We start from the raw sequence: 56,928 nt of genomic DNA, 5'->3' as shown, positions 1-56,928 counted from the left end.
CGACAACAACCTGCTCGTGCAGTACATCTACACGAACGGGTTCCAGAACGCCCACATCGGCTACGCGAGCGCCGCGTCGATGGTCCTCATGCTGATCCTCATGGCCATCGCGCTGATCCAGCTCGCCATGAACCGCCGGACGGAGTCACGCCGATGACCGACACGACCCTCCCGTCGACGCCCGCGGGCGCGGCCGCGACCACCGGAGCTGCCACGAGCCCCGCCGGCGTCGCCGCCGCGACCACCGCCGCCGCCGTCACCGACCAGGTGACCAAGCGCAGCGGCCGCTCCGGTGGCCCCAGCCGGACCCGCACCCCGCGCGGCAAGGCGATCGCCGCGACCGCCCTGCTCTGGGTCTTCATCATCGCGTTCGGCTTCCCGGTGCTCTGGTTCATCCTCAGCGCCTTCAAGCCGGGCAGCGAGCTGTTCTCCTACCCGCTGACCCTGCTGCCGAAGCAGTGGTCGGTGTCCGGGTTCACCGAGGCCTGGTCGAGCTTCGACTTCGCCCGGTACTTCGGCAACACGATCATCGTCGCCCTCGTCACGACGGTGCTGACGGTCCTGGCGAGCGCCTGCACCGGCTACGCCCTGGCCAAGTACGACAACAAGTGGCTCAAGGTGTTCTTCGTCTGCATCCTCGCGACGACGATGCTCCCCACCGAGGTCATCCTCGCCCCGACCTTCATCGTGATCCGCGACCTCGGCCTGTACGACTCGCTCGCCGGCATCATCGTGCCGTCGGTGATCACCGCGACCGGCATCTTCATGTTCCGCCAGTTCTTCCTCACGGTGCCGGACGACCTCGTCGAGGCCGCGCGGATCGACGGCGCGAGCGAGTTCGGCATCTTCGTCCGCATCATGCTGCCGATCTCCCGCCCGATCATGCTGACCCTGGCGATCTTCTCGTTCCAGTGGCGCTGGAACGACTACATCTGGCCGCTGCTCGTGCTGAACGACCCGCACCAGTTCACGATCCAGATCGCCCTGCAGAGCATCGTCGGGGCCGAGAACGTGAACTGGACCGTGCTCCTCGGTGCCTCGGTCATCTCGATCCTGCCCCTGCTGCTCCTGTACCTGGTGTTCCAGAAGTACGTGAACGGCGCCGACCTCAACGCGGGACTGAAGGACTGATGGGACCGACCTTCCTCGAGGCCCTCGGCCCGGCTGCCGACACCGCGGTCCGGGACCTGCGGTCCAGCACCGACGACCCGGCGACGCTGCAGCACCGGGAACTGATGGCACGCGCGCTCACGCTGGTGGGCGCGTGGGTCCGGACGGGAGGCCCGGCGCGGGCCGACGAGACCGACCTCACGACCGCGCACGGGTACGTCCGGCACCTCGCCGACCGCCAGTCGGAGCACGGCACGTTCGTCGGCGGGGACAACGTCCTGTCGCCGCCGGACTCCGCGTTCACGGTCAACGACTGCTGCGACGCCCTCGAGCTGCTCGCCCCCGTCCGCGACGTCTCGGGCGTCGCCGGTGCCCTCGCCGGGGACCTCGACCGGATCGTGCTCCGCGCCGCCCCGGCCCTGCGCACCGGCGGCGTGCACACGCCGAACCACCGCTGGGAGATCTCGGCCGCCCTGGCCCGGGTCCACCGCCTGCACCCGGACCCGGCGCTCGTCGCCCGGATCGAGGAGTGGCTGGCCGAGGGCGCCGACATCGACGCCGACGGGCTGTGGTCCGAGCGCAGCCCGAACTACGCCGTCGCCGTCTCCTGCCCGTCCTTCCTGGTGCTCGCCGAGGTCCTCGACCGGCCCGAGCTCCTCGAGCCGGTCCGGCGGAGCATCGACGCCGTCCTCGCCCTGCTCCTGCCCGACGACACCGTCGAGACCGTGCAGTCGCGCCGGCAGGACCAGTCCCGCCCGTTCGGCATCGGCCCGTTCGCACCCCTGCTCTGGCACGTCGCCGTACAGGACGACCGCGCCGACGTCGCCGCTGTCGCCCGGCGTGCGGTGACGCTCGACATGTGGCAGCCGGGTGCCGTCGCCGCGCGGGCCATGACGGACCCGCTGCTCGGTCGACCGCTCCCCGACCGGGAGGCCCCCGCCGCCCCGGCCCGCGAGGTGCTCCACTTCGCCGACGCCCGACTCGTGCACGTCCGCGAACCGCGCCGGAGCGTCGTCCTGTTCGCCGGCTCGGACGTCCCGACGCAGGGCCACGTCCGCTCCGGCCTGGCGAACAGCCCGACGTTCCTCCGGGTGCTCGCCGGTGACGTCGTCCTGTCCGACGTGCGGCTGTCCCGCGAGTTCTTCGGCCTGGGGCCCTTCCGCCCGACGACCCTCACGACCCTGCCGTCCGGCACCGACGACGCCGACGACGTCCTGCGCTTCCGGCTCACCGAGTCCGTCGCGGCCGGCTACCACCAGCCCCTCACGCCCGCACTCCGGCGCCCGGACGGGGCGTACGACCTGCGCGACGAGGGCCGGTTCTCCGCGGCGATGGACTTCGGCGACCGGGCGGTGGACACCGTCACGCTGACGACCACCGTCGACGTGACCGTCCTGCCCGACGCCGTCGTGCTCGACCTCGACGTGGACGGCGCCGACGTGCCGTGGGCGCTGCAGCTGTCCTTCCGCACCGGGGGTACCGTCACCGGCATGGAGCAGGACGTCGAGGGGAACCGGGTGCTCGTCAGCGGGACCGGCAGCTACCGGGTGGGCGACGACGTCGTCACCGTCGGACCGGGCAACGGGACCGGGCCTGCGCAGCCGGCGTTCTACGCGCCGGGGCAGGACTACGCCTTCCTCGGCGGCACCGACCGCCCCGACGGCGAGCACGTCTTCGTGACCGGTCGGGCGCCAGGACGGACCCGGGTCACGATCGGCACGGGCGGGTCCCCCGGGACGTCCTCGTGACACCCTCGGGCTCCGACGCGGGCACGACGGAGGCGGCACTGCCCGGCATCGTGCTCGTCGGTGCCCGCGGGTACGGCCTGCACCACCGCGCGAACGTCGACCGGCTCGTCGCCGCCGGGCGCTGCACGCTCACCGCGGTCCTCGACCCGGCGCTCGACGGCCCGACCGACGGCGGCGTCCCCGTGGTGGCCGACCTCGCCGCCGCCCACGCGCACGGTCCCGTCGACGTCGTCGTCGTGGCCGCGCCCATCGCCGCACACCTCCCGCTGACCCTGGCGGCGCTCGAGGCCGGTGCGGACGTGCTCCTCGAGAAGCCACCGGTGACGACCCGGCAGGCCCTGGCCGAGCTGCTCGACGCCGAGCGGCGTACCGGACGCGTCGTCCAGGTCGGGTTCCAGAGCCTCGGGTCCGACGCACTCGGTGCCCTGCGGGACGGCCACGTCGTCGGCGCGGTCCGCTCGGCGGCGGCCGTCGGCACCTGGCGCCGGGACGACGCCTACTGGCAGCGGTCCGCCTGGGCGGGCCGTCGACGGCTGCACGGCGTCGACGTGCTCGACGGCGTCGTGACGAACCCCCTCGCCCACGCCGTCGCCACCGCGCTGGCCGTGGTCGGTGCCCGCCGTGCCGCCGACGTCGCTCGCGTCGAGGTGGAGCTGTACCGGGCGAACGCGATCGAGGGCGACGACACCTCCACGGTCCGTGTGACGACGACGGCAGGACGCGAGGCCACGGCTGCGCTGACCCTGTGCGCCGCCGAGGAGACCGTGCCGTCCGTGCAGGTCACCGGCGCCGACGGCAGCGCGCGGTTCGACTACACGCTCGACGACGTCACGCTGCTCGACGCACCCGCGCAGCACCACGGCCGCACCGACCTGCTCGAGGACCTCCTCGACCACCGCCGCACCGGCGCCGACCTGCTCGTCCCCCCGGTGTCGACGGGCGCGTTCGTCGAGGTGCTCGAAGCCGTCAGCGCGACGGAGCCGGTGCAGATCGACCACCCCTTCGTCACCTGGCTCGGCGAGGGGCCAGCGCGGCACCCGGTGGTCCAGGACGTCGAGTCGCTGGTCGAGCGCGCCGCCGAGGAGCTGGCACTGTTCTCCGAGGTCGGCGCTCCCTGGGCACATGCCACCCGCGACGACGTGCTGCACCGCTTCCTCGTCCCGACCGCCGACGGCACCACGACCGAGGTCGCGACCGTGCTCGACGGCGCCGGGACCATCCCGACCTCGGTCCCCCGGCCGTACCTGCACCCCGTGCGGACGCTCGCCGGGGTCGTCGTCAGCGCCCACCACCCGCCCGACCACGACTGGCACTGCGGCGTCGGCCCCGCGATCCCCGACGTCGGCGGCGTGAACTGCTGGGGCGGTCGCACCTACGTCCACGGCGAGGGCTACGTCTGGCGTGACGACCACGGCACGGTCTCGGTCGAGCGGGAGACCGTCGAGGGCCACACGCACACCATCGAGGCGTGGTGGCGGGGACCCGACGGCCGACCGCGCCTGCACGAGGACCGGACGACGTCGACCCGGTCACTCGGCCCCGACGCCTGGGAGCTCCGCACGACCTCGTCCTTCAGCACCCCGGGCGACACGGACGTCCTGCTGGGCGGACCCGGCAGCAACGGCCGCGTCGGCGCCGGGTACGGCGGGTTCACCTGGCGCCTGCCACCGTGCACCGACGTCGAGGTCAGCACCCCGACGGCCACCGGGGAGTCCGGGGTGCACGGCTCCGTCGCACCGTGGGTGGCATGGCGTGCCGACGTCGAGGGGCGACCGGTCACGATCGCCCTCGAGGCGCTCGGACACCGCGACCCGTGGTTCGTCCGGGTCGCCGAGTACCCCGCGATCGCGTCGGCCCTGGCGTGGTCGACCCCGGCGACGGTGCACGCGGGCGTCCCGCTGGTCCGCGCCTTCCGGGCGGTCGTCGCGGACGGCCGTCACGACCCCGTCGCGCTGCTCGCCCGGCGACCAGACTGACTACGCCGACCGCTCCTCCGTCTGCGCCAGCAGGTGCTCGTCGAGCAGGTCGAGCACCCGCGGGTCCGGACCGAACTTGCGGGCGAACGGCAGCCCCGAGTCCAGCAACGCGGCCACGTCCTCGACCGTGTACTCGTCCGGACGCCCGGAGGTCGGGTCGGACCAGCGGATGCTGTGCAGGCTCGCGTGCTCCGTCCGCAGGTCGGGGTGGTTGCCGATCACCGTCGGTGTGACGGCCTCGACCGGGATCATGGTGCGCTCGAAGTAGCGCACGAGGGCCGGATCGGAGCGCACCCGGTCGACGACGGCGCGCATCGCACGCCGGTCGATCGCGAACCAGCTGTTGTCATACCAGCAGGGGGCGTCCCGGGTGAAGGGCGTGCGGAGCGCCCGGACACCGACCCGCGCCGGCACGCCGAGCCCGTCGTTCGCGCCGTAGATCCGCACCGGCATCCGGTGCACGCGGAGCCGGTGGATCGCGATGCCCCGGACGGCGCGGACCGCCCGGACGAGCGGCGCTGGGAGCCGACGCTCGAGGTCGACGGACGGCAGCTTCGTGTACTGGAAGCGGTAGCGCTGCTGGGCCTCGGCGCGGATGCCCGGGTCGGGGACCTCGTCGATCGGCCAGGACTCGATGATGGCGTTGCTCGACGCCGCCGTCGCATCGAGCAGGCGCCCGTGCAGGACGGACGCCGGGGCCGTGGGGTAGTCCTGCTCGGACAGCAGCATCACCCAGTCCACGTCGAGGTGGTCCAGCACCCAGCCGAACAGCCGCCACCGGGCCCGCTCGAGCGTGAGGTCACCCCACTCGATCCGTTCGGGGCTGACGAGCACGTGGACGCCGAGCGCCTCGAGCGGGTCGCGGCGGACGGGGTGGTGGGTCTCGTCGTGCTGGACCACGACCGCGGCGCCCGGGTCCGTGGTGCGCAGCGTCCGGACGAGCCGTTCGAGCTGGACCCCGTCGCCGTACGAGGTGATGAGGTACGCCAGACGGGCGCGCCGTCCGGTGGTCTGGTCAGTGGAGTGGTGCTCGGACATCGTCTGCTCCTCGCGGGGACGGTGGTGCTCCGGGCCCGCGGCGAGGGTGCCGCGGTGTTCTCGTGCCAGTGTCCCTGCTCAGGACGGCAGGGCCTCCGCGTAGACGCGGAACTCGCCGCGATCGGCGTGTATCGACCAGAGGCGGTCAGCCAGGGACTCGGCGGAGTGCGCCGGGTCGCCGTCGTCGATGCCGAACGGGATGATGATCTGCCCGACGTGGATGGACTCCGCGGCGAGCGCTTCGTGGAGGAGCTGGGCGTAGGCGCTCTCCCCCGCGAACCCGACCGAGGTGCCCGTGACCCGGGCGCCCGGTCGCACGGCACTGCCGCCGTTGACGAACAGGAGCGTGCCGTGGCCGATGGCCCGCATGCCGGGGATGACCTGCCGTGCGGCGGCGACGGGGCCGTACACCGAGAACTCGATCGGCCCGACGAGGTCCGCCTCGGTCGTCTCGAGCACCGGGCGCATGAACTCCTTCGCCGGCAGCGGGCTGTACTGCAGCACCTCGATCGGGCCGAGGTCGGCGCTGGCCCGTTCGAGGGCCGAGCGGATCGAGTCGCCGTCACGGACGTCGGCGGTGTACCCGGCGGCGGTGTGCCCCTCGGACTGCAGCGTGGCGGCGAGGTCCTCGACGCGGCCCTGGTTGCGGGCGACGAGGGCGACGGCGAAGCCCTCGCGGGCGAACCGGCGGGCGACGGCGAGACCGAGGCCCCGGCCGGCACCGATGATGGCGATCGTGGTCATGCGGCCAGTCAACTCCGCTCCCGGCTCAGAGGTGGATGCCGGCGCGCCGCAGGTCCTTGACGATGGTCCTCAGCAGCACGCGGTGGCCGGCGATGGTGGGGTGCTCGCTGTCGTCCTGCAGCAGTGCGGCGTGGCCCTTGAGCGGCTGGCCGATGTCGACGAAGGTGCCGTGCACGGCGCGGACGGCCCGACGGAGGCTCGCGGTGCTCTGGGCGACCTCGGCCGGCACGGCACCCGGCTGGTCCCAGAGCGTGTTCATGCCGACGATCTGCGCCTTCGGCAGCGCCGCGTGCAGGGCCCGCACGGTCGCTCCGGTGGCGGTCTCGATCGACGCGGCGCTCTGGCCGATGTCGTTGTCCGTCGACTGCACGATGACGATCGACGGGTGGGCCGCCGTCGCCTGGGTGATGAGACCGGCGAAGTCGGTCCCGCAGGCACCCACCGCGAGGAACCCGCCGCTGCTGCAACCGAGGTTCGTCACGCGCACGTGGTCCGCCTCGGCGAGGAGCGCCGGCCAGGCCGTCGACGTGTCGTCGAGGCCGTAGCCGGCCATGATCGAGTCGCCGATCGTCACGACCGAGGTGCCGGCGCGGGGCCCGGTGATCGTCGGGCTCGGCTGCGCGTTCCCGAGCGCCGGGTGTGCCGCGACGGCCACCCCGACCGCGCCGAGCGGGATGCACACGCCGAGGGCGACGGCGACGAGGACCGTCCGGAACCTGCTCATGTCCCCACCGTAGATCGCCGGGGCTGATCACGCCGTGGGCGAACCGGCCCGCATCGGGTCACACCCGGTCGTAGCGTCGGCGCATGGAACTCCTCTTCGTGCACGGCGCCCTGGTCCGCGACGGCGCCTGGTGGTGGCAGCCCACCGCCGACCTGCTGCACGAGACCACCGGCATCCGCAGCCGCGCAGTCGCTCTGCCGTCCTGCGGCGAAGCGGAGTTCGGCGGGATCGAGTCCGGCACGCCCGAGGGCGGTCTGGTCGAGGACGCCGCCGCACTCCGCCGAGCGCTCGACGGCGTCGACCCGGACGCGGGCGCGATCGTCGTCGGGCACTCCTACGGCGGCACCGTCATCGCCGAGGCCGGACACCACCCCGCCGTCCGGAACCTCGTCCTCGTGTCGTCGTACCTGCCCGCGGTCGGGCAGGCCCAGGCCGGGATCATGAGCGGCGAGTCGGATCCCGTCACGATCGCGGACCGTGGTGACGGCACGCTCGGCGTCAGCGGGTACGACGCCTATTCCTTCGGTGCCCGGTTCCTGCAGGACGCCGACACCGCCACCCAGCGGGCCGCCTGGGAACGCGTCACCGCGCAGTCCGCCACCGCCTTCGTCACCCCGACGACCCGGGCCGGCTGGCAGGGCGTCGACTCCACCGCGATCGTGTGCACCGACGACTGCAGCACCTCCGTCGCGCTGCAGCGCGAGCACGCGGCGCGCGCGACGCGCTACGTCGAGCTGCCCACCGGGCACCACCCGTTCATCACCCGACCGGACCTGGTCGTGGAGCAGCTCACGGCGCTGCTCGGCTGAGCCGCACCGGACGGGAGGCCCGTGGCGGCGCCGCCACGAGCCTCCCGGCCGGTGGTCACCCCGTCCACGGCGCGCGCCTAGTCTCGAGGGGATGCCCACTTCGCGAACCACCCCTGCCGACTCCCCCGGGCACGACGACTTCATCCGTGTGCGCGGTGCCCGCGAGAACAACCTGCGTGACGTGGACGTGGACGTCCCGCGCGACCGGATCGTCGCGTTCACCGGCGTCTCCGGGTCGGGCAAGTCGTCGCTGGCCTTCGAGACGGTGTTCGCGGAGGCGCAGCGGCGCTTCCTGGAGTCCGTCGCGCCGTACGCGCGCCGGCTCATCGCGCAGGGGTCGACGCCGCACGTGGACTCGATCACCGGGCTGCCGCCGGCCGTGGCGCTGCAGCAGCGTCGCGGTGCCCCGAGCGCCCGGTCCACCGTCGGGACGCTGACGACCCTGTCGAACTCGATGCGGATGCTGTTCTCCCGCGCGGGCACCTACCCGGACGGAGCCGACCGGCTGGAGTCCGACTCGTTCTCGCCGAACACCGTCGCCGGCGCCTGCCCGCGCTGCCACGGGCTCGGCACCGCGCACGAGGTGACCGAGGCCTCCGCCGTGCACGACGACTCGCTCAGCATCCGGGACGGCGCCATCACCGCGTGGCCCGGTGCCTGGCAGGGGAAGAACCTGCGCGACGTGACCGCTGGGCTCGGGTACGACATCGAGCGGCCCTGGCGCGAGCTGAGCCGTGAGGACCGCGACTGGCTGCTGTTCACCGAGGAACAGCCCGTCGTCGAGGTGCACCCCAAGCGCGACCGCGTGGCGAAGCCCTACAAGGGACGGTTCTGGAGCGCGCGGCAGTTCGTGCTGCACACCCTGGCGGACTCGCAGAGCGAGACGCAGCGGAACAAGGTGTTGCGATTCGTCGAGTCCGGGCCGTGCGGGCTCTGCCACGGGACCGGGCTCACCCGCGCCGCCCTGGCCGTGACCGTCGGCGGACACTCCATCGCGGGGCTGAACGGGCTGCCGCTGACCGACCTGGCGGACGTGCTGCGGCCCATCGCGGCGATCACGGACGCGTCCGCGGCGACGTCGAAGGCGTCCTCCGGCGAGCGCTCCTCGGTCGCGGTGGCCATCGCGTCGGACCTCCTCACGCGGGTCGAGGTGCTGACCGGGCTGGGGCTCGGGTACCTGGCGCTCGACCGCTCGACGCCGACGCTCTCCCCCGGCGAGACCCAGCGCCTGCGGATCGCGACACAGCTGCGCTCGGGGCTGTTCGGGGTCGTCTACGTGCTCGACGAGCCGAGCGCCGGGCTGCACCCCGCGGATGCGGAGTCGCTGATGGAGGTGCTCGAGGACCTGCGCGCGAGCGGCAACAGCGTGTTCGTGGTCGAGCACGACATGAGCATCGTGCGCCGGGCCGACTGGATCGTCGACGTCGGGCCCGGGGCGGGAGCCGGCGGCGGGACCGTGCTGTACAGCGGGCCGGTGGACGGGCTGGCGTCGGTCGAGGCGTCGGTGACGCGGCGGTACCTGCGGACCGGGTCGGGTTCTGGCGGTGCTGGTGGTTCTGGTGGTTCTGGTGGTTCTGGTGGTCGTTCTGGTTCGGCTGGTGGTGGGTCGTCGGTCCGTGAGCCGGTGGGCACGCTGTCGTTGCGCGGGGTGAGCCGGCACAACCTGCAGGACCTCGACGTCGACCTGCCGCTCGGGGTCCTCACCGCGGTGACCGGCGTCAGCGGGTCCGGCAAGTCCTCGCTCGTCGGTGGGGTGCTCCCCGGCGTGGCCGCGGACCACCCGCTCGTCGACCGGGTCGTCGTGGTCGACCAGAAGGCGATCGGTCGGACACCCCGCTCGAACCTCGCCACCTACACGGGGCTCTTCGACGCGGTCCGCGCAGCGTTCGCGGCGACGCCCGAGGCCCGTTCACGAGGTTGGACCGCCGGACGGTTCTCGTTCAACGTCGCCGGCGGCCGTTGCGAGGTCTGCCAGGGCGAGGGGTCCGTCTCCGTCGAGCTCCTGTTCCTGCCCGGCAGCTGGGCGCCGTGCCCGGAGTGCCACGGCAGCCGATACACCGCGTCGACCCTGGAGGTCCGTTGGCAGGGCGCGTCGATCGCCGACGTCCTGGCGATGACCGTCGACGAGGCCGCACCGTTCCTCGCTCCCCTGCCGATCGCCGCCCGCGGGCTCGAGACCCTGCGCGAGGTCGGGCTCGGGTACCTCCGACTCGGACAGCCCGCGCCGGAGCTCTCCGGCGGCGAGGCGCAGCGCATCAAGCTCGCGACCGAACTCCAGCGGGCGCGGACCGGGCACACGCTGTACCTGCTCGACGAGCCCACCACGGGGCTGCACCCGGCTGACGTCGAACTCCTGGCGGCACAGCTCGGCCGGCTCACCGACGCGGGCAACACCGTCGTCGTCGTCGAGCACGCGATGGACGTCGTCGCCGGGGCGGACCACGTCATCGACATGGGGCCTGCCGGTGGTGACGCCGGCGGGAAGGTCGTCGCCGTCGGGACGCCGCGCGAGGTCGCCGCGTCCACCGAAAGCCGGACTGCCCCGTACCTCCGGGAGCAGCTCGGGATGTGACCGGGTCGCGTCAGGCGCGCAGGCGCGCAGGCGCGCAGGCGCGCAGGCCTGCGGGGGCACGGGTCCGCATGCTCACGTGTTCAGGGCGAGGCCGAGGAACGGCGAGAGCAGGAGTGCGAAGCCGACGCTCACCAGGACCCGCCCGCGTCGATCGCGACGACGAGGCCGAACACGCCGCCGATCCAGGCAGCGACCCGCTGCTCGCCGGGGTCGACGTTCCCGAAATGACGCGTGACGGATCCGGTTGGCAGAACCCGCACGTCGCCGACCGGATTCGTCAGCTCGATGTCGACCCTGTCGGCGCTACGACCGGTCGGTCAGGCGGTCCTTCGCCGAACGGATCGTGTCCGACGGCACCGGCGGACTACGACCGGTCGGTCAGGCGGTCCTTCGCCGAACGGATCGTGTCCGACGGCACCGGCGGCACACCACGGCGGATGCCGCGCAGCCCGAGGACCAGCAGGACCGCCGTCACGATCGCGAACACGGCGAACGTGATGCCCGCGGCCGCCCACACCGGCAGCACCAGCGCCAGGAGCGCGACCACGAAGCCGGCCAGCACGACGAGGGTCGTCAGCGCGAACGCGACCGCCACGCCCGTGAGCAGCAGCCCCGCCTTCGCGCTCGTCGCACGCTCGCTGATCTCCCGCCGAGCGGAGGCGATCTCGTCCCGCACGGCGCGGAGCACCGGCTCGAGGGCCTTCTGCGCCAGGCCCGCGGTGACGGTGTCTCGGAAGGACGGCCGGCTGGTCGTGGTGTCGTCGTGGTCGGTGGTGCTCATGGTGTCTCCTGTCCGGGCGCGGGAAGCTGCGCCCGTGAACAGGACGCGACGATTCCGATGATCGTCACGCGCGGCCGGTGCTGCTCGGACACTTCACAGCAGCGGGCGCAGCTCGATCATGCGGTTGCAGGCGGTGGAGGCCTCGGCAGCGACCGCCCGTGCCGTCTCGACGTCCGGGAGGTCGAGCACCCAGAACCCCGCGACGTACTCGGCCGCGTCGACGACCGGCCCCTCGGTGGTGACGACGTCGCCGCTCCTGGTGTCGACGACGACGCTGTCGGCGGGGGCGGCGAGGCCGCCGGCGAACACGATGCGACCGTCCGACTGCAATCGGTCGTTGAGGGCCTGGACCGCCTCGGCTTCGGCGGCGGTGGCGGAGTGGGTCCGGCCGGCGGCTTCGGCCTGGCCGTCGTCGATCACGTTGACGAGGAACTGCATGGCGCATCATCTCCTGAGTGCGGTGCTGCCAATCGTCCTCGCCCCGGGCGCGCTCCGCACGGTGGATCTGCAGTCGTGACACGTCGTCTCGGTGGTACCGCGGACGACGCCGTCCCGCAGCGATGTCACCATCGGCGCATGCACGTCAGAGTCGTCGCCACCGCCCGGATCGCCGCCGCTGCGCTGATCGTCGCGGCCATCACCGGGGAGCTCCTGCAGAGCATCCACTTCTGGCACACGATCGGTGTCAGGGGCATCCCGGGGAAGGTCCTCGACTTCTTCCTCTTCTTCACCGAGGACTCGAACCTGGCTGCCGTGGCCGTCTTCGTGATCGGCGCGGTGATGCTCCTGCGGCACGGTGTGCGGACGCCGAGCGCGCACTGGGTCACCGCCCGCCTGACCGTGACGAGCGCCGTCGTGCTGACGTCCCTCGGTGACAACCTCCTGCTCCGCGGGACCGTGCCGCCGGCCGCGGTGATCCCCTGGGCCGACGCCTCCCTGCACATCGTCGCACCGGCGCTCGTGCTGCTCGACTGGTTGCTGGGCCCCGACCGCCGCCGCGTCCGAGTCTCCACCGTCGGCACGGCACTCATCGCACCGGTCATCTGGCTGGTGGTGACCATGCTCCGCGGCCCGTTCACCGGTGACCAGGCGAGCTCGGCACGGCACTACTACCCCTACTTCTTCCTCGATCCAGACCACTTCGCGAACGGGTACCTCACCGTCGCCGTCTACGTCATCGCGTTCTTCGTGGCGTTCTGCGTCGTGTCGCTGCTGCTCGTGTGGACCACACGCTGGCCGGCACCGGGTACGCCTGCCGAGGGCAGCGCCGTGGACGGCCCGGTCTGGGCAGAGCGGGCGCCGTCGTCCGTCGGCTGAGACGAGCACGAAGAAGGCCCCTCGACGTCTGTCGAGGGGCCTTCTCCATGTCTGCAGTCTCTCGACTGTTCTTCGGTTCGGTCGGGCTGACAGGATTTGAACCTGCGACCCCTTGACCCCCAGTCAAGTGCGCTACCAAGCTGCGCCACAGCCCGCGAGTTCCGGAGAACTCGAAGTCCCGAGGGACTCCGCCACCCGCACCCGACCGAGCGCGGAGCAGCCCGACAAGCATAGCGGACGACGAGCCCTCACCGCGCCACCCGGTTCGACCCGTCCAGCGCGGCTCCCCTAGGGTGGCCCGATGCGTTCCCGATCCACCCGTTCCGTCGTCGTGCTGGCAGCCGCAGGACTCCTGTTGGGGGCGGCCGGTTGCACCGGGACAGCACCGTCCGAGACTCCCGCGACGTTGACCACGGCCTCCGCCGACACGGTCACGGTCGCGACGCAGCGAGATCCGGCGGAACGGGCGCTCCGGGCGAGTCGTGCGCTGTTCGCCTCGGCGCCGGGCGCCGTCCTCGCCCCCGCTGATGACGCCCGGTCGATCCGGACGGCGGCGAGCGCTGCGCGCCGCGCCCACGTCCCGGTGCTGCTCGTGGACGCCGAGCGGCGACGAGCAGTGGCGGACGAGCTGGAGCGTCTCGACGCGCGCTGGTACCAGACCGTCGGCATCGTGCACATCGACTCGTCGGTCGACAAGCGGTCCGCGTCGGAGGACACGGACGAGACCGACGCACCCCGAGCCTCCCGGCCGGCGACCGTCCTGGTGGCGGACGCAGCGGACGACGCTGCGGTGGTCGGGACCGCGGAGGCGGCGGGCGCGACGGTGGTGACGATGCCGGAGGGCGTGACCGATCCGGCCGCCGCGCCGGACGTGATCCGTTCGCTGCACGACCACGAGGACTCGTCGACGGTCCTGGTCGGTGCAGCGTTCGCGGGTCTCGGAGACGCACGGTGGACCGTGCGGGCGGCCGAGAGCGGCTGGCAGCTGCCGCACGGCGGCCAGCGTCCGTTCGACGGTCACCGGTACGTCGCGATGTACGGCGCTCCGGGTGCTCCGGTGCTCGGGGTCCTCGGAGAGCAGGACCCCACGACGTCGGTGCGGCGGGTCCGGGAGCTCGCGACGACGTACGACGGGCTCAGCAACGAGCCCGTGTCCCCCGCGTTCGAGCTGATCGCGACGGTCGCAGCCGGCGACGCGGGTGCCGACGGCGACTACTCGACCGAACTGCCGGTGTCGACGCTCGAACCGTACGTGGACGCGGCGCACGACGCGGGCATGCCGGTGGTCATCGACCTGCAGCCGGGTCGCTCGGACTTCCTGTCACAGGCGAAGCGCTACGAGTCGCTGCTGAAGCGACCCGGGGTGTGGCTCGCGCTCGATCCGGAGTGGCGACTCGGACCGGACCAGGTCCCGCTGCGACAGATCGGGACGGTGAGCGCAGCCGAGGTGAACGCGGTGTCCGCGTGGCTGGCCGACCTGGTCCGATCGGAGGACCTGCCGCCGAAGGCCCTCGTCCTGCACCAGTTCCGCCTGTCCATGATCCAGGACCGCTCGGCGCTGCAGTCACACCCGGAGCTCGACATGCTCGTCCACGTCGACGGCCAGGGATCGCAGCCGGACAAGCAGGCGACGTGGAAGGCGCTCCACGTCGACGCGCCCGAGGGCGTCCACTGGGGCTGGAAGAACTTCTTCGACGAGGACACACCCATGCTGTCGCCGTCCGAGACGATGTCACAGGTCACACCGACGCCCTCGCTCGTCACCTACCAGTAGCGAGGATGGTCGGGTCGTTCCCGACCGGTCGGCTCTCCACATCCTCCAGTCTGTCCACAGCCAGGAGGCTCGGGGCGCGTTCCGTCGGTCGGTGCTGACAGCATGGGGGCATGTCCTCTCCTGTGCTCGGCTCCGGACCGTCCGTCCCGTCTGCGTCCACGGCTGCCCCGTCGGCGTCCGCGCTGGGCGTGGCAGCGGCGCCGACGGCTCCGCCGTCGGCCGAGCTCGCGACAGAGGCTCGCGAGGCCCTCTTCGCCCTGACCGGTCGCCCCGACGCGGTCTTCCACCCCGGGCAGCTGGAGGCCATCTCCGCCCTGGTCGAGCACCGCCAGCGCGCCCTCGTCGTGCAGCGCACCGGGTGGGGCAAGTCGGCGGTCTACTTCCTCGCGACCCTGCTGCTCCGCCGGCGCGGGGGTGGTCCGACCGTGCTCGTGTCGCCGCTGCTGGCACTCATGCGGGACCAGGTCGCGGCCGCAGCGCGGGCCGGTGTCCGGGCGGTGTCGATCAACTCGGCCAATGCGCACGAGTGGTCCGACACCCAGGCGAAGCTGGCGCGGGACGAGGTCGACGTGCTCCTCGTCTCCCCCGAACGCCTGAACAACCCGAAGTTCCGTGACGAGCAGATGCCGGCGCTCATCGCCCGGATGGGGATGCTCGTCGTGGACGAGGCCCACTGCATCTCCGACTGGGGCCACGACTTCCGGCCCGACTACCGCCGGCTCGCGGAACTCATCCGGTCACTGCCGCACGGCGTCCCCGTGCTGGCCACCACCGCCACCGCGAACGAGCGCGTGGTGGAGGACGTCGCCGAGCAGCTCACCGCCGGCCCGGCTGACCCGGTGTTCACCATCCGCGGTTCCCTCGCCCGGGCCTCGCTGCGCCTCGGCGTGTTGACGCTGCCCGATGCCCGCGCTCGGCTCGGCTGGCTCCTGGCACACCTCGGCGACCTGCCCGGCAGCGGGATCATCTACACGCTGACGGTCTCCGCGGCCGAGGACATCGCGCGGCTGCTGCGTGAGAGCGGCCACGCCGTGCGGGCCTACACGGGCCGGACCGACACCGACGAACGCGAACAGCTCGAGCAGCAGCTCAAGAACAACGAGCTGAAGGCCCTCGTCGCCACGAGCGCGCTCGGGATGGGCTTCGACAAGCCCGACCTCGGGTTCGTCGTGCACGTCGGAGCGCCCTCCTCCCCCGTCGCCTACTACCAGCAGATCGGTCGTGCGGGCCGTGCGACGGACAACGCCGACGTGATCCTGCTGCCCGGGCGCGAGGACCGCGAGATCTGGCAGTACTTCGCCAGCGCGTCGATGCCGACCCAGTCGCGTGCCACTGCGGTGCTCGACGCCCTCTTCACGGACTCGGCGATGTCGACCGTCGCGCTCGAGGGCCTCGTCGACATCAAGCGCTCCACGCTCGAGCTCCTGCTCAAGGTGCTCGACGTCGACGGCGCCGTCCGCCGTGTCACCGGCGGGTGGGTGTCGACCGGGCAGCCGTGGGAGTACGACGAGGCCCGCTACGCACGCGTCGCCGCTGCCCGTGCCGCCGAGGCCTCCTCGATGCTCGACTACGAGTCGACTGACGCGTGCCGCATGCAGCTCCTGCAGCAGGACCTCGACGACCCGTCCGCGGAGCCCTGCGGGCGCTGCGACAACTGCGCGGGCGTCTGGTACCCCGCCGACGTCCCCGGCGCTGCCGCAGAGGGGGCGTCGTCGGCGCTCGACCAGGTCGGGGTCGAGATCGCACCGCGGGCGCAGTGGCCGTCCGGAATGGCGGCGCTCGACGTCCCCGTCCGCGGCAAGCTCGGCGCCGGCGAGGTCGTCGCCCCGGGGCGTGCTGTCGCACGACTGACCGACCTCGGCTGGGGCGGTCCCCTCCGCGCCCTGTTCGCCACCGGTGTGCCAGACGCACCCGTGTCCCGCGAACTGCTCGACGGCTGCATCCGCGCCCTCCGTGACTGGCCGTGGGAGACCCGCCCGACCGGGGTCGTCGCGATGTCCTCGCGCTCCCGGCCCCAACTCGTCGCGTCCCTCGCGGCGGCACTGTCGTCGATCGGCAAGCTCGAGTTCCTCGGGACGCTCGACCGCGACGGCGGGGTGCCACGTGGGGACGGCGCGACCAACAGTGCCTACCGGCTGAGCGGCGTGTGGGACACCTTCACCGTCGGACCGGAACTCGGGGCGGCGCTGCAGTCCCACGAGGGGCCAGTGCTGCTCGTGGACGACCTCGTCGACAGCCGCTGGACGATGACCGTTGCGGGGCGAGAACTCCGCCGTGCGGGGGCCTCTGCCGTGCTGCCGTTCGCGCTGGCCACGGTCGCCTGACGCTCACCTCCGACAGCGTGCAACGGCATCCGGCGACCCAGAGTTCAGGCGCCGAGGACGCCTACAAGATCGAGAACACCGAGGTCGAAACGGAATCGTCGACACCCCGAGGTCTTCGAAGACTGCTTGGACATCGTTGCCTGACGGCGCTGGAACGTTGAACTGCATGCCGGTCTGGGCCCGCCCGAGCCTGGTCGCCCATCCGACCGTCGCACTCGCGACTCCAGGTGCGGCCTGGACGCGATCACGAGCATCCAGGACGCTTGGACCCAATGGCTCGTCCGTGCCTGCCGACGTCCGCGTCCGGGTCCGGGTCCCGCTGACGATGCGGTCTTCGTCAGCCCTGAGCCGGCCAATCCCCGAATTCATCCTGGAGAACCGACGAAGGGACTGAGAACCGAGAAGTCAGGTTCCCCGCACGACGAACACCGGACAGACCAGAGTCTTCGGCGATCTGAACGAGGTTGATGTCCTGATCATCGCCGTCAAGGGCTATCGCGACTCCAGTTTCGATCTTCTTCTCGTTCACAGACCAGCCGATTCGAAGCATCCGTTCGAACAGGGCCTTCTTGTCGACTTCGGAGAAAGCGTCACCAGGGCTGAAGGAAATGGTGACTCCCCAGGTGGACGTGAAGCCAGACCGGTAGTTCCGTATCTCGACCTCGGCAGCTGCCACCCCCTGGACCGACTCCACAGCTGCAGTCGCTTGTTGCACCGTCCGTCCGCCCTCAGTACCCGAAAACCCCGTCAGGCTCACCATGAGGACTGCAGCAACGACTCCACACCGGATGGATGTCTTCAACCTCGCACCAGCCCGCGTTCCAGCGACAGGACCGCGTCAGCGGATTCGTCTTCAAGTCGAGCGGTTCCACGCGTGGCACTGAGGAAGGCCCGGGGTCGCGGGCCCGGCCACGCTCCGAGTTCCTGCTCGAGCGAGGGGCGACTCACCACGACCACGCTCTTGAAACTCTCCGGCGCCGGTCGGTACTGGACGTCAGGCCACGACGAGTCGAGCAGACCTCCCACGACGACCTGCGGCGACGTGTGGAGACGGACGCTCACTCCCTCGTCGGCGTGGACGTCGTTGATCGACCAGCCAAGAGACAAGAGGTACTCGACGAGGTCCCGCTGTTCGTCCGGTGACGTGCTGTCCGTCGTCGCTTCGAACCAGATGCGTCGGTGCGTGTTGAAACCCGAGAGCGTCTGGTTCACCTTCACTGACGCGTTGGTCACGCATCCGCAGGAAGCCAGCTGCTGACGAGCCTGTGCGAGGGATTGCCCCCCGACACCGGCAGAAGCGGACGCGGATGGCGTCGGAGGTCCTGCCGGTGGCGATTCGGAGCAGCCGGCGACGAGAGCCACGTTGAGGAGGCAGGCGGCGGCCACCACTGCGCGTGCCGTGGAGATCGAGCGGTGCCGCGCCCTCGGTGCTGGTGCCATCACCAGTCCGTCACCTGCCGAGGTCGCTCGCAGACGGTACTGGGCCCGGCCAGTCCCCGAAGCGCGCGCGCACAGCTGCCTCGGGGAGCAGAACCAGCTGCTTGAGCCGGTCAGTCGACGTCGAGTACGCCGCATCGCTCCAGCCGTTCTGCTTCGCGATGTCGCCGATGACCGGCTGCGGCGACACCTGGAGCCGTACGTACACACCGGTGTCGGGCTCGTCCTGGTTCACCGACCAGCCGAGCTGCGCCAGGTGGTCGATGAGCGCGGGCAGATCGGCTGACGTGTCCGCCGTGGCCTTGACGAGCACCTGGTGGTGCTTGTTGAGCCCGGAGACCGTCTCGTCGACTTCGATCGACGTCGCGCTGAGACCCGCGATCGACTTGAGCTGCGTTCGTGCCTCCGCGATGGACTGGCCGCCGCCGCGCGCGCTGGAACTCGACGGCTTGTCCGTGCTGGCTGGATCGTCCACGGTGCTGCACCCTCCGATGGCTCCCACCACGACGAAGGCTGCAGCGATCAGCGCGAGACGTCGACGTGAGGGGCTCAATTGGTTCTCCGGACTTGGTAATCGGTGACGGTCGTCTGGTTCCCGGGTCCCCCGAGGAACTGTGCGATCGAACCGTCCTTGTTCACCGCGGGGTTCTGGCCTGCCATCACCGCGTACCGGTTCGCGTCGTGCGCGTCGGCGATCGTCGGCACCGAGCCTTCACCGATCTTCGTCGGTGCGGCTCCCCCGACAGTTGTCCAGGATGACGGGTTGTGCACTCCGTCCAACGCGGCGATCGGGTCCTTCGTCGACTCGAAGGCCGATACATGGGTCGACGATGGGATGTCCATGGCACCGATCGGCGAACCGGCCGTGACGACCTGCTGCACGTTGTAACCGTGTGGGTCCGCCGCAACGGCGCCCGCCGTGATCCCGCCGAGGCTGAATCCGGTGAGCATCACCGGCTCGTCGGTGATGCCAGCGCGGTCCATCGCGTCCAGCACGCCCTTCGACAGCGCGGTGTTGTTGCCGTATCGCATGGCCATGACGTCAGAGGTGAGGTCGTTCGGTGCGGCGCCCGCTGCCGGGTCCCAGCTCTGCGTACTCGGGATCTGCACGGTGTACCGCGTGATGCCGTCCTCGCCGACGGTCTTGAAGATCCGGATGTTGGCGAAGTCGTCCTGGCCCATGTTGTCGATCTGGCTGGAGCTCGCGAACAGGGAACTGACGTCCGTCGGGATGATGTTGCCGTCGGCATCGGTCTTCAACGACTGTCCGGTCTGGGCGATGCTCGCGGCCAGCGCCGTGTCTCGACGATCGGCCAGCTTCTCTGGGTCGATGGCCCGGTCGACGAACGACGGCGTGCCGTCATCGAAGAGCCCGAAGCGATGGCCATCGGCAATGAGGGTGCTGAGGAGGTTCTCGTAGGTGTCAGAACCCCGCAGGTCACCGAGGGCGTTCTGTTCCACCTCCACGATCTTCGGGCTCAGCGCCGGCAGCGCTGCCATGAAGTTGTCGCCGAAGTTGTTGCCCGTGGCGGTGGCGAAGACGATGAGCCGCTGCGCGAGAGTGCCATCCGACTGCAGCGCGGTGCTGAGCGCCTGCTGCATCGACTGTCCGGCGATGCCCGCGATGTCGTTGACGAGACCCGTGTCGATGGCCTGCTTGACGATGGCCGTGACCGCGGTGACGGTGTAGACGACCGTCTGCACTCCGAGGACGACATCCGTGACGACCCGGGCCGTGACCGCCACGGCCTCTGCGACCTTGGCCTCGATCGCAGCAGCAGCGGCAGCGATCGCCGTCTCCGCCGCCTCGTAGACCTTCACGATCGACGCCGTGATGACCACGAGCGCCTCGGTCGTCACCATCGCCACGCCGAGCTGCGCCGATGCGCTGAGCACCGCGCCCTCGGCAGCGACGGCCGTGCCGGGCGACAGGATCGCCGACGCGAGCAGGTCGCCGTCGGCCGACAACGCCCCCACCTTCGGCACGAGCGGCAGCGCGTAGGCGTTGAGGTTGGTCAGCCCCGTCACCATGCGGTCGATCTCCGCGAAGTCGACCTTGAGCCCGTCAGCCATTGCTGCCCCCGATGACGTCCCTGTCCCTGATGAGTCCGGCGACGAGGCTCAGCAACTCCGTGCGGATGTCCTCGTCGGTCTGCGCCGTCACGGTGACCGTGCCGGCGTCGGTGATGCGTTCGGGCGTGACCTCGCCGGTCCGCGCGGCGGCGTCGAGTCCGATGCTCATCCGCAGCCACCCGTGGCTGGTGCCGAACCAGTTGCCCGCGAACACGGGCCCACCGTCCAGCGGGAAGGCCTTCACGCGGAACCCCTGCCGCACCGGCTCGGCGAGCCCACGGAACAGCGGGACCGCGTCGGCCGGGACGTGGAGTTCCTTGACGACGGCGTCGAGCACCCGTGCGTCGCGACCCTTGATCGCGTCGACGATGGCCTGCGACGCGACGGTGCTGACCGTCGTGGTGCCATGGACACGGTCGGTGACCTCGGCCTCGGGCACCAGCGACGCGAGCGTCTGCCAGGCGAGGTCGAGGACCGTCCCGCGGACCCGTGCGCGTCCGTCGCCGTGGTCGGCACCGGTCCACACGGTCAGGTGCGACGAAGCAGCGGCCTGGATGACTGTCGAGTGCGCGGTGGTCGAGGTCGGCGTCCAGGCGGAGACCTGGATGACGATCGACCCGGCGTTCTGCAACGCCAGTGTCATCAGGAACGGTGCATCGAGGTCCTCGGACCACGACTCGGCGGCGGGCGTCGGCATCGCCGTCAGCACGCCCCGAGCAACGAGCGCGTCGACCACGCCGACACCGACGACGGACGTGCTCTCGGGCACGAACGACGGCAGGACGAGCCCCGGCAGGTGGTCACGGACGGCGCGGAGTTCCTCGACCGACAGGTCCCACTCGACGACGTCGGTCGTGGCGTCCGGTGCGGGCGTCATCCGATGCCGTTCCGGCTGGCCGCACTCCGGACGTCGATCCAGTCCTTCGACCCCGATGCAGGCGGTGCCGGGACCTGGGCGATGAAGGACTGCGCGCTGGAGACCTGCGAGCTCGAGACTTCGCGGCCGCCGACCATGTGCACGGAGACCTGGATCTGGTCCGGGTTGCCCGACATCGCGGCACCGAGCACGTTCATGAAGCCGTTCACGGCGGTGCTCGCGACGTCCTTCACGGTGTTCACGACGTTCGCCACCAGGTTCGACGCCTGGTTCCAGAGGTCACGCGCGATGCGCTCGGCCTCGGCGATCTGCGCCTTCACGGCGTCGACCGCCTTGGCGTGGGCCTCGAGCGCCTCAGCGGCGTCGTCGAGCAGCTGGGCTTTCTTGCCGAGCTCAGCGCCGGACTCCCGCACGCGGGCGCGGACGCCCTCGACCGCCTTGGACGACGACGACAGCGCCTCGGCCTGCGCCACGAGCGCGGAGGCTCGTGAGCGCAGGCCGTCGGCGTCGTCGCGGAGTGCTCGGGCCTTCGCCCGCAGGTTGGACATCTCCCCGTACACAGTTCACCCCCTGTGGACCGCCGCCGGAGCGGCGGTCCTCCCCCCGATCAGTCCTAGCGGCCGAGCTTCGACGCGAGCTGCTGGTCGACGTCGCCCAGCGTGGTCGCGGTGGTGCGGAGGAACTGGGCCAGGTCGTTCAGGCCACCGATGGTGTTCTGCGCACCGGAGGTGAAGCGCTGGTAGGCGTCGTTGTACGCGCCCGACGAGCGGTCGGTCTGGAACCCCGCCTGCGTCAGCGACGCGATCTGCGCCTGCAGCTTCGACAGCGTCGCGTTGATCTCGTCACGCCCTGCGAGCAGCCGGTCGGCGTTGCCGTTGAGCTCCTGGTAGGACACGTTGATGTTCGGCATGGTGATTCCCCGTTCAGTTGGTGGTTCTGGTCGTCAGCCCCTCCGACGACTCACGACACGGTAGCACCACCGGTTCTCTCATCACCCATGCGATGCGAACCGCCCTGGGCGGGCAGCGCGACCTGCACGCGGGTGATCCGACCGGAGTCGACCATGAAGCCGCGACCGAGCGGGAAGTCCGACCGCGTGCACCGCGGGAACGCCGTGCGGAAGAGCGTCAGACCGTCGGTCTCCTCGGGCTGGAGCGCGATGCCGGCGCGGGCGGTCTTCAGCTCACCGAAGAGCTGCCAGGCGCTCGGAGCCGTGACGGTGTCGGCTTCGGCGAGCACGAACACCCCGGCGCGACGAGCAGCCTTGATCAGCCGCGCGACCTGCGACTCGGCCGGCAGCCCCTCGAAGTCGCCGACGTTCTCGATCACGATGAACGGCTCCGGTCCGGTGCCCCCGCCTGACTCGAGCGCCGTGGCGAGGCGTCCGGCGAGCGCGTCCGCCGAGTCGGAGTCCGTGGCGAGCTCGGCCCAGGCGGCGGCGTCCCGGAGCGCGCTGCGCCGCCCGACGACCAGGTAGGCCGGTCGGTCGGGGAACGTCGCCGTGACGGACCCGATGAGGGTGCGCATGGTCGTGCTGCGGCCGGAACCGAACGGGCCGGTGACGACGAACAGGCCGTCGGTCGGGATGCCGACGGCGCCGAGGGTGTCGTCCGCCAGGCCGATCGTCGGACGACCACCGACGGACGAGCCGAGGGTCCCGACGTCGACCACGGCCGGCAACCGGCGGATCTCCGGGGTGCGCGGCACGTGACGGTCGACGAGCGACGCGGCGAGGGCCTCCACGGCCGCCGCCTGCACCACGAGGTCGGCACTGCCGGCGGGGACGGCGACCTGGAGTTCGTGCTCGTCCACGAGCCCGCGCCCGGGGACGGCGTCGTCCAGGACGTCGGCCGGCACGTCCGCGGCGTTGTACTCGATCTCGCTCGCGAGTCGGAGCACGATCCGTTCGCCGATGTTGGCCTGCAGGTTCGTCGGGAACGCCCCGACGCGGTCCGCCGCCATCACGAGGTGGATGCCGAGCGAACGACCGGTCGACGCCAGGGACAGCACCTGGTCGAAGAGCTGCAGCGTTCCCGGACGGAACTCGTACTCGTTCCGGAAGGCCCCCATGCCGTCGATGAGCACCAGGATGCGCGGCTCGGCCGTGCCGGTGACTGCGCGGTACTCAGTCAGGGACGCCGTGCGGGCAGCCGCGAACCGGGTGGACCGGTCGGCGATCGTCGCTTCGAGGTCGGTGAGCAGCCGGGTGATGCGTTCGTCGTCCGGCCCGCTGATGACGGACCCGACGGTCGGCAGGGCCTCGAGCATGGACAGCCCGCCTCCGCCGAAGTCGAGTGCGTGGATCTGCACCGGGTGCCGGTCGGCCACGGCGGACGCGGCGACCGCCACGGCGCGGAGGGCAGTGGACTTCCCTGAACCACCCGCGCCGATGACGGCGACGTTGCCCGCGGCGTCGAGGTCGACCGCGTACGCCGACTGGCGCTGGTCCTCTGGGATGTCGAGCGTGCCGATGACGAGCGCCGCACCGGTGGAGGGTGCCAGCGTGCCGAGGTCGACGGTCTCGCCGAGCTGGTCGAGCCAGGGCTTGCGCGGGATCGACAGCGCGCGACGGTCAGCGGCTGCGGCGATGGTGTGCGCGAGCCGTTCGATGTCCTTCGCCCGGGTGGTGTCCCGCGGGGCACGGACGGCGCTCGGCCACATCGTGCCCGGGCCGAACGGGAAGTCCTGCACGTCGACGTCGGGTTCGTGCACGACGACGTCGTCGGACCGGCCACCGAGGTACGCGGTCTGGAAGTCCAGCACGCGCCCCGGGCCCGTCTTGGCCGCGGCACGACCGGGGGTGCCCGGGTCGAACCAGGCCGCGTCGGGGACGCCGAGCACGTCGGAGCTGTCGACCTCGTCCGCGACGCGGAGGGCGATGCGGAGGTTCGTGTTGGCGCGGAGCGAGTCCTTGATGACCCCGCTCGGCCGCTGGGTCGCCATCACCAGGTGCAGGCCGAGCGACCGGCCGCGCTGGGCGACGTCGATGACGCCGTCGATGAACTCCGGGATCTCGGACGCGAGCGCGGCGAACTCGTCGATCACGATGACGAGCGCGGGCGGCGCGGCCGGGTCCCCACGCTGTTCGAGCGTGACGAGGTCCTTCGCGCCGCGCTCGTTCAGCAGGTGCTCGCGGTAGCGCAGCTCGGCGCGGAGCGAGGTCAGCGCACGCCGCACCAGGTGCGGGTTGAGGTCGGTGACGAGCCCCACCGTGTGCGGCAGCCCGACACACTCGGCGAACGCGGCACCGCCCTTGTAGTCCACGAGCAGGAAGGTCACGCGGTCAGGGGCGTACTCCGCCGCGATGCCCATGATCCAGGTCTGCAGGAACTCGCTCTTGCCGGACCCCGTGGTGCCACCGACGAGCGCGTGCGGTCCCTGCGCGCGGAGGTCGAGCGCGAGCGGCTCGCTCGGCCCCTGCCCGATGACGGCCCGGATGCCGCCGGCTTCGCGCCCGGCGCCGGGGACCCAGTCCGCGGTGAGGCTGTCGTTCTTCGACCACCGGCTGACGACGGCAGCGGGGTCGCCGGCGAGGTCGCCCTCGTACAGGTCGACGAAGGCCACGCTGTGCGGCAGGTCGGTCTCGTCGAGCACGCGGGCACCGGTGTCCTGCACCGGGGCGATGGCCCGGGCGACGGTGGCGGCTTCGAGCGGGTCGACGCGGTCGAGTTCGTCGAGCTCGACGGCCTGGCCGGTGCGCACGAACCCGACGGTCGCGGTGCCGCTCTGCCGGTCCAGCGTGATGTAGGTACGACACACCACCGGGAGCGCCTGCTGCGTCGGCGCGAGCCAGAGCACGAAGACCCCGAAGTCGGCGCCTTCCTCGGCGAGCGCCACGAGCCGGGCGCGGTCGGCCGGGGCCTCGGCGGTGACGACGACGAGCACCGCCGGGGTGGCCGGGAGCCGGTCGACGGACTCGCCGTGCTCCTCGTCGAGGGCACGGGACTCGTCGAGCCGGGACCGCACGTGCTCACCACGGCCGGCGCCGGCGTCGCGCCGGGTCGCCACGAGGCCCTCGAGCTCGGCGAGGAGCGTGGACGCCCCCGCGAAGTCGCGCACGAGGCCACCGGAACGCAGCGGGCTGTACGGCGAGTCGACGTGGGGCAGCCACTTCAGCCAGCCCCACTGGTCGGTGGTGGTGCCACCGGCGAACGCGGTGACGACGAGGTCGGCCGGGCTGTGGAGCCCGACGAGCTGCACCACGAGCGACCGGGCGACGTCGTCCGCCGCCAGACCGGTGCCGGCCACGCCGATGGCGCCAGCACGTTCGAAGGTCTCGATGACGGGGACCGGGCCGACGGTGGCGTACTCGTCGGCGAGGTCCTCGGCACGGTTCCAGTCGTCGACGCTGCCCGAGTTCTTCGACGGCACCGTGATGGTGGCACGCGAGGGCAGCGTGCCGGCACCGAACCGGACCTCGAGGAAGGTCGTGTGCTCGGGCTTGCGCGTCCAGAGGAGCTCGGAGCGGGAGCGCATGGCGGCCGTCACGACCGCCGGCGACGGAGACTCGGCGACCCTGGCCTGGACCTCGCGCTCGCGCTCGGCGGCGAGGCGGGTGCGGGTGTCGGCGAGCGACTCCTCGAACCGCTGGCGTTCGTCCCGCTTGCGCCGCTTCACCTGGACGCGCTGGTCGATCCAGGTGCCGATCATGATGACCGGCGAGAGCGCGATGAAGATCAGCGTGTACGGCTGCTTCGTGACGAGGAAGAGCACGGCGCCGAGCACGATCGGCGCCAGGATCGCCAGGATCGGCAACCGGGGCTTCTCGCCGGGCACCGGGATCTCGGGCAGGGTGAACTGCTTGCCGCGGTGCGCGGGCTCCACGCGCGGAGACCGGGAGAAGGCATCGTGTGCGGGTGCCCCGACCGACCCGGGAGCCACGGGCACACCGGGTGCCGCGAGCGGCACGATCCGCAGGCGGGACTCCCCCACCTGGATCGTCGTGCCGGGTTCGACGAAGGCGCGGGCGACGAGCCGGCCGTCCACCGCGACGCCGTTCGCGGAGTTGAGGTCGATCACCTCGATCGTGTCGCCGACCATCACCGACGCGTGTCGTCGGGAGACCTCGTGGTCGCCCGACAGGTAGACCTGCGCCATGGCGTCGCGACCGATCAGGTTCACGCCGTGCGTGAGCGTGTACTCGTGGCCGGCTTCCGGTCCGGAGAGCACCTGCACGATCGCCGCGGGGGCGTCCTCGACGTCGTCGCCCCGTCGGCGTTCCGTGGCGGGGACGATCTCGACCCGGCAGCCGGACCGCAACGAGGACTCGTGCACGGTCGCTGACGGGTTGAGCAGGCGCGCCTGCGGCCGGTCCGGGAACTGCACGCGCAGCGTCAGCGGGACGTCACCCACCGGACTGCCCGTGGCGAGCCGGTTGGCCAGGCTGCCGATCGTCGCCGTCACGTCCGCCGTGACGACGACGTCCTGCTCGGTCCCCGCCGTGTCCGCGATGGTCATCTTGAGTTTCACACGTCACCCCCGTGCCGACCATCGTAGAGGACCGCACCGACGGCCTGCGGACTTCTCCACAGGCCGGACGGGAGGCTCGTGGCGGCGCCGCCACGAGCCTCCCGTCCGCCGTCGGCGCGAGCCGACCCGCGTGGTACCGCCTACGCGCCGGTGCCGATCGCGTCGAGTTCGGCGACCGCGTCGGCCGGCAGGGTGAAGCCGGCTGCCGCGACGTTGTCGCGGAGGTGGGCCACCGACGAGGTGCCGGGGATCAGGAGGATGTTCGGGGAGCGCTGGAGCAGCCACCCGAGCGCGACGGTCAGGCGGGGCACGTCCAGGCGGGCTGCGACCGCGTCGAGGGCCTCGGACTGCAGGGGCGAGAACCCGCCGAGCGGGAAGTACGGGACGTACGCGATGCCCTGCTCGGCGGTGAGGTCGACGAGGGCGTCGTCCTCGCGGCGGGCGAGGTTGTAGAGGTTCTGGACACAGACCACGGGGGCGATGCCCTGCGCTTCGGCGAGCTGTTCGGCGGTCACGGTCGAGACGCCGAGGTGGTTGATCAGGCCCTGCTGCTGGAGCTCGGCGAGTGCCTCGAACTGGGGGGCGATCGAGCCGGGCTGCGGCGCGTCGAAGCCACCCATGCGGAGGTTCACGACGTCGAGCCGCTCCACGCCGAGCCGCTCGAGGTTGCCGTGCACCTGCTCGACGAGCTCGTGCGGTTCGCGGGCGTTCGGCCAGCCGCCCTTCGCGTCGCGTCGGGCACCGACCTTCGTCACGATGCGGAGGTCCGCCGGGTACGGGTGGAGGGCCTCGCGGATGATCTCGTTCGTGACGTGCGGGCCGTAGTAGTCCGACGTGTCGATGTGCGTGATGCCGAGCTCGACCACCGTGCGGAGGACGCGGATCGCCTCGTCACGGTCGGCCGGTGGCCCGAAGACCCCCTTGCCGGCCAGCTGCATCGCGCCGTACCCGACGCGGGTGAGTTCGAGGTCGTCGGCGAGGCGGAAGGTGCCACCGGGGAGGGTCGTGTTCGTCATGGTGTCCACGATGCTCCGCCCACGCTGATCGTGGCAGGCCCTGTCGGTCCTCGGATCAGCGGCCCCGACCCGTTCGGCCCCGATCCGTTCCCCCGGGCCGGTGCTGGCTGGCGTCAGGCGCGGTGTCCGACGACGCGGCGGACGGCGTCCTCGACCCGTCCACGGCGCACGTCGAGGTCGACGGGCTCCAGCAGTGCTCCAGTGGGCAGGGACGTCTCGGCGGCGACGATGCCCAGGACGTACGCCAGGAGCTCGGCGGGGTCGAACTCGTCCGGGTCGACCGCTCCCCCACCGGACTCCGCCAGCAGCGCGATCGCGGCGACGACGTCCGGCTCGTCGAGGGTCGGGACCCGTGCGCCGCCGAACACCCGCGCGGTCAACTCGCCCGCGAACCGCGGGAGGTCGTCCGGGTCGAACCGCGCACCGCCGAGGATCACCATGGAGCGATCCTACGGAGCGGGTCGGCGGACGGGCTTCGGGAACGTGGAGCGCATGTGGTCGGAGGTGAGCACGTCACCGATCCCGACCATCAGGACCGAGAACAGGATCTGCTCGACGACCATCCAGAACGGGTAGAGCCCGGGGATCGCCGCGATGATGAGCGTCACGATCGGGAAGACGCGGCTGAACAGGCGGAGCCGCTGGTACGCCCAGTAGTAGCCGAGCTGCGCCCGCCAGGCGAAGACGTAGAGCGTCAGGGTGATGAGCAGCACGACGGTCGCACGGAACCACACTGCCCACGGCACCGTCTGGCCGAGGTGGGTGAGCACGACGGCGATCACGATCGCCGCCAGGCCCACGACGGTCTCCGCGACGAGCAGCCAGCGGATCCACCGGAACGAGCGCACGGTGTCCGGGTGCGCGAGCATGTCCTGCCGGATGACGTAGCCCGCCTGACGTCCGCCGGCGAGACGGTCGAGCCGCAGCCGGCACCACACCCGGTCGGCGAGGGAAGGCAGCGTCACCCGACCATCGTGCCGTATGCGGGGAGCAGTTCCGCACCACCCATGATCGTGGTGGTGTTCCAGTCGAGGACGACGAGCGAGTGCACCGGGTCCGGCAGGATCTGCGGGATGGTGACCTCGATCACGGCGGTCGTCGCGCCGTGCGGGACGACGCCGACCTCGACCGGGTTGCCGTCCGGCACCCAGCGTGCGCCGCGCCGACCGGCGATGACGTCGCCGGCGGTCAGCTGCACGCGGATGTCGGCCGTGGTCAGGTCGGTGGCGAAGTCGGTGATCGTCACCCGGACGCTCCGCTCGCCGGACCGGACGACCTCGACCCGTCCGGTCGTACGGGCGCCGATCGGCACGATCTCGCCCTCGACGGGCAGGCCGGTGCGGTACCAGGGCTTGTCCACCGGGGGCAGCGTGGGTGCCGCCGACGTGGTGTCCCGCACGAGGGGCTCCGGGGTGGACCGGCCGGTCGGGACCGGGAGCGACAGCAGCACGGCGACGGCGACCACGCCGGCGAGGACGCTCAGACCACCTGCGATCCGTCCGGCGCGCGCGGAGCCCGACAGGGGTGACATGCACGGATCGTACGCCGGACGGGGGACGACGGCGAGGGCCCGCCGACGGTCCCGGGGACGAGCGGCTCCCGGGGACGAGCGGGTCCTGGGAACGACGACGGCCGCCGGGGGCATCGCCCCGGCGGCCGTCTGTCGTGCTGGTTCGGATCAGGTGCGCTTCCGGCGCTCGCGGACACGCATGTTCACGGTGATCGGCGTGCCGGCGAAGCCCCAGACCTCGCGCAGACGCCGCGTGATGAACCGGCGGTACTGCGGGTCGAGGAACTGGGTCGTGAAGAGCACGAACGTCGGCGGCTGGCTGGCTGCCTGCGTGCCGAACAGGATCCGGGGCTGGCGGCCACCGCGCACCGGGTGCGGGTGCTCCTGCACGAGCTCGGCGATGAAGGCGTTGACCTTGCCGGTCGGGATGCGGGTGTCCCACGACTCGAGCGCGGTCTCGAGGGCCGGGACGAGGCGTTCGAGGTGCCGACCGGTGCGCGCCGAGATGTTCACGCGCGGGGCCCAGGCGACGTGCGCGAGGTCCTGCTCGATCTCGCGCTCGAGGTAGCGCCGGCGCTCGTCGTCGAGGAGGTCCCACTTGTTGTAGGCCAGGACGAGGGCACGACCGGACTCGAGGACCAGGTCGATGATGCGGAGGTCCTGCACGGAGACCGGCTCGGTGACGTCGAGGACGACGACGGCGACCTCGGCCTTCTCGAGCGCGGCGGTGGTGCGGAGCGAGGCGTAGAAGTCGGCGCCCTGCTGCAGGTGCACGCGCTTGCGGATGCCGGCGGTGTCGACGAAGCGCCAGACGCGGCCGCCGAGTTCGACCTGCTCGTCCACCGGGTCGCGGGTGGTGCCGGCGAGCTCGTTGACGACGACGCGCTCTTCACCGGCGGCCTTGTTGAGCAGTGAGCTCTTGCCGACGTTCGGTCGACCGAGGATCGCGACACGACGCGGGCCGCCGAGCTCCTGCTTGGCGACGGCGGAGATCTCCGGCAGCGTCGAGATGATGAGGTCGAGGAGGTCCGCGACACCACGGCCGTGCAGCGCCGACACGGGATGCGGTTCGCCGAGCCCGAGGTTCCACAGCTCGAAGGCGTCGAGGTCGCGACGCTCGTCGTCGGACTTGTTCGCCACGACGATGACGGGCTTGTCCGTGCCGCGGAGCATCTTCACGACGTGCTCGTCGGTCGCGGTGATGCCGACCGTCACGTCGACCACGAACAGGACGGCGTCGGCGAGGTCGATGGCGACCTCGGCCTGGAGCGCCACCGAGGCGTTGATGCCCTTGGCGTCCGGCTCCCACCCGCCGGTGTCGACGAGGGTGAAGCGCCGGTCGTTCCACTCGGCTTTGTAGCTGACGCGGTCACGCGTGACACCGGGGACGTCCTGCACGACGGCCTCTCGGCGACCGAGGATGCGGTTCACGAGCGCCGACTTGCCGACGTTCGGCCGGCCGACGATCGCCAGCACGGGCAGCGCCGGCAGGTACGCGATGCCGTCCGGGCCGAGCTGCGCGGTCTCGAGGAGCGCGACGTCTTCCGCGTCGAGGTCGTAGTCCTCGAGCCCGGCGCGGAGCGCGGTCGCCCGCTGCTCGGCCTCGGACTCGTCGAGGCTCGCGAGTCGGTCGCCCAGTGACTCGTCGTACTCCGGGAAGTCGTCGTGCTCTGGTCCGTTGTCCGGTTGCGCCATGGTGGGTTCCTTGCCGGCGACCCTGTGGTCGCGTGTGTGTGTCAGTGTCCGGCCGTACGGGCCAGGTCGACGACCGCCTGGACGGTCTGGTCGAAGTCGAGGTCGGTGGAGTCGAGCGTCGTGACGCCGTCCGCGGCGTTCATGAAGTCGACGACCTTCGCGTCGGCGGCGTCTCGTCGGGCGAGTGCTGCCGAGGTGTCGGCGGCCGACTGGGTCGAGACCTCTGCCGAGCGCCGTGCCATCCTAACCTGTTCGTCGGCGGTCAGCAGGATGCGGACCTCGGCGTCGGGTGCGACGACGGTCGTGATGTCGCGGCCCTCGGTGATGATGCCCTTGGCGTCGGTCGTGCGCATGATGGTCCGGAAGAGCTGCACCAGGCGTGTGCGGACCTCCGGGAGCTTGGCGATGTGCGCCACCGCGGCGGTCACGTCCGGGGTGCGGATGGCCTCGGTCACGTCGGTGTCGCCGACGCGGACGAAGTAGGCGTCGGGGTCGGTGCCGATCGTGTAGTCGAAGGTGTCCCAGCTCGCCAGGACGGCCGCGGGGTCGTCGAGGTCGACCTGCTGCTGGAGCGCGTGCCACGCCAGCGCACGGTAGGCGGCGCCGGTGTCCTGGTACCCGAAGCCGAGCAGGCGGGCAGCGGCGCGGGAGACGCTCGACTTGCCGCTGCCGGCGGGACCGTCCACGGCGATGACGAACTTCGCCACGTAGGCGCCGTCCGCCAGCCCGGCAGGCATCGGGTCGCGGGTCAGGCCCGGCTCGCCGCCGCCCAGCCCGTCGGTGCCGCCGGAGGGTCCGGTCACCGGGCCCGGCTGGTCGCCGGGGGTGGGGAGACCGGTGTCGGGGCCGCTGGGCCCGCCGGTGATCCCGGAGTCGTTGGTGCGTCCGTCGTCGTTCAGGCCCATGCTGCTGCGATCCTCCATCCGCGACCCTCGAGTTCCTCGATGAGCCGCTGTTCCTGCTCGGGGACGACCGACACCTCGACGATGCCGATCGGTGCGCCCGGTGAGTGCTCGAGGCGCAGGTCCTCGAGGTTGATGCCGATCTCGCCGATGGTGGTCAGCAGGTCGGCGATCTGCCCGGGTCGGTCGTCGACGAGCACGACGACCTGGGCGAACCGTCTGGTGGTGCCGTGCTTGCCCGGCAGGCGTTCGACGCCGCGGTTGCCCGACGCCATCGTCTCGGCGATCGTCCGCGGTGCGCCCGGGGCGTCCGGGTCGTCGAGGGCGTCGATCAGCCGGCTGAGTTCGCCCTGCAGGTCGACCAGCACGGGCCGGATGTGCGCGGCGTTCGCACCGATGATCTGGACCCAGAGTCCGGGGTCGCTCGACGCGACGCGGGTGACGTCACGCACGCCGCCGCCGGCCAGGCCCAGTGCGGCTTCGGGGGCGTCACGCAGTCGGGACGCCATCAGCGTGGACACGAGCTGCGGCACGTGGGACATGATCGCGACGGCCTGGTCGTGCGGGCCGGGCTCCATCGGGACCACGGTCGCACCGAGGTCGAGCGCGAGGGCCTCGACCACGGCGGCGCGTCGGTACGTGATGTCGTCGTGCCCGGCGATGACCCAGGGCCGACCGATGAACAGGTCGGCGCGGGCGGCGGTGGGACCGCTGCGCTCGCGGCCGGCCATGGGGTGCGAACCGATGTAGCGGGAGACGTCGGCACCGGCGGCCCGCAGCCGCTCGAGCGGGACCGACTTCACGCTGGCGACGTCGGTCACGACGGCCTCGGGGTGGGCGGTCAGCTCGCGGGCGACGACCTGCGCCGTGACGTCCGGCGGGACCGCGACGACGACGAGTTCGGGGGCGTCGTGCTCCGTCGGGCGACGACCGGCGCCGTAGTCGACGGCGAGCGCCAGCGCCGCCGGGGAGACGTCGTCGAGGATGACGTCGACGCCCTGCTGCCGGAGGCCGAGGCCGATCGACGCGCCGAACAGACCGGTGCCGACGATCCGGACGGGTCCCCGCAGACGGCGGTCGACCTCAGGGGTCGGGTCGTGCGGGGTGGGCGTGGTCACGCGGCAAGCCTACCGACCGAGGCCGGACGCACAGCGCCCGGCCTCGGTCGTGGGTCGACCGTCGGTCAGTCGGTCGTGTCCTCCTCGGAGGAGTCCGGGCCGGAGCGTGCGTCCGCACCGGCGCTGCGGGCGATGCCGAGCAGTCCGCCGAGCTCGACACCGCTCAGCTCGCGGGTCCGGCCGCTCGGCAGGGTGCCGAGGTGGAGCGGACCGAACGAGCGTCGCACGAGCTCGAGCACCGGGTGGTCGACGGCGTCGAACATGCGCCGGACGATCCGGTTGCGGCCGGAGTGGAGGGTCAGCTCGAGGAGGGACTCCCCCCGCGACGACTCGAGCAGACGGACCTTGTCGGCGGCGATCCGGCCGTCCTCCAGGTCCACGCCGTCGAGCAGCTGCTGCACGGTCGCCGGGTTCACGTTGCCCGCGACCTTCGCGACGTAGGTCTTCGCGACGCCGAACGACGGGTGCGCGAGCACGTGGGCGAGCGCGCCGTCGTTCGTCAGCAGCAGCAGGCCCGCGGTCTCGGCGTCGAGCCGCCCGACGTTGAACAGCCGCTCCTCGTACTTGTCGACGTACTGCGACAGGTCCGGGCGGCCGCGCTCGTCGAGCATGCTCGACACGACGCCCGTCGGCTTGTTCAGCAGGACGTACCGGCGCGAGGTGTCGACCTGCACGGGGACGCCGTCGACGGTGATCTCGTCCTTCTCGGCGTCGACACGACGACCGAGTGCCTCGACGACCTCGCCGTTGACCGACACGCGGCCCTCGGCGATCAGGTTCTCGGCGACACGACGGGACGCGACACCAGCGGCGGCGATGACCTTCTGCAGGCGCTCACCCTCGGGCTGCAGCTGCTCGGGGGCCGCAGCGGCGCCGTCGGCGTCCCACTCCGGGATGATCGGGCGTTCCGGGGTGCCCTCGAGCGGCGCGCCGTGGTCGTCGCGCTGCCCTGCGGGTCGCGGGGTCGTCGCCTTGTTGCGGACCGTGGCCGTGCCGCCGACGTAGCGGCGTCCGTTGTGCCAGACGCGGCTGGCGTCACTGCCCTCGCGGGGCGCACCACGACGGTCGTCGCGGCGGTCCCGGTCCTCGCGGCGGTCGCGCTGGTCCTTGTCGGACGAGCTCCACCGGGGGCGCTCGGTCCGACGGTCGCCGGTCGGGGCCGAGCGGCGGTCACCGGACGGGCCTCCGCGGTCGTCGCGGCGAGGAGCGCCACGGTCGTCCTGGCGCGGACGGTACCCGCGGTCGTCGTCGCGGCGGGGAGCACCACGGTCGGCGGCGCCACGGTCGTCCCGGCGGGGGGCGCCACGGTCGTCGCGGCGAGGAGCGCCACGGTCGTCCTGGCGCGGACGGTACCCACGGTCGTCGTCGCGACGGGGGAACCCACGGTCACCGGCGCCTCGGTCGTCGCGGCGAGGAGCACCACGGTCGTCCTGACGGGGGCCGTACCCACGGTCGTCGTCGCGGCGCTGGAACCCACGGTCACCGGCGCCACGGTCGTCACGACGGGGAGCGCCACGGTCGTCACGGCGGGGGCCGCCACGGTCGTCGTCACGGCGGACGAAGCCACCGTCCCGACGGCCACCACGGTCGTCCTCACGGCGGACGAAGCCACCGTCACGACGGGGAGCACCCCGGTCGTCGTCACGGCGCCCGTACCCGCGGTCGTCGCCGCGCGGAGCACCACGGTCGTCCCGACGGGGAGCGGAGCGGTCGTCCTGGCGCGGGCGGTACCCACGGTCGTCGTCGCGTCGGCCCTGCGGGCGGTCGTCACGACGGCCGTACCCGCGGTCGTCGCGCTGTCCGCCGCGGTCGTCCCGCTGGCCGGGGGCGCCGGAACGCCCGCCGTACCCACCACGGTCCGCGCCACCACGGTCCGAGCCGTACCCACCGGACCGACCGGCAGGAGCGCCGGAACGGCCGCCGTACCCACCACGGTCCGAGCCACCGCGGTCGGACCCACCCGAACCACCACGGTCCGAGCCGGACCGACCGGCAGGAGCGCCGGAACGGCCGCCGTACCCCCCACGGTCAGAACCGCCACGGTCAGAGCCGTACCCGGAGCGACCGGCACCGCCGTCACGACCGGCACCGCCGGAGCGACCAGCCCCACCAGCGCGACCCGGTCCACCTGCGCGGTCCGAGCCTCCTGACCGGTCTGGGCGTCCGCCGGACCGGCCGTCGTCTCGTCTGTCCTCATACGCGGCCATCGGGGATCCCTTCGTTCTGCTCGAAGCCGTCGACGCCGTCCTCCAGGAGGGGCGAGATGAGCGGCAGTTCCTCGAGCGAGTTGATGCCGAGCTGCTGCAGGAGCAGGTCGGATGTGACGTAGTTGATGGCTCCGGTCTCGGAGTCGGTGAACGACTCCTCGATGAGACCGCGGGCCACGAGGGTGCGGACGACGCCGTCGACGTTGACGGCGCGGATCGACGCGATCTGGGAGCGCGTGATCGGCTGCTTGTAGGCGACGACGGCGAGCGTCTCGAGCGCGGCCTGCGACAGGCGGGACGGCCGCTCGGCCTCCACGAACTGCTCGACGACGTCGTCGAGGTCCGCGCGGACGTAGAAGCGCCAGCCGCCACCGACCTCGCGGAGTTCGAACCCGCGGCGGACGGTGCCGTCGACGCCGTCGAAGTCCGCGACCAGCCGTTCGACGGCCTGGCGCACGACGGGGACGGGTGCTCCGACCGCGGTGCCGAGCGCGACGAGCGACTGGGGTTCGTCGGCGATCATCAGGATGGCCTCGAGCTGACGGTCGACGGCGACGTCGGCCACATCGGCCACGCTGGCGACATCGGCGACGACCCGGGCCTCGGCGTCGTCGTCGTGTCCCGCCGCCGCGTGCGCGCGCATCGACTGCTCGATCGCCCGTGCGTCGGCGAGCTCGTCCGCCCCGCCCGGTTCGGCGCTCGAGACGTCGTGCACGTCATCCGTCATAGTCGGCTCCAAGATTGGCGAGGCTCTCGTCGGTCCAGTGCTCCGCGGTCCACCGCAGGGTGAGCTCCCCCAGCGGTTCGTCCTGCTCGAAGGTGATCGACGCCGTGCGGTACAGCTCGAGGATCGCGAGGAAACGAGCCACAACGATACCCGCCGTGTCGACCCCGGCGACCAGTTCCCGGAACGCGACGTCCGGATCGCCCGACTCGGCGCGGGTCCGGAGGATCGACACGACGACCGCCGCTTGCTCGCGGATGCTCACGAGCGGGGCGTGCAGGTGGTCCAGGCCGACCGTGGGGATCTCCCGCGGGGCGAAGGCCAACGTGGCGAGCGCGGCGAAGTCCTGCGCCGTCAGGGTCCAGACGAGCTCGGGGGTGCGGGCGCGGAACCGTTCCTCGAGCCGGACGCTCCGCGCGTGCCGGCGCGACTCGGTGCCCCAGCGCGTGCCGAACCAGTCGGCGGCCTGCTTGAACGCGCGGTACTGCAGGAGCCGGGCGAAGAGCAGGTCCCTGGCCTCGAGGAGGGCGACGTCCTCGGCGTCGACGAGCTCGCCCTGGGGCAGGAGCCCGGCGATCTTCAGGTCGAGCAGGGTCGCGGCGACGACGAGGAACTCGCTCGCCTCGTCGAGTTCGTCGACCGACTCGGCCTGGCGCACGTACGCGATGAACTCGCCCGTGACGACGCCGAGGGCGACCTCGGTGATGTCCAGCTCGTGCTTGGTGATGAGCGAGAGCAGGAGGTCGAACGGCCCGTCGAAGTTCCGCAGGCGGACGCGGAAGCCCTGGCCGGCAGCGGGAGCGGCGTCGGCAGGAGGGGTGCCAGCGGCAGCGGGGTCAGGCGACGGCGCCACGCTGGACGAGCTCCCGTGCGAGCTGCCGGTACGAGTGCGCCGCGGCGTGGTCCGGCGCGGTCTGCGTGATGGGACGCGCGGACACGGTGGCGTCGGGGAACTTCACGGTGCGGGAGATGACGGTGTCGAGCACGCGGTCGTCGAAGGTGTCGACGACGCGCTCCATGACCTCGCGGGAGTGCAGCGTCCGCGAGTCGTACATGGTGGCGAGGATGCCATCGAGCTGCAGGGCGGGGTTCAGTCGGTCGCGCACCTTGTCGATCGTCTCGATGAGCAGGGCGACGCCGCGCAGCGCGAAGAACTCGCACTCGAGCGGGATGAGCACGCCGTGCGCTGCGGTGAGCGCGTTCACGGTGAGGAGGCCGAGCGACGGCTGGCAGTCCACGAGGATGACGTCGTAGTCCCCGGCGACCTTGCGCAGGACGCTGGCCAGGATCTGCTCACGGGCGACCTCGTTGACCAGGTGGACCTCGGCGGCCGACAGGTCGATGTTCGCCGGGATCACGTCGAGGTACGGGGTGTTCGTCGGCTGGATGACCTGGTTCGGGTCCTTGATCGAGCCCATCAGCAGGTCGTAGACCGTCGGGATGTCGTGGGTGCGCACGCCGAGGCCCGCGGACAGGGCGCCCTGCGGGTCGAAGTCGACGGCGAGGACCTTGCGGCCGTACTCCGCGAGCGCGGCGCCGAGGTTGATGGTCGTGGTGGTCTTGCCCACCCCGCCCTTCTGGTTGCACAGGGCGATGATGCGGGCCGGACCGTGGCCGTCGAGCTCCTCGGGGATGGGGAACGCCCGAACGGGCCGGCCGGTCGGACCGTAGGTGGTCTCGCCGGTGCCGGACTGGGGCGTCGGGTTGGTGCTCACCTGGTCATCGTACCGGCGCACCACGCCGAGACCGGGCCCGCACCGCCGTGCCGCGCCACGCCTGCCTCCGGCTCAGGCTCAGGCCGGCCGCAACGCCACCCGCATGCTGTCCACCCGCTCCGCGATGACGGCGTCCGCTGTCCACCGCTGCTGCAGCCGCCCCACGAGCTCCCCGACCTGCTCGCGGTCGAGCCCCGGGTGCAGCGCGAGCCCCACGGTCAGCTCCGGCCCGGCGAACCGCCCGAGGGGGTCCCCCGGGGAGAGCTCGACCCGTGCCACGGCGGACTCCCCCACGACCGAGTCCGCGAAGGCCTGCCCCACGGCAGGGTCCTCGAAGCACGGCGTCCAGGCGAGGTCCTGCCCGATCGCCCAGACCGCGGGACGTCGGAGCACGAACTCGCTCGTGGACGTCGGGTCGAGCACGACGAGCTGGGTGTCCTCGCTCGCGGCAGCCATCGCCACGCGGCGGGCCTCCACCGGGATCGGCCGCGCGGTCGCGTCCCAGGCCTGCATCGCCGCGACGGAGGTGAACGCCGGCATCACCGTGCGCCCGTCCGGTCCGGCGACCGTCACGATGGACAGCTCCTGCGTCTTGTCGACCAGCCGGCCGTCCGGGGTCTCCCCGACCTCGCCGGCCTCGGCGACGAGTGGGATGAGCAGGCGGGCAGAGGCGAGCGCCGACACCACTGCGGCCTGCGATCCACCATCCTCCAGCCCGGCGATCGCGGCCAGGACCGCCGGATCGGCCAGGCCGTCGTCGTCGGCGAAGGCGTCGTCGTGGCTGTCGAAGGTGCGTCCGGCCCACGGGAAGCCCGCGGAGTCCGCCGGCGCGTGCCCGTGCTCGTGCGCGTCCTCGGGTCCGCCACCGCGGCCGTTCGAGATGCCGGCCACGACTACTCCGAGGCGACGTCGAGTGCGGCCGGCAGCGTGAACGCCCGGGAGTAGAGCGCCTTGCCCATGATCGCGCCCTCGAGGCCGTGCGGGACCAGTTCGCGCAGGGCGACGAGGTCGTCGAGGGTGGAGATGCCGCCGGACGCCACCACGGGCTGGTCGGTCCGGTCGCACACCTTCCGGAGCAGCTCGAGGTTCGGGCCCTGCAGGGTGCCGTCCTTCGTCACGTCGGTCACGACGTAGCGCGCGCAGCCCGCCTCCTCCAACCGGTCGAGGACCTCCCACAGGTCGCCGCCCTCCTTCGTCCAGCCGCGGCCGGACAGCGTCGTCCCGCGGACGTCGAGCCCGACGGCGACCTGGTCGCCGTACTCACCGATGACCCGTGCGGCCCACTCCGGGTTCTCCAGCGCAGCCGTGCCGAGGTTCACCCGTGCGGCACCGGTCGCGAGTGCGGCCTTCAGCGACGCGTCGTCGCGGATGCCGCCGGAGAGCTCGACCTGCACGCCCTCGACCTCGTGGATCGCCTTCGCGATGACCCGCCGGTTGTCGCCGCGGCCGAACGCCGCGTCGAGGTCGACGAGGTGGATCCACTCCGCGCCCTGGTCACGCCAGGTGCGTGCGGCGGCCACCGGGTCGCCGTAGCCGGTCTCGCTGCCGGCCTCGCCCTGGGTCAGGCGGACGGCCTGGCCGTCGACGACGTCGACGGCGGGCAGCAGGACGAGGGGCGGGGTCGAGGTCAGCTCGGTCATGGTCCTGTCGGTTTCGTCGTTGGTGGATCTCGGGCCGATCGGCGGATGCGCCGGCTCAGACCGGTTTCGGAACGGCACCGGTCGGGAGGCTCGGCGCGGGTCCGCCCCGAGCGTCGCCACCGGCGCGGCGCGGGTCAGAGCGAGTCGACCCAGTTGCGCAGGAGCCGGATGCCCGGCTCCCCCGACTTCTCCGGGTGGAACTGCGTGGCGGTGAGCGGACCGTTCTCGACGGCGGCGACGAAGCGCTGCCCGTGCTCGGCCCAGGTGAGCTTCGGCGCACGGAACGGGCCGTAGGCGTCGAGCGGGAAGTCCGTGACGCCGAACGAGTGCACGAAGTAGAACCGCTCGTCGTGCAGGCCGTCGAACAGCACGGAGTCGGTCGGCGCGTCGACGGTGTTCCAGCCCATGTGCGGCAGCACCTCGGCCTGGAGCTGGTCGACCGTGCCGGGCCACTGCGCGAGGCCCTCGACGTCGGTGCCCCGCTCCACACCGCGCGAGAACAGCACCTGCATGCCGACGCAGATCCCGAGCACCGGGCGGCCGCCGGCGAGACGGTGGTCGACGATCTCCCCGCCCTGCACGCTCTCGAGCTGGTCGATCACGGCGCCGAACGCACCGACGCCGGGGACCAGGAGCCCGTCGGCCTCGAGCGCCGCACGCTTGTCGGAGGTCAGCGTGACGTCGGCACCCGCACGCTCCAGGGCCTTCGCCGCGGAGTGCACGTTGCCGGAGCCGTAGTCCAGGACGACGACGTTCTTGCCACCGGTGCTCACAGGGCGCCCTTCGTCGAGGGGATGCCGTCGACGCGGGGGTCGAGCTCGACCGCACGGCGCATGGCCCGCGCGAACGCCTTGAACTCCGCCTCGGCGATGTGGTGCGGGTCGCGACCGCCGAGCACGCGCACGTGCACGGTGATCCCGGCGTTGACGGTGATGGCCTCGAACACGTGGCGCACCATCGACCCGGTGAAGTGTCCGCCGATGCGGTGGTACTCGAAGCCCTCCGGCTCCCCGGAGTGCACCAGGTACGGGCGGCCGGAGACGTCGACGACGGCCTGGGCGAGCGCTTCGTCGAGCGGGACGAGGGCGTCACCGTAGCGGCCGATGCCGGCACGGTCGCCGAGCGCCTGCTTGAGCGCCTGGCCGAGCACGATGCCGGTGTCCTCGACGGTGTGGTGCACGTCGATGTCGGTGTCGCCGGTCGACCGCACGCGCAGGTCGATCAGCGAGTGCTTGCTGAACGCGGTGAGCATGTGGTCGAAGAACGGCACGCTCGTGCTGATGTCGGAGGTGCCGGTGCCGTCGAGGTCGAGCGACAGGGACACGCTCGACTCGCTCGTCGAACGGGTGATCTCGGCGGTGCGGGCGGTCATGCTCCAACCCTAACCGGCGGCTGTTCCGCGGCCACCCGGCGCATGGCGTCGAGGAACGCGGTGGTCTCCTCCGCCGTGCCGGCACTCACGCGGAGGTGGTTCGGGATGCCGAGGTCGCGCACGATGACGTCCTGGTCGAGCAGCGACTCGAAAGCCGCCTGCGGGTCGGCGACGCCCCCGAACAGGACGAAGTTGGACCAGGTGTCGTGCGGCGTGTAGCCCATCGCACGCAGCTCGGTCACCATGCGGTCCCGCTGGCCGCGGATGTCGTCGACCATCGCGAGCATCTCCGGGGCGTGCCGGAGTGCAGCGACCGCGGCCGCCTGCGTCAGCGCCGACAGGTGGTACGGCAGACGCACCAGCCGCAGGGCGTCGACCACGGCCGGGTGCGCGGCCAGGTAGCCGACGCGGGCCCCGGCGAACGCGAAGGCCTTGCTCATGGTGCGGGACACCACGAGACGCTCGCGTCCGGGCAGCAGCGTGAGCGCCGTCGGTTGTCCCACCGGCATGAACTCGGCGTAGGCCTCGTCCACCATCACGATGCCGTCGGTGGCGTCGTAGACGGCCTCGATCGTCGCGAGGTCGAGGGGCGTGCCGGTCGGGTTGTTCGGCCCGCACAGGAAGACGATGTCCGGCTGGTGCTCGCGCACGGCAGCCGTGGCGGTCTCCGGCGAGATGCGGAACTCGGCGTCGCGCTCGGCCGGGATCCACCGCGTGCCCGTGCCCGACGCGATGATCGAGTGCATCGAGTACGTGGGCGGGAAGCCGAGGACCGAGCGGCCCGGACCACCGAAGGCCTGCATGAGCTGCTGGATGACCTCGTTCGAGCCGTTGGCGGCCCAGATCTGCTCCGCGACCAGCCCGTGCCCGAGGTACCCGGCGAGGGACTCACGCAGTTCGGTGAACTCCCGGTCCGGGTAGCGGTTCACCGTGCCGAGCGCCCGCCGGACCGACTCGACGATGTCGTCGGCGACGTCCTGCGGGACGGGATGCGTGTTCTCGTTGACGTTGAGCTGCACGCGCACGTGCTTCTGCGGGGCGCCGTAGGGGCTCTGACCGCGGAGGTCGTCTCGGATCGGGAGGTCTTCGAGCGTGAATGCCACCGATCCATCGTAGAGCGGTCGGGCAGGTCCGCGCCCGGCCGTCCGGACGGGTTACTTCGTGTCGGCGTACTTGGTCGGGATCGCCAGCTGTTCGCCGGCCTGCACACCCGAGCCGTCGAGCGCGTTCAGGTTCACGACGTCCTGCACGAAGTCGCGCGGGTCGGCGTTGGGGGCGGTCTCCTCAGCCAGCTGCCAGAGGGTCTCGCCGGGCTCGACCGTGACGGTCTGGAAGTGGACGTCCGCGGAGGTGTTGCCGGCCGAGGCCTGCCCACCGTTCAACGCGACGACCGCGACGACGACCAACACCGGCAGCGCTGCGAGCGTGGTGAAGACCATGCGACCGCGGCGGGTGAGGCGCAGCCGTGAACGAACGACCGTGCTGTGCATGCCAGCGAGGCCGCTGCTGCTGATCGTGCTGCCGTTGATGACGCCGATGGTGCTCATGTCGTTGTGCCTTCCTGCTCGGATGACCCGAAGCCCTGTACCGAACATACGTTCGAACAACGGGACGCACAAGTCCCCTGGGGCAGATCGGGGCGGATTTCTGTGCGACACGCTCGAACAGGTGTTTGTCCGGCAGAGTGCGGTCGGATACTGTTTCGACTGACTTGGACAAGTCTCACGGGGACCACCGACATTCCTGGGACGGCCATCCACGGTCCGACGAGAAGGCGAGACGACGTGGCGGACGAACTGCGGGTCCAGAAACCGCTGACGGCGAAGCAGCAGGCGATCCTCGACGCGATCCGAGCGTCGATCGCCAGCCGGGGCTACCCGCCGAGCATGCGTGAGATCGGCGACGCCGCGGGGCTCTCCTCGTTGTCGAGCGTCTCCCACCAGCTCGGGCAGCTCGAGCTCGGCGGCTGGATCCGGCGCGACCCGAACCGGCCGCGTGCCCTCGAGGTGCTGGTCGACGAACCGACGCCCGACGTGGACGGCCCGGACGTCGACGCCACCACGCTCGTGCCCCTGGTCGGGCGCATCGCCGCCGGTGTCCCGATCACCGCGGAGCAGCACGTGGACGAGATCATCCCGCTGCCCCGTCAGCTCGTCGGCACGGGTGACCTCTTCATGCTCAAGGTCGTCGGTGAGTCGATGATCGACGCCGCCATCTGCGACGGCGACTGGGTCGTCGTCCGCGCACAGCAGACCGCGGAGAACGGCGACATCGTCGCCGCCATGCTCGACGAGGAAGCGACCGTCAAGGTCTTCCGGCAGCGGGACGGCCACACGTGGCTGCTCCCCCGCAACACCGCGTTCGAGCCCATCCTCGGCGACGCCGCCACGGTGCTCGGCAAGGTCGTCGCGGTCCTCCGCTCGCTCTGAGCGCACTGGTCACGGGGCGCACGGAGAACGGCCAGGAGGCTCGCCCTGCGGACGCAGGTCGGGCCTCCTGGCCGTTCGGCTGGGATCAGACGGACGCGACCGGCGCGACCACGTACGGGTCCAGCTCGGCGACCTGGCGCTGGAAGACGCGCACCCGCAGGCGCGTGCCGTCCTCGACGTAGTCGACGGACTCGACCGATCCCGCGTCGTGCAGGTGCGAGACGAGGTCGCCGCGGTCGTACGGCACCACGACGGTGAGCTCGACGTCCGGCTCGGGCAGGCGGTCCTCGATCGCCTGCAGCAGCTCCGGGATGCCCTCGCCGGTGCGTGCGGAGACGAACACGGCGTCGGGGGCGAGCCCCACGAGCACCATGCGCTGCGTGTCGTCGATGAGGTCGGCCTTGTTGAAGGCGACGATCTCCGGGATGTCACGCGCGCCGACGTCACCGATGACCTCGCGCACCGTCGCCAGCTGTGCGGCGGGGTCCGGGTGCGACCCGTCGACGACGTGCACGATGACGTCCGCCTCGCCCACCTCCTCGAGCGTGGAACGGAAGGCCTCGACGAGCTGGTGCGGCAGGTTGCGCACGAAGCCCACGGTGTCGACGAAGGTGAACTCGCGACCCTTGGTGCTCTCGGTCCGGCGGACCGTGGCATCCAGCGTCGCGAAGAGCTGGTTCTGCACGAGCACACCGGCGCTCGTCAGGCGGTTCAGCAGCGAGGACTTGCCGGCGTTGGTGTAGCCGGCGATGGCGACGCTCGGCACGTCGTTGCGGTGCCGGTCGGCGCGCTTGGCCTCGCGTGCCGGGGCGAAGCCGGCGATCTGGCGCCGGAGCTTCGACATCCGGGTGTGGATGCGACGACGGTCGAGCTCGATCTTCGTCTCACCAGGGCCACGCGAGCCCATGCCGGCACCGCCGGACACCTGGCCACCGGCCTGGCGGGACATCGACTCGCCCCAGCCGCGGAGGCGGGGCAGCAGGTACTCGAGCTGCGCGAGTTCGACCTGCGCCTTGCCCTCCCTGGTCTTGGCGTGCTGGCTGAAGATGTCGAGGATCACGGCCGTGCGGTCGATCACCTTGACCTTCACGACGTCCTCGAGCGCACGGCGCTGCGAAGGCGCCAGCTCGGTGTCGGCGATCACGGTGTCCGCGCCGGTGGCCTTGACGACCATCGCGAGCTCCTCGGCCTTGCCCTTGCCGAGGTAGGTCGCCGGGTCGGGGTTCGGGCGGCGCTGCAGCAGCCCGTCGAGGACCACGGCACCCGCGGTCTCGGCGAGGGCGGACAGCTCCCGCATGGAGTTCTCGGCGTCGGCGGCGTCGCCCTGGGCGTACACGCCGATGAGGACGACCTGTTCGAGCCGGAGTTGCCGGTACTCGACCTCGGTGACGTCTTCGAGTTCGGTGGAGAGGCCCGCGACGCGACGCAGCGCTGCGCGGTCCTCACGGTCGTACTGGTCGCCGTCGCCGGACCAGCCGGTGTCGTCGACCGATCGGGTCTGGATGGCCTGCGCCGGGGCGAAGATGGACGAGCTGGCTCGCGAGTCGGCGTTGCGCAGCACGCGCTCGACGACGCCGTCGCCTTCAGCTTGGTTGTTGGGTTCCGTCATGCTGTCCACAGGGTACCTCCGGCGCCCTCAGGACACACGGGGTTCCCGGTACGGTTCTTCCATGGCGAACGACCACTACTTCTCGGCCACCCCGGAGAGCCAGGCGCGACCGCGGCAGATCGAGGTCACCCTGGCGGGGCGTTCGCTGTCGCTGACCACCGCTGCCGGTGTCTTCAGCCCCGACGGGCTCGACCGTGGCACCCGGGTGCTGCTGAACGCGGTGCCGGCTCCTGCCGCCGACGGGGCCCTGCTCGACGTCGGCTGCGGGTGGGGGCCGCTCGCGATCACGATGGCGCTGCGCTCCCCGGACACGCAGGTGTGGGGCGTCGACGTCAACGAGCGGGTGCTGGACCTGGCGGGGCAGAACGCCGCGACGGCCGGGGCTGCGAACGTGTCGATCGCGCTGCCGTCCGAGGTTCCGGCTGACCTGCGCTTCCGCACGATCTGGTCGAACCCGCCGATCCGTGTGGGCAAGGACGAACTCCACGCGATCCTGCTGACCTGGCTCCCCCGGCTCGAGGTCGCGGGCGACGCCTGGCTCGTCGTCTCGAAGGACCTCGGCGGGGACTCCCTGCAGAAGTGGCTGGGCGAGGCACTCGGTGCGTCGTACGCGGTCACCCGGGCGACGACGGACAAGGGGTTCCGCGTGCTGCGGGTGCGGCGCACGGCGGAGTAGGGCGGCGGCGGGGCGGGTCGCTGCGGGGGCGCACGCGCCCGCGCGCGGTCGTTGCCTCCACCCGCACAGTGCGTGTTCGCTCAGCCGGTGCGAGGTTGCGCACCCCGTGCGCCGCGACGACCCCGCACCGAGTGCGGAACCGCGCACCACGCGGACCGGCCGGGAGGCGCGGCGACCGTCACCGACGTCGGCCAGCCGGGGCGAGCCTCCCGGCAGGAGACCGCACCGTGCGCGACCGGGAGCGCGCTGCGCGCAGCCCAGCGCCCGCCCGTCAGACCGTCAGGTCCCCCGAGAACACGAGCTCGGCGGGCCCGGCCAACGACACGTGCTCGCCGTCCTCCGCTGCGAACATCCGCACGGTGACGACCCCACCGGGGACGCGTACGCGCCAGGTGTCCGGTGCCGACGACCCCGCCCAGTGCCGCGTCGCCAGAGCGGCTGCCACGGCACCGGTGCCGCACGACAGCGTCTCGCCGCTGCCCCGCTCGTGCACGCGCATCGTGATCTGCCCGATGCCGTCCTGCACCAGGGGCTCGCCCGGCAGCACGAACTCGACGTTCGCCCCGGCGGCCGGCGCGGGGTCGAGCACGGGGATGAAGGTCAGGTCGAGGTCGGCGAGTTCGTCCTCGGTCGCTAGCGCCACGACCACGTGCGGGTTGCCGACGTCGATGCCGAGGCCGGGTCGGGCCTGGTCGAGGTCCTTCGCGCGCACGAGCACGTCGTCCGCACCGCCGCCCTCGATCCCCAGGTTCCATCGCCCGAGGTCCGCCGCGAACCCGTTCGCCTGTCGCTGGATGTCGACGATGCCCTTGCGGCTGCCGACGGAGAGCGTCTCCCCGGGTTCGAGGTCGACGAGCCCCGACTCGGTCAGGTACCGCGCGAACACCCGGATGCCGTTGCCGCACATCTCGGCGACCGTGCCGTCGGCGTTGTGGTAGTCCATGAACCAGGTGGCCGAGGGGTCCTCGGCCACGAGCTCGCGGCCCTCCGGGATGGCGTCCGAGCGCACGGCCCGGATGACGCCGTCCGCGCCCACGCCGAAGCGTCGGTCGGCGATCGCGCGGATGCGGTCCGGGGTCAGGTCGACCGTCGCGTCGGGGTCGGCGAACAGGACGAAGTCGTTGCCGGTCCCCTGGCCCTTGGTGAAGTGCAGCTCGGTCACGGCACGATCCTACGGGCCACCGCCGTCAGGCCGTCGCGGTCCGCTCCGGTGACGTCGAGTTCCTCGGCCTCGGCGTACCGGCGGAACCAGGACACCTGTCGTCGCGCGTACTTCCTGGTCGCGATGCCGGTGGCCTCCACCGCGTCCTCGACGCTCGCGTCCCCGCGCAGCACGTCGAGCGCCTGCGCGTAGCCGATCGCCGCCCGCGCGGTCCGGCCCTGCTCCAGCCCCCGGTCGCGGAGCCCGGCGACTTCGTCGACCAGCCCGTCCCGGAACATCCGGGCGGCGCGCTCGTGGAGCGCGGCGACGAGCTGCTCGCGGTCACGGCGCAGGTGCAGCACCCGGGCCGGACGCCAGGCGCGGGGCGCGGACGGGAGGCTCGTGGTCACGCGGTCCGACCGGCTCGCGATCTCGACGGCACGGATGAGTCGCCGTGGGTTGCGGGCGTCGATGGTCGCCGCCGCCGCCGGGTCGAGGTCCCGGAGCCGGGCCAGCAGCGGGGCCGGCCCGTGGTCCTCGTGCTCCTGCTCGAGCGCCCTGCGGAGCTCCGGGTCGGTGCCCGGGAAGTCGAGGTCGTGGAGCACCGAGGACACGTACAACCCGCTGCCGCCGACGAGCACCGCGACGCCGCCGTCCTCGAGCACGCGGTCGATCGTCGCGCGGGCGTCGCGCTGGTACGCGGCGACGCTGGCCTCGTCCGTGACGTCGAGCACGTCGAGCTGGTGGTGCGGGATGCCGTGCCGCTCGGGCTCGGGCACCTTCGCGGTGCCGATGTCCATCCCCCGGTAGAACTGCATCGCGTCGGCGTTGACGATCTCGGCCGTGCGGCCCTGCGCGCGGTGCCGGTCGGCGATCGCGATCGCGAGGTCGGACTTGCCCGTCCCGGTGGCCCCGACGACCGCGATCAGCCGCCCGGAGGCCTCAGCGCCCGACACGGAGCGACGGCAGGCCCAGCGACACGGGCTTCGGACCGCTGCCGGCAGCCGCGGGCGCGGGGACGCCGCAGGACTCGGCCGCGGCACGGTCCCAGGCCTCGCCGGCACGGGTCCGACGGATGCGCAAGGGGGCGTCACCGTCAGCGATGAGGAAGTGCGGTGCCGACCGGGTGACCTCCACGGTGACGACGTCGCCCGGTCGGGGGACGTCGGAACCGGCCGGGACGGCGAAGTGCACCAGGCGGGAGTCCTCGGCGCGGCCGGAGAGCCGGTGGGTGGCCTCGTCCTTCTTGCCCTCCCCCGTCGCGACCAGGACGTCGAGGGTACGGCCGACCTGCTTCGCGTTCTCCTCGGCGGTGATCCGCTCCTGCAGCGCCACGAGTCGCTCGTAGCGCGCCTGGACGATCTCCTTCGGCAGCTGGTCGTCCATCGTCGCCGCGGGCGTGCCGGGGCGGATGGAGTACTGGAACGTGAAGGCCGTCGCGAACCGGGCGGCTTCGACGACCCGGAGCGTGTCCTCGAAGTCCGCCTCGGTCTCGCCGGGGAAGCCGACGATGATGTCGGTGGAGATCGCGGCGTGCGGCATCGCCAGGCGTACCCGGTCGAGGATCCCGAGGAACCGCTCGCTGCGGTAGCTGCGCCGCATGGCCTTGAGGACCCGGTCGGACCCGGACTGCAGCGGCATGTGGAGCTGCGGCATGACGTTCGGCGTCTCGGCCATCGCGTCGATGACGTCGTCGGTGAACGCCGCCGGGTGCGGGCTCGTGAAGCGCACGCGTTCGAGCCCCTCGATCTGCCCCGTCGCGCGCAGGAGTTTGCTGAACGCCTGACGGTCGCCGAACTCGACCCCGTAGGAGTTCACGTTCTGCCCGAGCAGCGTGACCTCGATCGCGCCGTCGTCGACGAGTGCCTGGACCTCGGCGAGGACGTCCCCGGGCCGACGGTCCTTCTCCTTGCCGCGGAGCGACGGCACGATGCAGAACGTGCAGGTGTTGTTGCACCCGACCGAGATCGACACCCAGCCGCTGTGCGTCGACTCGCGCTTGGTCGGCAGCGTCGACGGGAAGACGTCGAGCGACTCGAGGATCTCGAGCTGCGCCTCGCCGTTGTGCCGCGCCCGCTCGAGCAGGGTCGGCAGGGACCCCATGTTGTGCGTGCCGAAGACGACGTCCACCCACGGGGCCTTCTCGAGGATGACGGCCTTGTCCTTCTGCGCCAGACACCCGCCGACCGCGATCTGCATGCCGGGGTGCTCGCGCTTGATGCCGGCCAGGAGCCCCAGGTTGCCGTAGAGCCGCTTGTCGGCGTTCTCGCGCACCGCGCAGGTGTTGATCACGACGACGTCGGCCTGCTCGCCGTCAGCTGCGACGTAGCCGGAGGCCTGCAGTGACCCGCTGAGCCGTTCCGAGTCGTGCACGTTCATCTGGCACCCGTAGGTGCGGACTTCGTAGGTGCGGGGGCGCGCTGCAACGGGGGCCATGGTCGTCCCAGTGTAAATCGCAGGGCACGCGACCATGGCCCCCGTTCGTCGCTACTCGAAGCGCACGGTGCCGCGCGGTCCACCGGGCTTCGGGCCACCGCCGTCGAGCGCACGCTCGACCGCGATCCGGACCACGCCGCCGTTGTAGCCCTTGCGCATGAGGAACCCGGAGAGCCGTCGCTCGGCCGTGGCGCGGTCGAGTCCCCGAAGCTGACCGACACGCTTCTGTGCGAGTTCGATCGCCCGGACGAACTCGTCGTCCTCGTCGTCCGCGGCGGCGTCGAGTGCCGCGTCGATCGCCTCGGCGCCGATGCCACGGCGCCGCAGCTCTGCGACGACACCCTGGCGGCCGAGGCCCTTGCGGTCGTGCAACCGGTCCACCAGGTCGGTGGCCAGCGCGACGTCGTCGAGCAGCCCCACCCGGGTGAGGCGTTCGATCTCGTGCTCGACCACGTCGGGCTCGAGGTCGTTGCCCGTGAGCATCGTCCGGAGCTCGGACTCGCTCACGCCCTTGCGCCCGAGGGCTCGCATGCTGAGCCGTTCCGCGTCGGCACGCTGCTCGTCGAGTGGACGTGGCGCGTCAGCGGGGTCGATCTCCTCGCCCCCGGTGATCGAGAAGACCGAGGCAGTGGTCGCGTCGGCGCCGTCGTCGTCGTACCCGGACTGCTCCGCCCGCGCGCTGCGACCGGTCCCGTCACCGACGACCGGCGACACCCAGGCGGCCTGCCCACGGGGCCCGCCGATCGGGACGGGGCTGTCCGCGTCGGCCTCCATGCTGCGGTCGTCGTCGTCGTGGTGGTCAGCGTCGTCCACGGGCGGTCCCGCGGAGTCGTTGCCGGTGATGTCGGCGACCGGAGCGATCCGGGACGAGGAGGACGAGGGGCTGGACGGCGCAGACGACGGACGCGAGGACTCCGACGGCCCGGATGACTCCGACGACGCCGGAGTGGATGCCGCATCGTCCTCGGGCCGGGACGCCGCCGCACGACGACGGGACCTCGCACCGAACAGGTCAGTGACCGGTGCGAGGTCCGCGTCGTCGTCGTTGCGGCTGGTCACGCGCCCTTGCGCGCGAGCTTGGGCTCGATGGACTCGACCGGAGCGGCGTCGGCGGCGGGCTTGGCCCCACCGATGCCCAGCTTGGCGAGGATCTTGCCCTCGATGTCCGCGGCGATCTCGGGGTTCTGGATCAGGAAGGAGCGGGAGTTCTCCTTGCCCTGCCCGAGCTGGTCGCCGTCGTAGGTGTACCAGGCGCCCGACTTCTTGACGATGTTGTGGTCGACCCCGAAGTCGAGCAGCGAGCCCTCTCGCGAGATGCCCGTGCCGTACAGGATGTCGAACTCGGCCTGCTTGAAGGGCGGCGCCATCTTGTTCTTGACGACCTTGACGCGCGTGCGGTTGCCGACGGCGTCCGTGCCGCTCTTCAGCGTCTCGATGCGACGGATGTCCAGACGGACCGACGCGTAGAACTTGAGCGCCTTGCCGCCGGAGGTGGTCTCGGGGGAACCGAAGAACACACCGATCTTCTCGCGCAGCTGGTTGATGAAGATCATCGTGGTCTGCGTCTGGTTGAGTCCACCGGCGAGCTTGCGGAGCGCCTGTGACATGAGGCGGGCCTGCAGACCGACGTGGGAGTCACCCATCTCGCCCTCGATCTCGGCGCGGGGCACGAGCGCGGCGACGGAGTCGATGACGATCAGGTCGATGGACCCCGAGCGGACGAGCATGTCCGCGATCTCGAGGGCCTGCTCGGCGGTGTCCGGCTGCGACACCAGGAGGGCGTCGATGTCGACGCCGAGGGCCTTGGCGTACTCGGGGTCGAGCGCGTGCTCGGCGTCGATGAAGGCCGCGATGCCACCGTTGCGCTGGGCGTTCGCGATGGCGTGGATCGTGAGCGTGGTCTTGCCGGAGGACTCCGGGCCGTAGATCTCGATGATGCGGCCACGCGGCAGCCCACCGATCCCCAGCGCGACGTCCAGCGCGACGGAACCGGTCGGGATGGTGGCGACCGGGGCGCGCTCGTCCGAGCCGAGGCGCATGACAGCACCCTTGCCGAACTGCCGGTCGATCTGCGCGAGTGCGGTCTCGAGGGACTTCTCGCGGTCTGCGGGTGATGGCATGGTGGTGGTCCTTCTGCTCGGTGTCTGCCGCCTGTAGGCTGTCCGATCCCCCGCGGCCGATGGTGCAGGGCCAGGGGTTCTCGGACAAGGCTTCGGGTGTTCCCGATGACTCCGAACCTAGGGCGGGCCACCGACATCACTGCCGGTCACCACGCTGCCTGTGGATGGAATCCGCCGGGTACGCCGCTGTGGAGGAAGCTACCACCGGTCGAACACGCGTTCGAGCGACACGCCGAACGTGTGTTCGGCTGCGACGAGGTCAGTTCGGCGGGTCGATCAGGCCTTTGCCGTGCCGACGGTCGAGTGGGACGTCCTGCGAGTCGCAGAGGGCGTCCCATACCTTGCGGGTGTCGATCCCCGCGTCGATGGCGTCCGCGGCGGACCGGCCCCCGAGGTCCTCGAGCACGACGTCCCGTGCGACGACGGCCCCGTAGGCCTCCCCGAACACCTGGTCGACGGCTCGCCAGAACTCACTCACGCGCATCCGTCAAGGGTAGACCGACCCCCGGACGACGAACGCCCCCGCCGGCGGACCGGCGGGGGCGTTCGGGAGGGCAGTGCGACTCAGCGCACCGCGAGGTCGTTGTCGAACTCAGCGACGAGCTCGTCCGGGAGCGTGTCCGGGACGGCGGTCAGGCCCTCCACGACGGCGAGGCGGTCGCCCACCTCGCGCATGATGGTCGAGATCGGGGTGTCCAGCGCGTCCGCGACGGATGCGAGGATCTCCGAACTGGCTTCCTTCTGTCCGCGCTCGACCTCACTGAGGTACCCGAGTGCGACGCTGGCCTTGGACGCGACCTGACGGAGGGTCCGGCCCTTCTGCAAGCGGAAGTCCCGCAGGACATCGCCGATTTCCTGACGAACGAGAACCATGAGAACTCCTCCTCTCTGTCGTCTCCGCGCCCGGCCGATCGGGATGACCGGTTCGGGTTCGGCAACTGCGCGTTGCCGGTTGCAGCATGCTAGCCACCTGGGCTGCCGTCCTGCTGGAGATTGCGTGAGATGTAACCCGGTGGTAACGCGGGTCATTCCCCGGTCTCGAGCCGGATGGACAGTCGTGTCAGGAGTTCGGAGACAGCGGCGTTCCGGATTGCCTCGCGGTCACCGTCGAGGTGCAGCGCGAAGGCCTCGGCACCGTCCTCGGACGCGATCCCGACGAAGACCGTGCCGACGGGCTGGCCGTCCTGGGGGTCCGGTCCGGCCACGCCCGTGGTGCTGATCCCCCACGTGGCGGGGACGCCGTCGACGGCCAGTGCACGCCGGACGCCGCTGGCCATCTGCCGCGCGACCTCCGGATCCACGGCGCCGTTGGCGGCCAGCAGCTCGGCGGAGACCCCGAGGACCGAGGCCTTGAGCGGTGTCGCGTAGGCCACCACCCCACCACGGACGACCGCACTCGCGCCCGGCACGGCGACGAGTTCGGCGACGACGAGCCCGCCGGTGAGCGACTCCGCCACCGCGACCGTCTCACCGCGGACTGTCAGTTCCGCGACGAGCGACGGCGCGATCCGGACAGCGTCGGTCACGCTGCGGTCCGGTTGTGCTTCCACGCCTGGTACAGGTAGTCCAGGCCGCTCAACACGGTGGCGATGGCCGCTGCCGTCATCAGGATGCCGTTCGTCCAATGGGCGAAGTCCCCCGCGAAGCCCCACCACGGGAACAGCGCCAGGGTGATCGCCACGGCCTGCAGGACGGTCTTGATCTTCCCGCCGCGGCTCGCCGGGATCACCCGGTCGGAGAGCACCGCGAAGCGGAAGACGGTGATGCCGATCTCGCGCACCATGATCAGCACCGTGACGTACCAGGGCAGTTCGCCGAGGATCGACAGGGCGACGAGCGCGCCGCCGATGAGCACCTTGTCGGCGATCGGGTCGACGAGCTTGCCGAAGTCCGTGACGAGCCCCTGCCGCCGGGCGATGATGCCGTCGGCGCTGTCGGTGACGATCGCCACGACGAAGACCACGGCCGCCCAGATGCGCACACCGGTGTCCTGGCCGCCGTCCGACAGGAGCAGCACGAAGAACAGCGGCGCCATCAGGATCCGGATGACGGTGATGATGTTCGCCACGTTCGCGGTGGACGCGGGCCCCGGGCCCTTGCGGATCAGTCGTCCGCGCCACGGGAACCGCTTGGTGGTGGTGCCGTCGGAGGCGGTCATCGTGCTCACTCCCTGCCCGTGAGGCCCCAGGCGTCCTCGTCGGGTTCGTCGTCCACTGCATCGTACCCGCGGGTCATGTCGCCGACGGGGTCGGCGCTGTACCGGTCACCACCGTCGTCACCGGGCGCCGGCGCCACCGGAGCCGCAGCCGCAGGGGGTTCCTCGCCACGGAGCTTCGCGAGCACTGAGGGCAGCTGGTCTGCCGTCACGAGCACGTCGCGGGCCTTCGAGCCCTCGGACGGCCCGACGATGTCGCGCGACTCCATCAGGTCCATCAGGCGTCCGGCCTTCGCGAAGCCGACACGGAGCTTGCGCTGCAGCATCGACGTCGAGCCGAACTGCGTCGACACGACCTGCTCGACCGCGGCGAGCAGCAGCTCGAGGTCGTCTCCGATGTCGGCGTCGACCTCCTTGCGCTCCACCACGGCGGCGACGTCCTGGCGGTACTCCGGCTGGGCCTGCCGGGTGACGTGCTGGACGACCTCGGCGACCTCGCTCTCCTGCACCCACGCGCCCTGCACACGGACGGCCTTCGAGGAGCCCATCGGCAGGAAGAGCCCGTCGCCCTGCCCGATGAGCTTGTCGGCGCCCGGCTGGTCGAGGATGACGCGGGAGTCGGTGACGCTGGTCACGGCGAAGGCGATGCGGGACGGCACGTTGGCCTTGATCAGGCCGGTGATCACGTCGACGGACGGACGCTGGGTCGCGAGCACCAGGTGGATGCCGGCGGCACGGGCGAGCTGGGTGATGCGGACGATCGACTCCTCGACGTCGCGCGGGGCGACGAGCATGAGGTCGGCGAGCTCGTCCACCACGACGAGCAGGTACGGGTACGGCTTGAGCTTCCGCTCGCTGCCGGCGGGCAGGATGATCTCGCCGTTCTCGATCGCCTTGTTGAAGTCGTCGACGTGGCGGAACCCGAACGACGCCAGGTCGTCGTACCGCATGTCCATCTCCTTCACGACCCACTGCAGCGCTTCCGCCGCCTTCTTCGGGTTCGTGATGATGGGCGTGATGAGGTGCGGGACACCGGCGTAGATCGAGAGCTCGACACGCTTCGGATCGACGAGGACCATGCGGACCTCGGACGGCTTCGCGCGCATCAGCAGCGAGGTGATCATCGAGTTGATGAACACCGACTTGCCGGAGCCCGTGGAGCCGGCGACCAGCAGGTGGGGCATCTTCGCGAGGTTCGCGACGACGAAGCCGCCCTCGACGTCCTTGCCGACGCCGATCGTCATCGGGTGCTTCGACTTCGTCGCGGCGCTCGACCGGAGCACGTCACCGAGGGAGACGATCTCGCGGTCGGAGTTCGGGATCTCGACGCCGATCGCGCTCTTGCCCGGGATCGGCGAGAGGATGCGGACCTCGTTCGACGCGACCGCGTACGACAGGTTCTTCGACAGCGCCGTGACGCGCTCGACCTTGACGCCCGGGCCGAGCTCGATCTCGTACCGGGTGACCGTCGGCCCGCGGGAGAAGCCGGTGACCCTGGCGTCGACCTTGAACTCGGTGAGCACGCCCATGATAGCGGCGACGATGTCGTCGTTCGCCTGGCTGCGGGCGACCGAGGGCGTGCCGGAGCTCAGCGTGGTCGCTGCCGGCAGGCGGTACGGACGGGAGGGGTCGTCGTCCGACGCGGCCGTCGGCAGGTCGGCGGCGGCTGCGCCCTCGTCGGGGAGCGCCGGCGACACGAGCGGCACGTCCTGCGCCGGGCGGATCACGGCGGTGGCGTCGTCCGGCACGGGAGCGCCGAAGTCGCGCAGTGCCTGCTCGGCACGGTCGAGCTCGGCGGCGACGTCCTGCTCCGCGGAGTCGTTGAGGTTCACCGAGACGGGTTCGGCCGGCGTGAGGTCGACGAGGCCGGCAGCGGCGCCCGCGGTCGGGCGCGGTGCAGGCGTCGGGACCGGCGCGGGCGTCGGCACGGGAGCAGCGGCCGGAGCAGCGGCAGCGGCCGGCGGGATGACAGGGGTGTCGTACGCCGGGTCCTCTTCACGCCCGGTCTTGTTCCGCCGCCACCACGGGGTCTGGTTCTCGGCGCCCTCGGCCGCCTGCTCGTCCTCGTCGAAGCCGAGGTCCTCGAACAGCTGCAGGCCCTGCGAGTCGGTCTTCGTGGCGCGCTTGCGGGTCGGCCTGGTCGGCTCGACGGGGCTGTCGTCGACGTCCTCGGCGGCGGGGGCCGGCGCACCGAACAGGTACGCGTAGAGCTCGTGCAGGCGACGCCTGACCTTGTTCGGCGGGGTCTTCGTGATGATGAACAGCGACAGCACGAGCAGCACGATCGCGACCGGGACGGCGACCCACGGGGTGGCGACGGCGACGAGCCAGCCGATCACGACCCAGCCGATGACCCCACCGGCAGCGGCGAGGACGGGCATGCCGTCCGCCGCACTGGGCTGCCCGCCGAACACGTGGCAGAGCGAGGAGATCGAGACGAGCAGCAGCCCGAGGCCGATGCCGATCCGGGTGTTGTCGTGCACGGACGCCGGGTGCCGGAACAGCCAGCCGGCGAACACGACCATGATCACGGGCAGGGCGAAGGCCAGACGGCCGAACAACCCACCGAACGTGTAGGCGTCGAGCGCGACCGACACCCCGTTGGTCGGGTTGAGCCACTCGACGACGGCGCCGACGATCGCCAGCACGAACAGGAAGAAGGGGAAGCCGTCGCGGCGCTGGTCCTTCTCGAGGGTCTCCTTGCCGAGCAGCCGGAACATCGCCCCGACCGCGTGCGCCATGCCCATCCACGCCGTCACGAGCGGGTTCGGCCCGGTGAACTCGACCGGAGGCGATGCCTGCGGGAGCTTCTTCGTGGTGGCCTGGGTGCGCGACGAACCACGGGTCCCACCTCCGCGGGACGACGTGGACGCGCGCGAGCGCGTGGTCGACTTGGTGCCTCCGGCCATGCGCAGAACCCTAACCGTTCCCCACGACGAACCGAGGGAGGCGCGCACGGCGGCGGATCGGCCCCGGACGGCCAGGAGGCTCGGTGCGGGTCCGTCACGGACCCGCACCGAGCCTCCTGGCTGATGCACCGGCGCTGCGCGCCGGACCGGCTACGCCTCGATGATCACCGGGACGATCATCGGACGGCGGCGGTGCTTCGTGTTCACCCAGCGGCCCACCGTGCGGCGGACGACCTGGCTGAACGCGTGCTGGTCGTGCGTGCCGTTGCCGGCCGCGTCGGCCAGGGCCTTGGCGATCTGCGGGCGGACGTCGTCGAAGACGGAGTCGTCCTCGGCGAACCCGCGCGAGGAGATCTCCGGCCCGATCACGCACTGCCCCGTGGTGAAGTCCAGGGCGCAGACGATCGAGATGAAGCCCTCTTCCGCCAGGACGCGGCGGTCCTTGAGGTCGGCGTCGGTGATCTCGCCCACGGTGGAGCCGTCGACGTAGACGTAGCCGATGTCGAGCTGGCCGACGACGCTCGCGAGACCGTCCTTGAGGTCGACGACGATGCCGTCCTGCCCGAGGATCACATTGCGCGGCGGCACACCCGTCTGGATCGCGAGGTCGGCGTTCGCGTAGAGGTGGCGGTGCTCGCCGTGGACGGGCAGCACGTTGCGCGGACGCAGGATGTTGTAGCAGTACAGGAGCTCGCCGGCCGACGCGTGGCCGGAGACGTGCACCTTCGCGTTGCCCTTGTGGACGACCTTCGCGCCGAGCTTCGTCAGGCCGTCGATGACG

General features: G+C 71.7%; 54 protein-coding genes and 1 tRNA gene (2 of these 55 only partly in view). 11 read left to right on the top strand and 44 right to left on the bottom strand.

Annotated elements, in window-relative coordinates:
- The 4 genes in view from OVA28_RS10380 to OVA28_RS10365 are tightly spaced (each overlapping or abutting the next) and all read left to right on the top strand, a layout consistent with a single transcriptional unit that may run on beyond the window.
- Window positions 1-157: the 3' end of a carbohydrate ABC transporter permease gene (locus OVA28_RS10380; protein ID WP_268096876.1), read on the top strand. 818 nt of this gene lie to the left of the window's left edge; 157 of the gene's 975 nt are visible here — the last part of the coding sequence; its start codon lies off the left edge, out of view; it ends in the stop codon at window positions 155-157.
- Complete coding sequence (locus OVA28_RS10375) at window positions 154-1,131, top strand: carbohydrate ABC transporter permease (protein WP_268096875.1); 978 nt, start codon at window positions 154-156, stop codon at window positions 1,129-1,131. Before OVA28_RS10380 ends, OVA28_RS10375 begins: the two co-directional genes overlap by 4 nt.
- Window positions 1,131-2,858, top strand: a complete 1,728-nt coding sequence (locus tag OVA28_RS10370; RefSeq protein WP_268096874.1) for a hypothetical protein — start codon at window positions 1,131-1,133, stop codon at window positions 2,856-2,858. Before OVA28_RS10375 ends, OVA28_RS10370 begins: the two co-directional genes overlap by 1 nt.
- Window positions 2,855-4,834 (top strand): DUF6807 family protein, encoded by a 1,980-nt coding sequence (locus OVA28_RS10365; protein ID WP_268096873.1) that lies wholly within the window; start codon window positions 2,855-2,857, stop codon window positions 4,832-4,834. The genes OVA28_RS10370 and OVA28_RS10365 overlap by 4 nt, the downstream gene beginning before the upstream one ends.
- On the opposite strand, the gene OVA28_RS10360 is transcribed toward OVA28_RS10365, so the two are convergent.
- From OVA28_RS10360 to OVA28_RS10350, 3 genes are all read right to left on the bottom strand, one after another.
- Complete coding sequence (locus OVA28_RS10360) at window positions 4,835-5,872, bottom strand: hypothetical protein (RefSeq protein ID WP_268096872.1); 1,038 nt, start codon at window positions 5,870-5,872, stop codon at window positions 4,835-4,837.
- Window positions 5,873-5,950: 78 nt separating this feature from the next.
- Window positions 5,951-6,616 carry an SDR family NAD(P)-dependent oxidoreductase gene (locus OVA28_RS10355; protein ID WP_268096871.1) on the bottom strand — a complete coding sequence of 222 codons (666 nt, stop codon included), beginning with the start codon at window positions 6,614-6,616 and terminating at the stop codon, window positions 5,951-5,953.
- Between the two features lie 25 nt (window positions 6,617-6,641).
- Entirely contained in the window at window positions 6,642-7,340 is a 699-nt protein-coding gene (locus OVA28_RS10350; RefSeq protein WP_268096870.1) for an SGNH/GDSL hydrolase family protein, read from the bottom strand.
- Window positions 7,341-7,423: 83 nt separating this feature from the next.
- On the opposite strand from OVA28_RS10350, the gene OVA28_RS10345 reads away from it, so the two are divergent.
- Together OVA28_RS10345 and OVA28_RS10340 are read left to right on the top strand one after the other, a co-directional pair.
- Window positions 7,424-8,149, top strand: coding sequence for an alpha/beta fold hydrolase (locus OVA28_RS10345; RefSeq protein ID WP_268096869.1), 726 nt, complete (start codon window positions 7,424-7,426; stop codon window positions 8,147-8,149).
- Window positions 8,150-8,240: 91 nt separating this feature from the next.
- On the top strand, window positions 8,241-10,721 hold the full coding sequence (locus tag OVA28_RS10340; RefSeq protein ID WP_268096868.1) for an excinuclease ABC subunit UvrA: 2,481 nt from the start codon (window positions 8,241-8,243) through the stop codon (window positions 10,719-10,721).
- A gap of 128 nt (window positions 10,722-10,849) precedes the next feature.
- Here OVA28_RS10340 and OVA28_RS10335 read toward each other — a convergent pair whose 3' ends face one another.
- From OVA28_RS10335 to OVA28_RS10325, 3 genes are all read right to left on the bottom strand, one after another.
- A complete protein-coding gene (locus tag OVA28_RS10335) occupies window positions 10,850-10,981 on the bottom strand; it encodes a hypothetical protein (protein WP_268096867.1) in 132 nt (43 codons plus the stop codon).
- Window positions 10,982-11,085: 104 nt separating this feature from the next.
- Complete coding sequence (locus tag OVA28_RS10330; RefSeq protein WP_268096866.1) at window positions 11,086-11,502, bottom strand: phage holin family protein; 417 nt, start codon at window positions 11,500-11,502, stop codon at window positions 11,086-11,088.
- A gap of 93 nt (window positions 11,503-11,595) precedes the next feature.
- Window positions 11,596-11,940 carry a YciI family protein gene (locus OVA28_RS10325; protein WP_268096865.1) on the bottom strand — a complete coding sequence of 115 codons (345 nt, stop codon included), beginning with the start codon at window positions 11,938-11,940 and terminating at the stop codon, window positions 11,596-11,598.
- A 138-nt stretch (window positions 11,941-12,078) separates the two neighbouring features.
- Here OVA28_RS10325 and OVA28_RS10320 point away from each other — a divergent pair, with 138 nt between their 5' ends.
- A complete protein-coding gene (locus OVA28_RS10320; RefSeq protein WP_268096864.1) occupies window positions 12,079-12,819 on the top strand; it encodes a Pr6Pr family membrane protein in 741 nt (246 codons plus the stop codon).
- 81 nt (window positions 12,820-12,900) lie between these two features.
- On the opposite strand, the gene OVA28_RS10315 is transcribed toward OVA28_RS10320, so the two are convergent.
- Window positions 12,901-12,974, bottom strand: a tRNA-Pro gene (locus tag OVA28_RS10315).
- Between the two features lie 146 nt (window positions 12,975-13,120).
- On the opposite strand from OVA28_RS10315, the gene OVA28_RS10310 reads away from it, so the two are divergent.
- Window positions 13,121-14,593: a hypothetical protein gene (locus tag OVA28_RS10310; RefSeq protein WP_268096863.1), complete on the top strand. Its 1,473-nt coding sequence runs from the start codon at window positions 13,121-13,123 to the stop codon at window positions 14,591-14,593.
- 110 nt (window positions 14,594-14,703) lie between these two features.
- Window positions 14,704-16,917 (top strand): RecQ family ATP-dependent DNA helicase, encoded by a 2,214-nt coding sequence (locus tag OVA28_RS10305; RefSeq protein ID WP_268096862.1) that lies wholly within the window; start codon window positions 14,704-14,706, stop codon window positions 16,915-16,917.
- Window positions 16,918-17,254: 337 nt separating this feature from the next.
- Here OVA28_RS10305 and OVA28_RS10300 read toward each other — a convergent pair whose 3' ends face one another.
- The 25 genes from OVA28_RS10300 to OVA28_RS10180 all read right to left on the bottom strand — a co-directional run bounded on the left by OVA28_RS10300 (window position 17,255) and on the right by OVA28_RS10180 (window position 42,219).
- Window positions 17,255-17,593: a hypothetical protein gene (locus OVA28_RS10300; RefSeq protein WP_268096861.1), complete on the bottom strand. Its 339-nt coding sequence runs from the start codon at window positions 17,591-17,593 to the stop codon at window positions 17,255-17,257.
- 122 nt (window positions 17,594-17,715) lie between these two features.
- Complete coding sequence (locus OVA28_RS10295; RefSeq protein WP_268096860.1) at window positions 17,716-18,135, bottom strand: hypothetical protein; 420 nt, start codon at window positions 18,133-18,135, stop codon at window positions 17,716-17,718.
- A gap of 232 nt (window positions 18,136-18,367) precedes the next feature.
- Window positions 18,368-18,829 carry a hypothetical protein gene (locus OVA28_RS10290; protein WP_268096859.1) on the bottom strand — a complete coding sequence of 154 codons (462 nt, stop codon included), beginning with the start codon at window positions 18,827-18,829 and terminating at the stop codon, window positions 18,368-18,370.
- A gap of 74 nt (window positions 18,830-18,903) precedes the next feature.
- Complete coding sequence (locus OVA28_RS10285) at window positions 18,904-20,427, bottom strand: hypothetical protein (RefSeq protein WP_268096858.1); 1,524 nt, start codon at window positions 20,425-20,427, stop codon at window positions 18,904-18,906.
- On the bottom strand, window positions 20,420-21,304 hold the full coding sequence (locus tag OVA28_RS10280; RefSeq protein ID WP_268096857.1) for a hypothetical protein: 885 nt from the start codon (window positions 21,302-21,304) through the stop codon (window positions 20,420-20,422). Before OVA28_RS10280 ends, OVA28_RS10285 begins: the two co-directional genes overlap by 8 nt.
- Window positions 21,301-21,852, bottom strand: coding sequence for a hypothetical protein (locus tag OVA28_RS10275; protein WP_194663211.1), 552 nt, complete (start codon window positions 21,850-21,852; stop codon window positions 21,301-21,303). The genes OVA28_RS10280 and OVA28_RS10275 overlap by 4 nt, the downstream gene beginning before the upstream one ends.
- Window positions 21,853-21,917: 65 nt before the next feature.
- The gene (locus OVA28_RS10270; RefSeq protein WP_071270879.1) at window positions 21,918-22,214 is read right to left on the bottom strand and encodes a WXG100 family type VII secretion target; all 297 of its coding nucleotides are present in this window, start codon (window positions 22,212-22,214) and stop codon (window positions 21,918-21,920) included.
- 50 nt (window positions 22,215-22,264) lie between these two features.
- Window positions 22,265-26,761 (bottom strand): FtsK/SpoIIIE domain-containing protein, encoded by a 4,497-nt coding sequence (locus OVA28_RS10265; protein WP_268096856.1) that lies wholly within the window; start codon window positions 26,759-26,761, stop codon window positions 22,265-22,267.
- A gap of 152 nt (window positions 26,762-26,913) precedes the next feature.
- Window positions 26,914-27,789: an oxidoreductase gene (locus tag OVA28_RS10260; RefSeq protein ID WP_268096855.1), complete on the bottom strand. Its 876-nt coding sequence runs from the start codon at window positions 27,787-27,789 to the stop codon at window positions 26,914-26,916.
- 113 nt (window positions 27,790-27,902) lie between these two features.
- Window positions 27,903-28,229: a hypothetical protein gene (locus OVA28_RS10255; RefSeq protein WP_268096854.1), complete on the bottom strand. Its 327-nt coding sequence runs from the start codon at window positions 28,227-28,229 to the stop codon at window positions 27,903-27,905.
- 9 nt (window positions 28,230-28,238) lie between these two features.
- Window positions 28,239-28,754 carry a hypothetical protein gene (locus OVA28_RS10250; protein WP_268096853.1) on the bottom strand — a complete coding sequence of 172 codons (516 nt, stop codon included), beginning with the start codon at window positions 28,752-28,754 and terminating at the stop codon, window positions 28,239-28,241.
- Window positions 28,751-29,320, bottom strand: a complete 570-nt coding sequence (locus OVA28_RS10245; RefSeq protein WP_268096852.1) for a hypothetical protein — start codon at window positions 29,318-29,320, stop codon at window positions 28,751-28,753. Before OVA28_RS10245 ends, OVA28_RS10250 begins: the two co-directional genes overlap by 4 nt.
- A 147-nt stretch (window positions 29,321-29,467) precedes the next feature.
- Window positions 29,468-30,994, bottom strand: coding sequence for a ribosome biogenesis GTPase Der (gene der, locus OVA28_RS10240; RefSeq protein WP_268096851.1), 1,527 nt, complete (start codon window positions 30,992-30,994; stop codon window positions 29,468-29,470).
- 41 nt (window positions 30,995-31,035) lie between these two features.
- On the bottom strand, window positions 31,036-31,731 hold the full coding sequence (gene cmk / locus OVA28_RS10235) for a (d)CMP kinase (protein WP_268098191.1): 696 nt from the start codon (window positions 31,729-31,731) through the stop codon (window positions 31,036-31,038).
- Between the two features lie 158 nt (window positions 31,732-31,889).
- Window positions 31,890-33,014, bottom strand: a complete 1,125-nt coding sequence (locus OVA28_RS10230; RefSeq protein ID WP_268096850.1) for a prephenate dehydrogenase — start codon at window positions 33,012-33,014, stop codon at window positions 31,890-31,892.
- Window positions 33,015-33,079: 65 nt separating this feature from the next.
- Window positions 33,080-33,865 (bottom strand): pseudouridine synthase, encoded by a 786-nt coding sequence (locus tag OVA28_RS10225; protein ID WP_194663264.1) that lies wholly within the window; start codon window positions 33,863-33,865, stop codon window positions 33,080-33,082.
- Window positions 33,866-35,207: 1,342 nt separating this feature from the next.
- Window positions 35,208-35,948, bottom strand: a complete 741-nt coding sequence (gene scpB, locus OVA28_RS10220) for an SMC-Scp complex subunit ScpB (RefSeq protein WP_194663221.1) — start codon at window positions 35,946-35,948, stop codon at window positions 35,208-35,210.
- On the bottom strand, window positions 35,938-36,798 hold the full coding sequence (locus OVA28_RS10215) for a segregation and condensation protein A (protein ID WP_442780780.1): 861 nt from the start codon (window positions 36,796-36,798) through the stop codon (window positions 35,938-35,940). The genes scpB and OVA28_RS10215 overlap by 11 nt, the downstream gene beginning before the upstream one ends.
- Window positions 36,782-37,660, bottom strand: a complete 879-nt coding sequence (locus tag OVA28_RS10210) for a ParA family protein (RefSeq protein ID WP_268096849.1) — start codon at window positions 37,658-37,660, stop codon at window positions 36,782-36,784. The genes OVA28_RS10215 and OVA28_RS10210 overlap by 17 nt, the downstream gene beginning before the upstream one ends.
- 78 nt (window positions 37,661-37,738) lie before the next feature.
- The gene (locus OVA28_RS10205; protein ID WP_268096848.1) at window positions 37,739-38,551 is read right to left on the bottom strand and encodes an SseB family protein; all 813 of its coding nucleotides are present in this window, start codon (window positions 38,549-38,551) and stop codon (window positions 37,739-37,741) included.
- A gap of 2 nt (window positions 38,552-38,553) precedes the next feature.
- A complete protein-coding gene (priA, locus tag OVA28_RS10200) occupies window positions 38,554-39,300 on the bottom strand; it encodes a bifunctional 1-(5-phosphoribosyl)-5-((5-phosphoribosylamino)methylideneamino)imidazole-4-carboxamide isomerase/phosphoribosylanthranilate isomerase PriA (RefSeq protein WP_268096847.1) in 747 nt (248 codons plus the stop codon).
- Window positions 39,301-39,434: 134 nt separating this feature from the next.
- Window positions 39,435-40,073, bottom strand: coding sequence for an imidazole glycerol phosphate synthase subunit HisH (hisH, locus tag OVA28_RS10195; RefSeq protein WP_194663228.1), 639 nt, complete (start codon window positions 40,071-40,073; stop codon window positions 39,435-39,437).
- Window positions 40,070-40,672 carry an imidazoleglycerol-phosphate dehydratase HisB gene (gene hisB / locus OVA28_RS10190; RefSeq protein ID WP_071270853.1) on the bottom strand — a complete coding sequence of 201 codons (603 nt, stop codon included), beginning with the start codon at window positions 40,670-40,672 and terminating at the stop codon, window positions 40,070-40,072. Before hisB ends, hisH begins: the two co-directional genes overlap by 4 nt.
- Window positions 40,669-41,775 carry a histidinol-phosphate transaminase gene (locus tag OVA28_RS10185; protein WP_268096846.1) on the bottom strand — a complete coding sequence of 369 codons (1,107 nt, stop codon included), beginning with the start codon at window positions 41,773-41,775 and terminating at the stop codon, window positions 40,669-40,671. Before OVA28_RS10185 ends, hisB begins: the two co-directional genes overlap by 4 nt.
- 51 nt (window positions 41,776-41,826) lie before the next feature.
- Window positions 41,827-42,219, bottom strand: a complete 393-nt coding sequence (locus OVA28_RS10180; protein WP_268096845.1) for a LysM peptidoglycan-binding domain-containing protein — start codon at window positions 42,217-42,219, stop codon at window positions 41,827-41,829.
- 237 nt (window positions 42,220-42,456) lie between these two features.
- On the opposite strand from OVA28_RS10180, the gene lexA reads away from it, so the two are divergent.
- Window positions 42,457-43,101, top strand: coding sequence for a transcriptional repressor LexA (gene lexA / locus OVA28_RS10175; protein ID WP_194628009.1), 645 nt, complete (start codon window positions 42,457-42,459; stop codon window positions 43,099-43,101).
- Between the two features lie 85 nt (window positions 43,102-43,186).
- Here lexA and hflX read toward each other — a convergent pair whose 3' ends face one another.
- Window positions 43,187-44,710: a GTPase HflX gene (gene hflX, locus OVA28_RS10170; RefSeq protein WP_194663234.1), complete on the bottom strand. Its 1,524-nt coding sequence runs from the start codon at window positions 44,708-44,710 to the stop codon at window positions 43,187-43,189.
- Between the two features lie 61 nt (window positions 44,711-44,771).
- Here hflX and OVA28_RS10165 point away from each other — a divergent pair, with 61 nt between their 5' ends.
- Window positions 44,772-45,386 carry a class I SAM-dependent methyltransferase gene (locus OVA28_RS10165; RefSeq protein WP_268096844.1) on the top strand — a complete coding sequence of 205 codons (615 nt, stop codon included), beginning with the start codon at window positions 44,772-44,774 and terminating at the stop codon, window positions 45,384-45,386.
- A gap of 271 nt (window positions 45,387-45,657) precedes the next feature.
- On the opposite strand, the gene dapF is transcribed toward OVA28_RS10165, so the two are convergent.
- From dapF to OVA28_RS10110, 11 genes are all read right to left on the bottom strand, one after another.
- Complete coding sequence (gene dapF, locus OVA28_RS10160; protein ID WP_268096843.1) at window positions 45,658-46,548, bottom strand: diaminopimelate epimerase; 891 nt, start codon at window positions 46,546-46,548, stop codon at window positions 45,658-45,660.
- Complete coding sequence (miaA, locus tag OVA28_RS10155; protein WP_268096842.1) at window positions 46,545-47,483, bottom strand: tRNA (adenosine(37)-N6)-dimethylallyltransferase MiaA; 939 nt, start codon at window positions 47,481-47,483, stop codon at window positions 46,545-46,547. Before miaA ends, dapF begins: the two co-directional genes overlap by 4 nt.
- Entirely contained in the window at window positions 47,470-48,963 is a 1,494-nt protein-coding gene (gene miaB / locus OVA28_RS10150; RefSeq protein WP_268096841.1) for a tRNA (N6-isopentenyl adenosine(37)-C2)-methylthiotransferase MiaB, read from the bottom strand. The genes miaA and miaB overlap by 14 nt, the downstream gene beginning before the upstream one ends.
- Before the next feature lie 51 nt (window positions 48,964-49,014).
- Window positions 49,015-50,022, bottom strand: a complete 1,008-nt coding sequence (locus OVA28_RS10145; protein WP_268096840.1) for a regulatory protein RecX — start codon at window positions 50,020-50,022, stop codon at window positions 49,015-49,017.
- Window positions 50,019-51,083: a recombinase RecA gene (gene recA, locus OVA28_RS10140; protein ID WP_071270830.1), complete on the bottom strand. Its 1,065-nt coding sequence runs from the start codon at window positions 51,081-51,083 to the stop codon at window positions 50,019-50,021. Before recA ends, OVA28_RS10145 begins: the two co-directional genes overlap by 4 nt.
- A 259-nt stretch (window positions 51,084-51,342) precedes the next feature.
- A complete protein-coding gene (locus OVA28_RS10135) occupies window positions 51,343-51,567 on the bottom strand; it encodes a DUF3046 domain-containing protein (protein WP_268096839.1) in 225 nt (74 codons plus the stop codon).
- 80 nt (window positions 51,568-51,647) lie between these two features.
- Window positions 51,648-51,956 carry a helix-turn-helix domain-containing protein gene (locus OVA28_RS10130; protein WP_071270824.1) on the bottom strand — a complete coding sequence of 103 codons (309 nt, stop codon included), beginning with the start codon at window positions 51,954-51,956 and terminating at the stop codon, window positions 51,648-51,650.
- A gap of 152 nt (window positions 51,957-52,108) precedes the next feature.
- Window positions 52,109-52,609 (bottom strand): CinA family protein, encoded by a 501-nt coding sequence (locus OVA28_RS10125; protein ID WP_268096838.1) that lies wholly within the window; start codon window positions 52,607-52,609, stop codon window positions 52,109-52,111.
- Complete coding sequence (gene pgsA / locus OVA28_RS10120; RefSeq protein WP_442780779.1) at window positions 52,606-53,241, bottom strand: CDP-diacylglycerol--glycerol-3-phosphate 3-phosphatidyltransferase; 636 nt, start codon at window positions 53,239-53,241, stop codon at window positions 52,606-52,608. The genes OVA28_RS10125 and pgsA overlap by 4 nt, the downstream gene beginning before the upstream one ends.
- A gap of 5 nt (window positions 53,242-53,246) precedes the next feature.
- Complete coding sequence (locus OVA28_RS10115; protein WP_268096835.1) at window positions 53,247-56,147, bottom strand: FtsK/SpoIIIE family DNA translocase; 2,901 nt, start codon at window positions 56,145-56,147, stop codon at window positions 53,247-53,249.
- A 150-nt stretch (window positions 56,148-56,297) separates the two neighbouring features.
- Window positions 56,298-56,928 carry the 3' portion of a ribonuclease J gene (locus OVA28_RS10110; RefSeq protein ID WP_194660780.1) on the bottom strand. It continues 1,046 nt past the right edge of the window, so 631 of the gene's 1,677 nt are visible here — the last part of the coding sequence; the start codon falls outside the window, past its right edge; its stop codon occupies window positions 56,298-56,300.

It is taken from the genome of Curtobacterium sp. SL109, from assembly GCF_026672405.1.
Taxonomy (GTDB): Bacteria; Actinomycetota; Actinomycetes; order Actinomycetales; family Microbacteriaceae; genus Curtobacterium.
The sequence above is the reverse complement of the archived record's forward strand: the minus strand, read 5'-3'. Positions and strand labels throughout refer to the sequence as shown.

What these genes read in the sequence shown, in the direction of transcription:
- OVA28_RS10375 (WP_268096875.1), top strand. Translation starts at nt 154, where the DNA reads ATGACCGACACGACCCTCCCGTCGACGCCCGCGGGCGCGGCCGCGACC.
- OVA28_RS10370 (WP_268096874.1), top strand. Translation starts at nt 1,131, where the DNA reads ATGGGACCGACCTTCCTCGAGGCCCTCGGCCCGGCTGCCGACACCGCG.
- OVA28_RS10360 (WP_268096872.1), bottom strand. Translation starts at nt 5,872, where the DNA reads ATGTCCGAGCACCACTCCACTGACCAGACCACCGGACGGCGCGCCCGT.
- OVA28_RS10355 (WP_268096871.1), bottom strand. Translation starts at nt 6,616, where the DNA reads ATGACCACGATCGCCATCATCGGTGCCGGCCGGGGCCTCGGTCTCGCC.
- OVA28_RS10350 (WP_268096870.1), bottom strand. Translation starts at nt 7,340, where the DNA reads ATGAGCAGGTTCCGGACGGTCCTCGTCGCCGTCGCCCTCGGCGTGTGC.
- OVA28_RS10345 (WP_268096869.1), top strand. Translation starts at nt 7,424, where the DNA reads ATGGAACTCCTCTTCGTGCACGGCGCCCTGGTCCGCGACGGCGCCTGG.
- OVA28_RS10340 (WP_268096868.1), top strand. Translation starts at nt 8,241, where the DNA reads ATGCCCACTTCGCGAACCACCCCTGCCGACTCCCCCGGGCACGACGAC.
- OVA28_RS10330 (WP_268096866.1), bottom strand. Translation starts at nt 11,502, where the DNA reads ATGAGCACCACCGACCACGACGACACCACGACCAGCCGGCCGTCCTTC.
- OVA28_RS10325 (WP_268096865.1), bottom strand. Translation starts at nt 11,940, where the DNA reads ATGCAGTTCCTCGTCAACGTGATCGACGACGGCCAGGCCGAAGCCGCC.
- OVA28_RS10320 (WP_268096864.1), top strand. Translation starts at nt 12,079, where the DNA reads ATGCACGTCAGAGTCGTCGCCACCGCCCGGATCGCCGCCGCTGCGCTG.
- OVA28_RS10310 (WP_268096863.1), top strand. Translation starts at nt 13,121, where the DNA reads ATGCGTTCCCGATCCACCCGTTCCGTCGTCGTGCTGGCAGCCGCAGGA.
- OVA28_RS10305 (WP_268096862.1), top strand. Translation starts at nt 14,704, where the DNA reads ATGTCCTCTCCTGTGCTCGGCTCCGGACCGTCCGTCCCGTCTGCGTCC.
- OVA28_RS10285 (WP_268096858.1), bottom strand. Translation starts at nt 20,427, where the DNA reads ATGGCTGACGGGCTCAAGGTCGACTTCGCGGAGATCGACCGCATGGTG.
- OVA28_RS10280 (WP_268096857.1), bottom strand. Translation starts at nt 21,304, where the DNA reads ATGACGCCCGCACCGGACGCCACGACCGACGTCGTCGAGTGGGACCTG.
- OVA28_RS10275 (WP_194663211.1), bottom strand. Translation starts at nt 21,852, where the DNA reads ATGTCCAACCTGCGGGCGAAGGCCCGAGCACTCCGCGACGACGCCGAC.
- OVA28_RS10270 (WP_071270879.1), bottom strand. Translation starts at nt 22,214, where the DNA reads ATGCCGAACATCAACGTGTCCTACCAGGAGCTCAACGGCAACGCCGAC.
- OVA28_RS10265 (WP_268096856.1), bottom strand. Translation starts at nt 26,761, where the DNA reads ATGACCATCGCGGACACGGCGGGGACCGAGCAGGACGTCGTCGTCACG.
- OVA28_RS10260 (WP_268096855.1), bottom strand. Translation starts at nt 27,789, where the DNA reads ATGACGAACACGACCCTCCCCGGTGGCACCTTCCGCCTCGCCGACGAC.
- OVA28_RS10255 (WP_268096854.1), bottom strand. Translation starts at nt 28,229, where the DNA reads ATGGTGATCCTCGGCGGTGCGCGGTTCGACCCGGACGACCTCCCGCGG.
- OVA28_RS10245 (WP_268096852.1), bottom strand. Translation starts at nt 29,320, where the DNA reads ATGTCACCCCTGTCGGGCTCCGCGCGCGCCGGACGGATCGCAGGTGGT.
- der (WP_268096851.1), bottom strand. Translation starts at nt 30,994, where the DNA reads ATGGCGCAACCGGACAACGGACCAGAGCACGACGACTTCCCGGAGTAC.
- cmk (WP_268098191.1), bottom strand. Translation starts at nt 31,731, where the DNA reads ATGCCTGCCGGGCTGGCGGACGGCGCCTACGTGGCGAAGTTCGTCATC.
- scpB (WP_194663221.1), bottom strand. Translation starts at nt 35,948, where the DNA reads ATGACGGATGACGTGCACGACGTCTCGAGCGCCGAACCGGGCGGGGCG.
- priA (WP_268096847.1), bottom strand. Translation starts at nt 39,300, where the DNA reads ATGACCGAGCTGACCTCGACCCCGCCCCTCGTCCTGCTGCCCGCCGTC.
- hisB (WP_071270853.1), bottom strand. Translation starts at nt 40,672, where the DNA reads ATGACCGCCCGCACCGCCGAGATCACCCGTTCGACGAGCGAGTCGAGC.
- OVA28_RS10180 (WP_268096845.1), bottom strand. Translation starts at nt 42,219, where the DNA reads ATGAGCACCATCGGCGTCATCAACGGCAGCACGATCAGCAGCAGCGGC.
- hflX (WP_194663234.1), bottom strand. Translation starts at nt 44,710, where the DNA reads ATGACGGAACCCAACAACCAAGCTGAAGGCGACGGCGTCGTCGAGCGC.
- OVA28_RS10165 (WP_268096844.1), top strand. Translation starts at nt 44,772, where the DNA reads ATGGCGAACGACCACTACTTCTCGGCCACCCCGGAGAGCCAGGCGCGA.
- miaB (WP_268096841.1), bottom strand. Translation starts at nt 48,963, where the DNA reads ATGGCCCCCGTTGCAGCGCGCCCCCGCACCTACGAAGTCCGCACCTAC.
- recA (WP_071270830.1), bottom strand. Translation starts at nt 51,083, where the DNA reads ATGCCATCACCCGCAGACCGCGAGAAGTCCCTCGAGACCGCACTCGCG.
- OVA28_RS10135 (WP_268096839.1), bottom strand. Translation starts at nt 51,567, where the DNA reads ATGCGCGTGAGTGAGTTCTGGCGAGCCGTCGACCAGGTGTTCGGGGAG.
- OVA28_RS10130 (WP_071270824.1), bottom strand. Translation starts at nt 51,956, where the DNA reads ATGGTTCTCGTTCGTCAGGAAATCGGCGATGTCCTGCGGGACTTCCGC.
- pgsA (WP_442780779.1), bottom strand. Translation starts at nt 53,241, where the DNA reads ATGACCGCCTCCGACGGCACCACCACCAAGCGGTTCCCGTGGCGCGGA.
- OVA28_RS10115 (WP_268096835.1), bottom strand. Translation starts at nt 56,147, where the DNA reads ATGGCCGGAGGCACCAAGTCGACCACGCGCTCGCGCGCGTCCACGTCG.